This is a genomic window from Hungatella sp. SL.1.14, from assembly GCF_024460495.1.
In the GTDB taxonomy this organism is placed as follows: Bacteria; Bacillota; Clostridia; order Lachnospirales; family Lachnospiraceae; genus Hungatella; species Hungatella hathewayi.
In genome coordinates this window covers 57672-115342 of the sequence record NZ_JANFYJ010000012.1, presented here as the reverse complement: position 1 = coordinate 115342, position 57671 = coordinate 57672, and the positions used below count along the sequence as shown (strand labels likewise).

Sequence of the window (57671 nt, the reverse complement as noted above, 5' to 3'; positions counted from 1 at the left end):
AGCTCTTCCGCATTTTTCGCTGTCAGCAGGGCATGCACCTCGTCGTTAATGCAGAAATAGGTGGAGAAATCCTTAATATCGGACTGGAGAACAAAAATACTTTCTGCCAGAGCATTGACACTGCTCCTGTCATTTTCCAGTCTGCTCTCCAGGTCTTTATTATAGTTGTAAAAAAGAAGCACGGCGCATATGAGAATCAACACCGGCGTGATAATCAAATACCCATAAAAAATCAGTTTCATTTTTACACTTAATTGATTTACCCACTGTTTTATCTTCTTCATAGCCGTACTTCCTTATAATCATTCTGATCCGGGTGTTCCACCGGTTAAACTATCCGCCCTTTTTCTGGGCGCGCCTAACCCTTTACCGCTCCCATAGCCACACCTTTCGTAATATGTTTATTCAGTAGGATATATACAATCACCGCCGGCGCCGCTGTCAGAGCCATAACCGCAAACTGCACGGCGTAATTGGATGAATACTGGCCGGTAAACTCCAGAACCGAGAACGGAAGCGTCTTCCATTTCGGTGAACTTAAGTAGGTGCTGGCCATCATAAATTCATTCCAGTTGTTCAGAAACGTCATGATCGACACCGTGGCGATGGACGATTTCATCATGGGCGTGATAATCTGGAAAACGATCCGGTAGATCCCGCATCCGTCCATGACCGCCGCCTCCTCCAGCTCAACCGGAATGGATTCCATAAAGCTGGACATCAAAAACAGGCCCTGGGGAAGTGAAAATGCCACGTACGGGATCAGCAGCGCCCAGATGGTATCGGTCAGACCCAGCTGATTGAATATCTTATAATTGGGAAGCAGCGTCGCATGAATGGGAATCATCATCCCCATGAGCAGAAGCGTCTTCACAAGGCCCCTTAATTTCCAGTTCATTCTGCGGCATGCGAAGCCTGCCATAATCGATACGAGAAGCACCAGGATGACCGCCAGTCCGTTTATCCGGATACTGTTTTTTAAGTATAACAGAAAATGACCATCTATAAAAGCTTTAACATAATTCCCCCACTGGATCTTCTTCGGGATTACGAGAAGTCCGCTGGTAAACATCTCATTGCTGCTTGCCAGGGAAAAATCTGCCAGCCAGATTAAGGGGAAGATCTGAACGACCGCCACAAGAATCAGCACCGCCCAAAGAAGTGGTTTTTTCCAGGAAAACGTTCTTATATCCGTTTGATTCATGATTTCGCCCTCCTTCTGCTCAACCCGTGTTTCCTTCCCGCTTCTTCATCGCGGTCTGCGAAAACGGTGTTCAGTAATACGGTAACCACCAGGCAGATGATGATGAAAATGACGCCGATGGCATTGCCGTAGCCATACTTGAACGCTTTAAACGCCTGCTGATATAAGTAGTTCGCCGCAAACTGCGTGCTGTTGCCGGGTCCGCCGTTGGTAAGCAGGTACACGGTTTCCATCTGTTTTAATGCGGATATGACCGCCATGGTCACATTTACCTGAATCACCGGCTTCATCAGCGGAAGGGTGATCCGCAGAAATGTGGTTTTCTGGTTGGCCCCGTCAATTGCCGCCGCCTCATACAGGGTAGGGTCTATATTTTTGATTCCCGTGTAGTAAATTAACATTCCCCAGCCGAATCCATGCCAGATCAGCACGATCAGTACCGACCAGATGGCCCTGCCCTGGCTGAGCCAGTTGATTCCGCCTTCTCCGCCGAACAGCTTGATAATATTGTTTAACAGGCCGAAATCGGGATTATAGATAAATTTCCACAGGTATGCGATAACCGCTACGGAGATAACATTGGGCACAAAGTACACGCAGCGGAAAAAACCTTCTCCCCGCCCTCCCAGCTTATCCAGCACTGCCGCCACGATCAGCGCCAGCGGATGCTGAATGCAGATGAAGCCGATGGCTAAGAGGAGCGAATTCTTGAGGGAGGTCCAGAAAACCTGATCCTTCATCAGTCTGTGATAATTCTCCAGTCCAATATAATTGTAGGAACCCATTCCGGAGTAGTCTGTAAATCCGTAATAAACACTGAGGCAAATGGGAGCCAGAATCGCAAACACGAACAGCAGCAGGCCCGGAAGGACAAGGCTTAGAATGACCAGTTTGTTGCTGTATAATTTTTTCATAAACTTCCCCTTTCTGAAAGTTACGGCCGCCGGTTTATTCTCCGGCGGCCGTAATCAGCTTACACTTTTTCTCTGTTCATTATTTGCATGCTTCACCGATTTTAGAAAGGAACTCATCCACCGTGATTGTGCCGTTGGAAACACTCTGGATTTCACTTTCAATGCTGGTCTTGAATGCGGATGGGCCGCAGTCATTGACCGGTGTCCCGGATACCCTGGAGGCCCCGTTTACTGCTTCTACGAACTGCATCTGAAGCTTCGTCTCTTTCCCGCTCATGTAGCTGGTCTGATCCTGCGCCGACATGCCTACGCCATTCTCCCAGCCATACTTGGATAACTTATCCGGCTGATACATATAGTTTAAGAATTTGATCGCCTCTTCTTTTACCTCAGATTTCGCAGACACCGCATAACCGCCGCCGTTCCACGCCGCAATATCCGTAGCCGCGCCTTTTCCTCCGGCAATCGTTGGCATGGTGAAAACTCTGATATTGGTTCTGACCTCTTCCGGAATGTCTTCGTTCATGGCCATGGAGGCCTCCCAGCTTCCCATGTAGAACATGGCTGCCTGCCCGTTGGTAAATAAGTTCATGGCCGTTCCGTAATCCTGGGAATCGTAACCATTCTGGAACAGGCCGGCATCCGCCGTCTCTTTTAAAATCTCTGTCGCCTGTTTGAATGCCGGGTCCGTGAAATCCCCTGTGCTCACAGCGTTGCTGACAATGCCCGTATAGTCTCCGGTCAGTTTAAAGAGGATATCAGACAGGTAGATTGCCATCGGCCAGCCGTCTCCGCCATCCATGGCCAGCGGTGTAATCCCCGCACCGCTGATTTTCTGAGCCAGGTCTAATAATTCATCATACGCAGCGGGTACTTCCCAGCCGTTGTCCTTGAACATTTTCTCATTATAATAGAAGCCGGCCACGTCTGTGTTTCTGGGAAGGCCATACAGCTTGCCATCTTTCTTAAAGCCTTCCAGGGAACCGGAGATAAAACCATAATCTGCATAGTCTGCCTCATTTAACTCAGCAAGCACTCCCGCATCCAGCACCTCGTCTAAGAAGGATGGCTGTCCCCAGATACTGACGACGTCCGGCATGCCCTCCATGGAGTATGCCTTGAACTTCGTCTTATACGCTTCCTCGTCCAGAGCTTCCACTTCAATTTTCACATTCGTATTTTCCTTCATATAGTCATCGATAATCATCTGTTCCACCAGACCCTGACCATTTTTTCTGTCCGGCAGGTTCGAGAATACTTTTAATGTAATGGTGCCGTTGTCATTTTTTGCCGTTGTCTCCGATTTGGAACCACAGCCTGTTAAAGACGATGCCAGCATGGCCGCCGCCAGTACCACCGATACTAATTTATGCTTCATGATTGAAACCTCCCTGTTTTGTCTTATATTCAACTCTCTGCGCGCGCTTTTTATTTGATAGTTAAATTCTACCATCGATTATATGGAAAAAACAGAGACTAAATTTCTAAAAGGGTGCAATATTTTCATATTCATTTGGCTGGACGGGTGGGTGAACCCTTTCTGAAACAACGTGCTTCTTTCTGAACAAAAAAAGGCGATGGTACAGGATCCTCCTGCCTCATCGCTTTTCCATTGTCAGATCATAACTTTCACCGATCATTCTCTTTATATCCTGATCCGGAACCGTACCATCCAGTAAAATCGTATTCCAATACTTCTTATTAAGATGGTACCCCGGAAGTACGCCCGGAAATGCATTTCTCCAGAATTCCGCCCATTCCGGATCACATTTCACATTCACGCAGGTATTTCCCTCACGCGTATAGATCCACGCGAATACTTTCTTATTCTTTCTATGCCGAATCACCGCCCACTCCGTGTCATGAAACGGATAGTCTTCATAGACGTCCGGATAGGTCAGGCAGTATTTTATTAAGTCCTGTTTTGTCTTCATCGTCATAGCATATCCCCCTGATTATATCACACAGATACTTTTCCTTATTTATTATACTGCATTCTCCCCTACGTTACAACGTTTTCACCTTATTGTAACAGCCGTTTTTATTAATTGATCAATATTCATCATAGCTTATTACCGGTAAAGAATTTTTAAATGTTCCCTTTTTTAGTTGACACCCATCCTGTTATCTTTTAAATTAGAAGTATAGAAAACGACATGTCTCTTTTGAAAGGAACCGGATATGAGAAACCTGGTATTAAACACTTTTCTGACACTCATTGGGACTGTTGCAGCGCTTACATTATCCAGCTGTCAACAGACTGAACAAACAGCCGCTCAGAATGAGACCGTTGTCTTTCAGCTGACTCCCTCCACCGCAGGCGTTGGCGAATTTCTCAGGCAGTTTAAAGGTTACGAGACCACATACGACCAGGATATCTGTTATAATATAACACCAAAGGATATTACAGACCGCTATGATTTTTGCATATTTAAGTATGATACATCCTGCGGCAGTTTTTTGTCGTATGATAAGGAAGTATATCCGCTTGGCATATGGTTTGGGGGATACGGCGTGACATCATTTGCTGTCTCCGACTTAAATCAGGATGGATATTTTGAACTGTTCTTCACTTATTCCTGGGGCTCCGGTGCGCATCGCTCCCTCGTCGGATACTTTGATTCTGCCACAAAGGAAACCGTTCTCCCTGATTTCATTTACTGGGGAAATGATATGGTATTAAATACAGACAGCAACGGGGTTTTAGGGATTTACCATGCAGACTGCGATATTGAATCCTTTGTAGACATTGAAATGGAGGCGAAAAACAGGTTAGCCTCTATTGTATGGGAATCTCAGGAAATATCTGTTGTGGAAGAGACTGAATAGCAAAACCCCCCGTTGAGAACAACGGGGGATTTTCTTTATACTGCAGCCACAGCCACCAATATACCCATATCTGTCAAGGCCGGAACCTGCTGTACACCTTCCCCGGCTGTATTCCGCCTCTGTAACTCGCCATCTCACTAACCGTCACCAGCTGAAATCCCATAGCTTTCAATTTGGGGATAATAACCTCTGCCGCATCAGCCGTAGGACCGTATATGTCATGCATCAGTATGATATCGCCGTCTTTTACATGGCCGATTACCGCATCAATCGTTTTCTGCTTATTCTTGGTTTTCCAATCCAGAGTATCGATAGACCAAAGCACTGCAGACATTCCCATAGATCCTACGGTCTTCATCGACACATCATTCTTTGCGCCGCCCGGCGGCCGCATGAGCACCGGTGATACGCCTCCCGCCATGCGGATATGATCATTGGTCTGCTCTAACTGGGACTGAATCCCGGCGGCGTTCAGCTTCGTAATTGCTTTATGCTCATACGTATGATTGGCCACTTCACAGCCCAGTGCGGTCATCCTCGCTACCGCCGCCGTATTGGCTTTTCCCTTCACCCGGTTTCCCACCATAAAGAAGGTGGCACGTCCACCGTTTGCCTCCAGACTGTCCAGAATCCGGTTGGTAACGGGTGCGTGGGGTCCATCGTCAAAGGTCAGTGCAACCATAGGCCGGTTTGGATCAATACCGGTTTTCTCCGCTTTTTCGCCGGGAATGGCTGCACCTTTTGTAATGACTGTCATGCGCATTCCTGTGATTTTAAGCCCGCTTCCCTCCTGGCCTGCTGTGCCCTCATCGTTTCTAACCCAGGAAGACCATGTCCCATTCTGCTGAATGGAGTAGCAGACATCGTACAGATCTTTCAGTCCTCCGGTCAGCTGCATACGTAGCGCGGCAGCCGGCGCTTCTCCCTCCGTATGCCCCGCCATCACAGCTCCAGCCGTCCATTCCGTCCAGCCGGAACCGCTCACCTCCACCTGGTATTCCAGGCCGCCGGTGACGTTCTGGGGCTGATTAATTAAAACAGCCTGAAAACCTGTCATATAAGTACCTTCCGGTGCAGTGTACGGTGTATCATCTGCCTGCTTATCACTCCAGGCAGTGGGATAATTGAATGCCTGATAGCTTATTTTTACAGGCTCCTCCGCCCGGGCGCTGATTGCCTGCACGGGAGCCTGGATCGTACCTGCAAAGACCAGAAATACCAGTGCCAATGCTTTTATTTTCCTATGTAATCGTTTCATCCTGTTACCTCTTATCTCTTTTCTCTTATCTTTATCTGTCTTTTCTTTATCTGTCTTTTCTTTATCTGTCTTTCCCTCTTAACCTCTAACTATAATCTTTAGACGAGCCACAAAAAAGAAAAGTTTCAACCATGTAAAACTTTATGAAATATTTTATTCCTCCGGTATTATATCACCTATTCCGAGTAAGCTTAAAAGGGATCTGCTGGAAGACAGCCCGCCAGAATAAACGCATTTTTTCGTAAGAGTCAAAATAACAGTGAGAAAAAATCGAAACAGAAGTAAGTAAAGATCAAAACAGCAGTAAGCAAAGATCAGAACATCAGTAAGCAAAGATCAGAACATCAGTAAGTAAAGATCAGAACATCACAAAAAAGAGACTCCCCCAAAAAGAAAAGTCTCCTGTCATTGCTCTCTTGCCCGATCTGCTGCATGTGCCCAGTCACTATATGTTAAAACTTCCTGCCGCATTTGGGGCAGTACTCAAAATCTTCTTCCGTCTCATACCCGCAGGCTTCACAATGCTTCCGGTTCCAGCCGGATGTTCTGCGGCCTGCCTGTACAAGTGTTAAATCTGTCTCGGTTATATCGGCCTGTTCACCGTGTCCCAGCCGTTTTCCAACCTCCGGGTCCAGCTCATAAACAGTGCTGCAGCATGACATCTGTACGTAATAATGGCGGTTCCATTTTATAATGGGAATGAAAAAAAGGCTGAAATAGGAGTATGTCATAAAAACCTGATACCGTCCGTAACCGCCGCATTGCGCACAGATAACGGTCTTCGCATAATCCAGCATTTTCTTCCCCTGACTGATTCCAAAAACGAAAAACATAGTAAATCTCCTTCACGAGTAAATTTATAGATTTCAGTATACCATATTTTTTATATTCTGCTAATAATCTTTACAGAAATCCGCCTTGAACTTTTACAGACAAACCATTTATAATAAGCGTAAACTATCACAGTCTGCCATTTGCAGGCCGCAAGAGGAGGAAATATATCTTGAAAAAAATGATACTGGTAACCTCACCGCCGGCATGCGGAAAAACCTACATCTCGAAACAACTGGCAAAAAATCTGAAACACGTCGTCTACTTGGACAAAGATACCCTGATCGTCCTGTCAAACCGTATTTTCGATGTGGCGGGCGAGGAGCGCAACAGAAGTTCCGATTTTTTTGAATCCAATATCCGGAATTTTGAATACGAGGCTATTATCAATATTGCCATGGAGGCATTGGATTATGATGATATCGTCCTGATTAACGCACCATTTACCCGTGAAATACGCAGCCCGGAATACATGGACCAGTTCCGGAAACGGCTGGCAGCCAAAAATGCCCGGCTGGAAATCATCTGGGTTGTAACAGATCCCGAGATCTGCCACCAGCGCATGATCCGGCGCAACTCCAGCCGCGACACCTGGAAATTGGAAAACTGGGATCAGTATATCAGCGGCGTGGATTTTTCCATTCCTTCAGCCATCGACCGGCCGGACAGTTCTGAGGATGACCTCCTGTTATTCTATAACTCCACCGATCAGGAGTACCAGGAATCCATGAAACGAATTGTTGGAATTCTGGAAGAAGACTGCTGAGTGAAAGGAAAGATACAAAAGCCGGCCAGACCGGCCGTATACAGAATCTTCCTTACTGGATATTCCTGTACACAGCAGTCTGGCCGGCATTTTATGATCGAGATCCGATTACGCTGCGGCGGATCAATAAAATCCCGATGGATTTTCAGACAAATTAATCATAATGTTCTTCATCTGAGTATAGTGCTCCAGAATAACCTTATGGGTCTCGCGGCCGATTCCCGACTTCTTGTATCCGCCGAATGGCGCGCCGGCCGGGATGGCGTTATACGTGTTCACCCACATACGGCCTGTTTCGATTGCACGGCAGACACGGACAGCCCGGTTGATATCGCGGGTCCACACGGCACCGCCCAGTCCGTACTCACTCTCATTGGCCATACGGATGACCTCCTCCTCATCCTTAAATTTCATCACAACTGCTACCGGTCCGAAGATCTCTTCCTGCGCAACCCGCATGTCGTTCGTCACATCTACCAGCAGTGTCGGCTTTAAGAAGCATCCCTTTGCCAGTTCTCCCTCCGTGATTCGTTCACCGCCGCAGGCTACTCTTGCTCCCTCCTTCTTTCCAATCTCTATGTAATCCAGAATCTTATTTAAATGTGCCTCGTAAATCTGAGATCCCATCATCGTGTCCGCTTCCCAGGGAAGCCCCACTTTTACACTGTTAAACTTCGCAACCGCCTCTTCCACAAACCGGTCATAGATATCTTCATGCACAAACACACGGGAACCGGCGCAGCATACCTGACCCTGATTGAAAAGAATTCCCAGCTGAAGGCCATCCATCGCCATATCCCATTTGCAGTCCGGGAAGAAAATATTGGCCGATTTGCCGCCCAGTTCCAGGGTGGATGGAATTAATTTTTCCGAAGCCGCACAGCCCACCTGGCAGCCTACTTCGGAAGAACCTGTAAATGCCAGCTTCCGGAAGCCTGGATGCTCCAGCATATACTGGCCTGACTTCGATCCTCTGCCTGTCACAATATTAAAAACACCTGGAGGCAAAATTCCGTCGATCAGCTTCGCCAGCTCCAATACGCTTAAAGAGGTATAGCTGGAAGGCTTAAATACCGTACAGCAGCCTGCTGCCAGCACAGGTGCAAGCTTCCATGCCGCCATTAAAAACGGGAAATTCCACGGTACAATCTGGCCCACGACGCCAATCGGTTCCCTTAAAATCAGGCTCAGCGTATTCTCATCCAGCATGGCCGCCTCACCCTCTTCCGTCCTCACCGCTCCGGCAAAATAACGGAAATGGTCGGCCGCATACGGAATATCAATCGCCATGGTCTCCCGGATCGGTTTTCCATTGTCCAAAGTCTCCAAAAGCGCCAGTTTTTCCTTATTCTGATCGATCACATCCGCAATCTTTAACAGCGCATCTGCCCTCTCCGCAGGCGTCGTCTTTTTCCAGCTCTCCCACGCAGCCCAAGCGGCGTCCACCGCAGCGTCCACATCCTCTCTCGCAGCTTCCGCACATGTAGACAGATATTCCCCATTAGCCGGACAGTAGGATTTGAATGTACCGCCATCGGAAGCGTCGACCCACTGGCCGTTGATGTACAGGTTATAGCTCTCTCTTGCTACATTTTCCATATCATGTCTCCTTCCTGATAAAAATTTTGGTGCAGGGCATTCTCCGCAACCCTGCCGCACTCTTTTGTTCTATTTTCAGTATAGCAGTTCGCAAAAATAATAGCAACAATAGATATTTTATTCACAATTAATTCTATTATTTTTGTATATATTATACATTTTCTGACAAATTTATGTTTTGATCGTTAATTAACTATCAAAATCTTTTTTAGATTAAAGGTACTTCTGCATAACCCAAATGGCAGAATCTCATTCCAGATAAATAAAAAAGCGGGAGAACTGCCAAGACCCAAGGGCCTGTCAATTCTCCCACCGTTTTCCTGTTAACTATCTTTCTGTACTTACTTCTGAGCGACCATAAAAGGTGAGCAGGTATAATCCGCAGATTCCTACCAGCGCATATACAATTCTGGATATCCAGGACATGCTGCCGAAAAGGAATGACACCAGATTAAAATTGAAGAATCCTACCAGACCCCAGTTTACCGCGCCGATAATGGCAATGGTAAGGGCCGTATAGTCCAATGCTTTGTTACCCATGGCACTACCTCCTTGTTGTGAGCACCCGGCGGCTTTTTCTCCGCCTGTGTGCGATAACTGCCTCCTCTCAGAGACGGGAAGAAGTTCCTTTCCCTTTGAAGTGGCTTTCTTTTTTTATTATGGGGAAGTTTTTGGGATTTTATACACTTTGTACTAAATTAACAGACAATCTTTCGCTGTCTTACCTCACATCATCTGCCCAGATGGTCAATCCGCTCCTTTATCTCATCCTCACGCCGGTTAAATAAAAGCCGCTCGTTGTACTGATAGTATCTCCCGCACTCGTATTCCTGAAGGAATTTTATGCTGTAATAATTCGTATTCAGTTCAGTGATAAACACTGCCATCTCCTGGCTGTCGCCAAAGGTTATCTCCATAAAGTCAAAGGCGTGTTCCAGCATGGCTCCGCTTTCATCAAACTGTGTCTCATATACTTCCCGCTCACGGCCGAAGTAAGACTTTACCGTCTCCCACGCTGCCTCCGGATCCGGAGCTTCCGCAAAATGGATTTCTTTTTCATACTGCTCCAGGAGATGTTCCACATCGCGATGCAGATAATCGCTCTGACGATTTAAGAGTCCGGCCTGCCGCTTCTTTTCCCACGCCTGTTTAAATTCCTTCCTCACAGTGCAAAGGCGCGCTTCCATATCTCCGGACAGACTTCCGTCATGCAGCTTCTTTAACTCCGCCATCAGAATTTCCAGTTTTTCCGCGTCTCTTACCACCTGCTTAAATCCGCCGTTCAGCTTCGAGAGAAGGAGGCCGATCACATTCAGCTTCTCATCAAACTGGGCTCGCTTTAACTTATTAGAGAGAGTTTCCCGTACGGAACCGGATAGAATCTCATCGATCTGATAATCGTCCTGATATTTATAATAGAGTTCCAGATAATTGGCAAAATCCCTGGCAATCTTGGGAAACTGAAGGTACTGTCCAATTACCTCGCGATCCGTTTTTTTGCCCAGCTTCTCATACACCTCAATGAGGCGTGACAAGTCTTCCCAGCCTCGCGGCGTGGCGAACAGGCGGCCATCCACCGTTGTTTCAATCCGGCAGAACGACTCCGGTCTCGCGTTCAGATAGGAAATGATGGCAGGATGGATTGACTGTTCATACGCATACTGCTTCCATACCTCATAGTCCGGCTCTACGTGAATCATTTTAATTCGATCCAGCGTCACCACATCAAAATCTCTTACAGATTTGTTATACTCCGGCGGATTGCCTGCTGCCGCTATGATCCAGCCCTCCGGAATCTGATGGTTTCCAAATGTCTTGCACTGTAAAAACTGCAGCATTGCAGGCGCAAGCGTCTCTGAAACGCAGTTGATCTCATCGATGAACAGAATTCCCTCCGAAAGGCCGGTCTGTTCAATCTTATTATAAATGGACGCTACAATCTCACTCATGGTGTACTCCGTCACGCTGTACGGCGTCCCGCCGTACTCTTTCTTTACGATAAACGGCAGTCCGATCGCGCTCTGGCGGGTATGATGGGTGATGGTATAGGCTACCAGTCCAATTCCGCATTCCCGTGAGATCTGCTCCATAATCTGCGTCTTTCCAACCCCCGGCGGCCCGATTAACAGAACCGGACGCTGGCGGACAGACGGGATTTCATAGGCGCCGTACTCGTCCTTCAGCAGATACGCTTCAATGGTATCCTTTATTTCTTCCTTTGCTCGTTTGATATTCATAATTTGTAAATCTCCTCCTCTGTCAGGATTATTTTCATCGCCCACGCCGGAACGGACACATCTTCATACTGTCCTTCCACGAAGATAAACGCCGTGTCGTAGGCCGGCATCCGGACAGGGTATATTCCCTTTCCGTCAGTAAAGTATAAAAGCCCTTTAAGCTTCTTAAATTTCCCCTGATTCATCAGTCCATTGACGTATTCAAAGGCCGGCCTGAAATCAGTCCCACCCAGACCGGAAATGGTAAATTTCTCCATATAGGCCTTCATCTCGTCCTGGCTGGTAATTGTCTCATCGGACCGTATCATCTCGTCACACTGAATGATGTGAACGTTGATTTTCCGAAAATAACTCTCGGATTCGCACAGCACGGAATACGTCTCCTCCAGAAAGCGCCGCACCAGATCCCCGGAACAGGACATGGAAGTGTCCACCACAATCACAAAATCTTCGATCCTGTGAACTTCTTTTGATTCCAGCGGTTCAATCAGAGGCATATTGCCATAAAGCTCCATTCCATACGTGTAAAACACGTAGTCGAAGGAATCCTGATCCACCTCGTTCTCTTCCCGGAGCACGGAAAATCTGCGCAGAAACTGCTTGTAATCATACCGCTCCCGGTTTTCAACCCGCACGGCCTCCAACAGACTTCTGGAGTCCTCCGCGTCCTTCTCACCGAAGGATTCCATCTCCGTCTGCATCTTCTCTCTGTTATTCTGCCATATATTTTGACGTTCCTGACGAATCCTGGGCTCTTCTTCCTCATCCCAGCGTTCATGGTTATCCACGTAAAATTCTGCGGCTATACGCTCGTATTCGTCACCGCTTAAATTCATTTCCTGAAGCGCCTTATAAATGCCTTCCGCCGTCAATACCCTGAGCTTTTCCTTAAGCTTCGCATACACTTCCCTCCGGCAGACCGACTGGTGGCGGTACACATTCTTTACGTAAAACTCATCAATGATGGATTCTATGGCGATGTCACAGGCCAGATTCCAGTACGGAACCGCCCGTTTTCCCCGTGTATCCAGATGGCTCAGCAGGCAGTGGAATACCATGTGAAGAAAAGCCCGGTTAATCAGCACTCTTCCCCGTTTATACATACTCATCAAATGCTCCGGCTGATAATAGATAAGAAATCCATCCGTCGCCACGCCGCGCCCCCCACGGTCAGCCTCAAATCCAAGGCTGCTTAAGGCCACGTCCAGATAACGAAAGTTCAAATACAGCTCATTTCTGGAATTTGTCAGTATATCATGGCAAATCTGCACCTCCTCCAGTTCGCAGAGCTGCTGCTGCCGCAAAGGATCGATCATACGGCTTCACCTGCCTTTCTCAGTTTCTCCTAATAGTCTACAATGAAAATGTTCTCTTTTTTACCGGAAAGCGCCGATGGCGCAAATCCATCAGACCGCTCAGGGCTTCCGTCTCGCCCTTCCTGCCGGCCAGTTCGATCATCTCATCCAGCGTTTCCTTCCGTTCCCCATAACGGTCTGCCAGCCAGAAAAACGTCTCTGTGTCTCCCTCTGACAGCGCCCATTCCGCGGCTCCTCCCATATGTTCCTTCAAATATTCCTCGTACGCCCCGCGATGCTGTTCCATCAATTCGGCGGGATACCTAAGCCGCCCCATGACAAGCGCACAGACGACCCGCTCCGGCTCCTGGACTTTTATATGGGGAAACAGCGCGTCGTATTTGGAAAACCGGAAATCGGTCTGCTCAAAACAGTAACGGTACATGTGGCCGCAGCCGTGCATTTCCCTCATGATGATGCGGGCTGGTGTATTTTCCACGGATTCTTCAAACATCTCCGGAAATACCAGCTTTGCCTGGAGAACCGGATCCTTTGCGGGTGCTTCCGATTCCACATAATAGTTGACATAAAGTTCCTGTCTCAGTTCCGAAATCATTTCTTTCAAACAGGAACGGCGGTGCAGAACTATGTGAATATCCATGTGTCTGATACTGGTGCATCCTGTAAACAGACCGGAGCCCACATCTTCGATCGCACTCCAGCACCGGATGGTACCAAGTTCAAAGCAGTTATAGAATGCGTAGTTGCCGATTTTTTTAATCGTGCGCGGAAGAATGATTTCTTTTAAGTGACCGCAGCATGCCACAGGCGGAAGCTCTTCTGCTTCCACAGTGCCGGTTTCTGTCCCCGCTTCCATCCCATGCTTTGCTTTTCCTTCAGCATCGGCCAGCAGAATCGTTCCTGCCGCCTTTAACATTTCCCGCCGTCCCCAGCCCTCGGAAAAAGCGTACGCTGCCAGCTCTGTTACCGGTTTTCCGTCTATCGTCTCAGGAATCTCGACCAGACCATCGTAGCTTCTGCAGCCCAGTATCACGATTGTTTCGTTCTTAATCTGATATAAAAACATGAAAAAGACGTCCTGCCTTTCTGTTATACGTATCTGGAGTTATAAATAGTACGATTGACTGTATAACAGATGAATATAACAGAAACAGCCGGGAATTGCAATGGATAAATTTTCACTTGACAAACCAAAAAGAAAGGTATAACCTAAGAATCATAAAAGTAAAACAAACTGCACCGACGGAACCAGTACCCATCTTAAGTGCGTGACAGAGAGAAACGGCATACCTGCTGAAAGCCGTTTTCCGTACAGTATGGCGAACACCACTCCCGAGCACCGGCAAACCAATGGCGGCGTATCTTCTGCGTTAAGGAAGCAGTGTCTCACGTTTGGACACGAGCGAAAAATCAAGGTGGAACCGTGCATCCGATATTCATGCACCCTTGGACAGGATTATTCTGTTCAGGGGTGTTTTTTGTTAAATTAAATAAGGAGGATCATCATGAAAGTAACGTTAAAAAATGGAGAAGTGAAAGAATTTGACAGCCCGCTGTCCGTGTACGAGATCGCGGCATCGTTAAGCGCCGGTCTGGCAAAAAAGGCGTGCGCCGCGGAGATCGATGGAACCCCGGCGGATCTTCGCACCGTTGTCGCCAGCGACTGCGCGCTCACGATTTTGACTTTTGATGACGAAGGCGGCAGGGCAGCCTTCCATCATACCACATCCCACATACTGGCGCAGGCTGTTAAACGGCTGTTCCCGGAGACAAAGCTTGCTATCGGGCCGTCGATCGCAGACGGATTTTACTATGACTTCGACCGCCCGGAACCATTTTCTCCGGAAGACTTAGAGGCTCTGGAGACGGAGATGAAGAAGATCGCAAAGGAAGATTTGAAGCTGGAATATTTTACACTTCCGCGAAAGGAAGCCATCGCCCTTATGCAGGAAAAGGATGAATCCTATAAGGTCGAACTCATCGAAGATCTTCCGGAAGAAGAAACCATCAGCTTTTACCGTCAGGGTGAGTATACCGATCTCTGTGCGGGACCGCATTTAATGACAACAGGGCCTGTGAAGGCACTTAAGCTGACCTCCATCGCCGGTGCCTACTGGCGCGGTGACGAGCACAATAAGATGCTGACCAGAATCTATGGAACCTCGTTTCCAAAGGCTTCCGATCTGGAGGCCTATCTGACCAGAATCGAAGAGGCGAAAAAACGTGACCACCGGAAACTGGGAAAAGAACTGGGTCTGTTTACCATCATGGATGAAGGCCCGGGATTTCCATTCTTCCTTCCAAAGGGCATGGTACTGAAAAATGCTCTGACAAACTTCTGGCGTGAAATCCACGAGCGCGAGGGATATGTGGAAATCGCTACTCCCATCATGTTAAACCGCTCTCTGTGGGAGACCTCCGGACACTGGGATCACTATAAAGAAAACATGTACACGACGACCATTGATGATACGGAATTCGCCATCAAACCCATGAACTGCCCCGGAAGTATGCTGGTTTACAAATCCCAGCCCCGCTCCTACCGCGATCTGCCGCTGCGCATGGGAGAACTCGGTCTGGTACACCGCCACGAAAAATCCGGCGCGCTCCACGGCCTCATGCGGGTTCGCTGTTTTACGCAGGACGATGCCCATATTTATATGACGCCGGAACAGATTACCGATGAAATCAAGGGGGTGGTCCGTCTCATTGATGAAGTCTACAACATGTTCGGCTTCAAGTACCACGTGGAACTCTCCACCCGCCCGGAAGACAGCATGGGCAGCGACGAGGACTGGGAGATGGCGACAAACAGCTTAAGAGAAGCGCTGGATGAGATGGGATATGACTATATTATAAACGAAGGAGACGGCGCTTTTTACGGACCGAAGATCGACTTCCACTTAGAGGATTCCTTAGGCCGTACCTGGCAGTGCGGTACCATTCAGCTTGATTTCCAGCTTCCGCTGCGGTTTGAAGCGGAATATACGGGTGCGGATGGCGAGAAACACCGTCCGATTATGATTCACAGAGTGCTGCTGGGTTCCATTGAGCGTTTCATCGGTATTCTGATCGAACATTATGCAGGAAAATTCCCGGCATGGCTGGCTCCCGTTCAGGTAAAGGTACTCCCGATCTCCGACAAGAACGCGGCGTATGCAAAAGATGTATACAATACCTTAAAGAAGAACCACATTCGCTGTGAGATCGATGAGCGCCCGGAAAAGATCGGCTACAAAATTCGTGAGGCCCAGCTTGAAAAAGTTCCGTATATGCTGGTTGCAGGCGCGAAAGAGGAGGAAAATCATACGGTAGCAGTCCGCTACCGTGACTCCGGTGAGAATGTCACCATGTCAGTGGAAGACTTTGCAGAAATGCTGAAGAAAGAAATAGAAGAGCGGAAATAACCGGGAAACAGGGAGGCTGGGGCATATAACGCCCTCCTCCCTGTTCTTTTATTCACTCAATGCAGGATCATAATACGCGCCTGTGTCGTCCAGTTCATACCCATCCGGCGTGACTGTATTGGTCAGCATTGCTCCATCCGGCCCGGCATAGTACCAGCAGAACCAGCCTTTCAGCCATTGGTTTGCAGCCATGATACCATCTTCTCCAAAATAATAACGCTTTCCCTTATCCATCAGCCAGGCACTGCTTAAAAAGCTGCCATCACCCTTTTTATATTTCCAATGGTCGTTTTCCTGTATCCAGCCACCGTCTATGGTACCGTCTCCTCTGTCGTTCATAACATAAAAGGTTCCCATATTCACAGCTGCTCCGCTGGGCACCACGACGATCAGCTGAGCCTTTCCGGCATTTTTCGCATGGTAACGGATCGTATTGAGGCCTTCCTCATTCAGCACAATTTCTGCTGTTATGACGTTCATATCGGTGGTCCTTATGGCGGCGCGGCGCACCCAGCCGCTTTCCGATTTTGTGAGGATCATTTCTCCGTCAGTTCCCGCCATCACAGTCGTTCCATCATACAGGAAGGCTCCCGCCTCCTCTGAGCTGATCTCAAAGTATTCTCCCGATGTCTCAAAACCGTACGCATTTACCGGCGCCATAGCCAGGGCTGCCGTAATCAGCAGTGCCGCAAGGCATTTTCCTTTTCTCATCATAACATCCCTCCTGAACAGATAAAAATGGTTACATGGATTACATTTCTTTAATTATACCACTATTCAGGAGTTATTGAAGATGAATACAGAAAATAATTACTTTTTTACCTTATTTATTTCAAACATATCTGCCAGCAGCAGCCAGTTTGCCCGGAAGAAGTTCATAATCTGCCAGTAACCGGCTCCGGAAAGGCCGTATTCTTTTATTAAATCAAATTTTGCCTTCAGGCTTCGAACATCTTCAAACCACACTTCGTGCTGGATTCCATACTGCCAGTAACGGAAATACGGCGTCATTGCCGTCTCATCAAACTGGATAGGCACACCGTGATCAATGGCAGTTTCTATGGCCTGAAGGTTATTGATTGTCTCCGCCTTTGTTACGCCCTGCTCGTAGGGAAGAGACCAGTCATAACCGTAATTGGGGATTCCCAGGCTGATCTTTTCCGCCGGTATTTCCGTCAGGGCGTACTCTGCCACACGTCTGACCATATTGATCGGAGCTACGGCCATGGGTGGGCCATAGGTGTACCCCCATTCATACGTCATCAGCAAGACCCGGTTGGCCGCCTCTCCCAACAGTCGGTAATCGATCCCTTCATAGAGCAGCCCCCTCTGATCTCTGGCCGTCTTAGGAGCCAGCGCAACGCTTACCTGATATCCGAACAGATTCATCACCTGTCTCACAAGCTTGACAAATTCCGCATACTCCACCCGGTCCTCGGCCAGTACGTATTCAAAATCAATATCCACTCCGCCGTAGCCTTTCTGTGTCATGGTTCGCCCCAGTTCCCATATGAGAGTCTTCTGCACATCGGGACTGCGCACCAGCGTCGTCACCAGATTATTGTTGAATCTCCCATCCTCTCCCAGAGGCGTCAGTGTCAGGACAGGCCGCACTCCGGCTGCCGCAGCCGCAGTTACCATCCAGCTGTCATCAGCCAACGGGGGAACTAAGTCCCCCTCCGTCGTAAATCCATAGGAAAAGACAGATAGATCCGTCAGATAAGGGAGCGTCCAGTCCAAAGTCTCCGGGTTAATAAACGGATATGCGTACCCATTTACGTGCAGAGGGCTCTTTTCTTTTCCGTTTCTTTCATTATCCAGTAAAAGCGCCTGACCCACGGCCAGGCGATATGGATATACAATCTGATTGTCCCACAGAAGCGTACTCACGGGAATCCCGGCTTCCGCGGCTATGGAATCTACATTATCTCCGCTTTTTACAACATATATCTGCATGTCAGCATCCTTCTATCTGTATTACTACAATATATGCCTCTGGCCTCAAAAGCTGCCGAATCACAGACGATTTCCTGTCTGTGTTCCGGCAGCTTTCCCGCTGTCTTTCTTACTTATGCCACTTTGTTCTGTAAACGCTTCCCTCTGCAGAACTCCTGTACGCCGCCCTAATAATCTGAAGCGTATGTTCGGAATCCTCCAGCGTTGACAGCGGCTCTCCCGTCCCGTCCATATAGGCCAGAAACGCCTGTGCCTGATTGACAAATGTTTGATCGTACGATTCCACAGCACAAAGCCTTTCTCCGTTCACATAGAGCGCATCCGTTAAATGCATCTCTCCATCGGTTCCCAGAATCCGGATTCCGTTTAACTGCTCTGCAGCCTCGGACGCCCAGCTCTCCGTAATGACACAGAGCGATCCATCCATCATCTGCATATTGAGCTGAGCGGTGTCCTCACCCTCCAAAGCCTGAAGCCGCAGATTAGCGGTAAACGCCTGAAGCCTGGCAGGCACACCCAGAAGATAGAGCATCTGGTAAATCAGGTGGTGTCCGCTGTCGATCAATGCACCTCCGCCGGACAACGCCTTCTGCCTCCTCCAGTTCTCTGTTCCGGAGATGTCCAGAAGCTGTGCGGAAAAGAAAGAGGACTGGAGTATTGTTCCCAGCGCCTTTTCATCAAGCAGTTTTTTCATCTGTGCAAGGGGCTTCCGGTACATGAAATTATGTCCTGGAAAAAGTCTGACCCGGTTCTGCTCAACAGCACGCCTGACACGCTGATACTGCTCAGTTTCCCCTACCACCGGCTTTTCCACCAGCATGGAGACTCCGGCAGCCGCGGCCTTTAATATTTCCTGATAGTGGCAGGCAGTCACACTGCAGAGAATCACAGCATCCAGATCCCCTTTTTCCAGCATTTTATCCATACTGTCATATGGGGTTATCCGGTGTTCCTCACAGATCGCATGCAGCTTTTCCATATTGGAAAATGTACACATGCCTGCGATCTCCGCTTCCTTCTGCGCCTCAAACGCAGCCAAATGTTTCATCGCAATAAACCCGGTACCTACAATCCCTATTCGTTTTCCCATCTATAGTTACTCCCCTGTTTCCAAATTTAACAGCATTCCATCATAACCAGGAATCTCCCTTTTCCACTCCCTTCCGTTCCGTTCCCTGACAAAACAAGACCTGACTTCCGGCGTCTGATTTACAACCGCCATAACCGGTCCGTTCTTAGTCTCAAGTACTCTGACAATCAGATCGGGCGCCTCCAGCACGGAAACCAGAGCGTAGCCTTCTGCTTTAAACTGCTTTTTTATGTATTCAGCAGCAATGCAGCTCCCCGCATCTTTTACAGCCGCTCCCAAAAAGGTTCCGGTCCAGAGAATGTTCCCTTTTCCGTACTGCACCTCAGCAATGGCCGGTGTTTCATCCTCAAACCAGCCGGTAACCGTTCCCCTGCTTATCTTCATCGTCTGTCTGTAATACATCCCTTCACAAAGAACAGCGCCATCTCTATTCCAGATCGGAACCAGTCCGTCTTCGGCTCCCAAAGATATCATCTCAGCCCCAAACGCTTTTTTTAGCATCGGACATGGACAGTTAAAACTGTCTGAGTTCACCCCTTCCATGCGTATTTTGCCCATCTCAGAATAAAGACCTGCAGCTGCCTCAAGAACCACACGGCCGCCCTTACCGGCAAAATCCAGGATTTCTCTCTGTTCCTCATCGGAAAGTGACAGCGCCATCGGAACGTACAGAACCCGCAGGCCCTCATCCCACGCCGAGGCCATATAATCGCCATGGACAAACCTCACTGGTATGCCTGCCTCGATACTGGTTTGATAAACGCCGTAAATACTGTGCGCATATTTTTCTTCCTGTGCCCCTGCCGCGAAAAGAAACAGATCGGCATTTCTTGAAAGATAAATACCATTGACTGCCGGAACCGGCCTGCTTTTATCCAGTTGATACTCTTTAAAAAGCCTGGCACAGCGCCCTGCCTCCTCACTTCTTTCCGTATTTTCTCCGTCAAAGCCTGTCAGACCAAATCCGGGAGACTCCATTCCTGCCGGCTCCGGAGCATACTGCCAGTACACCACGCCCTTTCCTCCCGCCGCAACAGTATTCCAGTTCCAGATACGGATATCTTCTTTATTGGGAACCTTATGTGCCAGAAATCCGGGCACACCGGCACCGCCCTGAAGTTCTGCCTGATAGAATTCCTTTTCTCTGGACGCTGCACAGATAATTTCCGACTGGAGCATATGAGAGAGATCGTAATCGCGTTTCGTCTCTCCCATCAGCCATTTCGGAAAACTGGATAACCCGAACACATCTACCTCACGTGCGAGCAGAAATTCATCGGAAAGTTCAATTCCAAGCGCTCCGGTGCTGGATGCCCCCATGTAATCCGCGCTGGCGCTGTGGGTCTGAATCAGCTTCCCCGGCGCGCCGCGTCTCGCTGCATCTACCCGCCGTCTCAGCCATTCCGCCAGATTATATAACCAGAATCGTCTCCAGTCCATCATATCAGCATACGTCCCGAACCGAGGCGGGGGCACAATCTCTTCCCAGTCCGTATACCGGCGGAACCACGCCTCATTCAATTGCTCCAGCGACCCGTATCTGACCTTCAGCCACTCCCGAAACGCCCGTCTGGACCCCCTGCAGGCACATAGAAGCTCCTTCTTATAATCAAACATCGGCTCCAGGTGCGGTTCGTTCCACACATCAATGATTATCACACTGTTGTTATCACGGTAATGCTCTGCTGTGCGGAAAATAAAATTACATACCAGATCCGAAACTTCCGGATTATCCATGCAGAGTCCCGGCCAGCCTGCTGTTGGAAGGTTAGCCGGCCCCCCCATAGTGATTTTCTTTCCCTCTACCGTCTCGTAGAGGCAGTCCGGATACGCCTCATACAGCCAGTACGGCGCACCTTCCGGTATCACGTTGATTATCACATTCATGCCATTTTTTTCTGCAAGTTCTGTCAGCCGGTCCAGATCATCAAAGATAAAATGATTCTGCTCCCGCTCGATATCATTCCAAACCGCCCAAAGCTTTACCACATTAAATCCAAGCTGCTTCATATTTATAAAATCGCGTTCCCAACACGTCCTGTCCGGGAATGGCGGTCTGTAATACTGTGCTCCAAAATACACGTTCTGTACCTCCGTTCATTCTTTATGTTAACAATTGATATTCCATGCTCAGCCCTTAACCGCCCCGGCAGTCAAACCGCTGACGAGATACTTCTGAAGGAAAAAGCCTGCAATGATAATAGGCACCATAACAATCGTGGCCGCCGCGCTGGACTGTCCCCAGTCTACCGAAATCGCCCCTACGAATCTGGAGACCCCGACAGTAAGCGTATAGGTGTGAAGATTTGTGTACTGCATGGAGAACAGCAGTTCATTCCACGAATACTGCATGACCAGCAAAAGTGCGGACCCGATCGCCGGTGAGAGAAGAGGAAATACAATTTTCCAGAATACCTGCATTCTCGTACAGCCATCCAGTTTTCCCGCCTCAAATAAGTCACCTGGAATATCCCGGATAAATCCAAGTACCAGCCAGGCTACAAACGGGGCGTTTACCGACACATGAGCCAGTATGGGACCTACATAGGTTCCCAGAAGATGCACCTTGTCAAGGATAATATAGAGCGGAATCATAATGGTAATCGTCGGTACCAGTTTGGAAAACAGCAGGAATGTGGAAATCCGGTTTCCCCAGTTGGATTTCATGATAGCAAGCCCATAGGCCGCAAGGCTTCCCAGCACGATGCTGATAATGGTCGTCGACATGGCAATAATAAAGGAATTACCGAAATACGACAGAAAATTACCCTGTTTAACGATCTTCACATAGTGCTGAAGAGTCGGAGTAAAGAAAAACTGAGGAGGCATTTTCCGTATCAGAAGCGTCGGTTTAAAGGAATTACTCACAATCATATAGATCGGAAAGACTACCGTAAGCACCACAATCAGGCCGAACAGTGCTTTCCCGCATACAATCATTGATTTCTTCATTACTGCAGTCCCTCCTTGTGTGCTTTTGCATTATAACGGATAAAGACAATACCAAATACCAGAAATGAAAGGATCATGCTGGCATTGGATATGGTCATTGCATACCCCATGTCAAAGGTATCGAATCCAAGCTTATACGCATAAAGGCTGAGCGACATGGTGGAGTTATTAGGGCCGCCGCCGGTCAGGGCGTAGATGATATCAAAAACCTTGATGGCGTCCACTCCGTTAAACAGAAGGATGACCATATAAACCGGAATCAGCCCCGGAAGAGAGATATGGAAAAATTTCTGTATAAATCCGGCTCCATCCATTTCCGCTGCCTCGTAATACTCCCCCGGTATGCTGAGAAGACCGGAACTGAGCACCACAATAACAAAGGGAATAACCTGCCAGCAGTGAGCAATGACTGCGCAGAGCATGGCCGTGGACGTTCCCGCAAGACCCGGGAACTGTTTGGAGGTGATTCCAAACAGTCCCAGAACCCAGTAGACGAGTCCGCCATTCATATTGAACATGTATTTCCAGATCAGGCCTATGATGATGGGAGAGACCAGGAGCGGCATGGTACAGATCGGCCGGAGAATACTTTTTAACCGCCCCGTAAGACTCTGAAGCCATACTGCAATCACAGTCCCAAGAATCAAATCCCCGGCAATGGCGGCAGCTGTGAAATACAGCGTATTCCCTGCTGCCTTTAAAAAAACTTTGTCCTGAAACAGCCTGATATAATTGCTGATGCTTATGAAATCCTCTTTAAGGTCAATACTGCCCATATGATAATTGTAAAAGCTCATGAACACGCCGTATAAAAGAGGAATGAACATCACCACAAACACAACCAGGATACTGGGCAGAAGCAGGAGGACGGGCAGTAAATCCCCTTGTTCCAGTAAGTTTCTTTTCCGTTTCATTGTTATGTTACCTCCCATCCTCTTCTCATTATCTGTCAAATTGATAATCTTTGCACGTCTCGTTGTAAGACTTAATTAATGCAGCCGAATCCGTGTCCGGATCAGTGGCAATCTCTGATAAAACCGCCTGTAATCCCGTCAGCATAGTGGAGGAATCCCCTGCCGTAGGCAGAATTCTGGCGTGAGCAAGAGCTTCTGTAACCGCAGGCAGATACGGAATTTTCTCCAGAACCTCCTGGTCTTCAGCCAGCTTTGGCAAAGCCGAGATGGATCCGTTTGCCAGAGACGCTGACTTTTCCTGTTCCGGGCTTGTCAGCCATACGGCCGCCTGAAATGCTTCATCCGGATTCTCACTGTTAGCCGCCACAGACCAGCCCCAGAAATTAGCGGTTCCTACATAATCCTTGTCTCCAACACTGGGCATACCTGCAAATTTAACGGTTTCTGCCACTGCCGACTGTTCCGGATCCAGGTATGCGGAACAATTACCGGAAAGGCTGATACTGACAGGAGCCACCCCATCCTTCATCGCCTGTCCCACATCATCCACATGCCAGGTCGACGCGCCATCCATTGCGTACTTACAGAGTTCCTGCCAGATGGCAATCGCCTGTACAGCCTCATCACTCCCTAAATCAGCCTTGCCATCCTTTATAAACTCACCGCCGCAGGAATAGAGTATGGCACCGAACAAATCGACCGCCGCCTGTCCCTGCATGGCCGGAATCGCGATACCGGTCCCCTCATTTTCCTTAAACCATCTGGCGCATGCAATCAATTCGTCAAACGTTTTCGGAACTTCTCCGCCATACCGCTGCATGGCAGCCTCATCATACGCCAGTATGGAGGTCTGTGTAAAAGTCGGAAGAGACATGATGTTTCCATCAACTGTCATAGTGTCTAAAAGGCTCTGGTTATACATACTTAAATCTATTTGATATTTTTCGATGTAATCATTTAAAGGAAGAAGCCAGCCATTTGACGTGTAATCCGGGCACCACACTTCGGCTACATAGATCAGATCATAATCCCCGCCTCCGCTCTTCTGCATACTGAGCGTTTCCTTTTCCTTCAGCTTATCGTACGCCACATCGTCAATCACGATTTCAGAAGCCGTATACCCCTTTACCAGCTCCTTCTGATCGTCGGACTGGCCGCCCGACCATCTGGTCGCTACCAGTTCCACACCGGACACCTCCTGTGTCGTCTCTTTCCCGCTCTGCGCAGACTCCGCCTGTACTGCGGCTGTCCCTTTTGTTTCCGTTCCGCCTCCGCAGGCCGTAAGACTCAGTGCTAAAACTACCGTCATACCCAAACTTAATACCTTCTTCATATCTGTTACTCCCTTCCTTGCACTGTTTGTGCTATTTGTTTTTAAAATAGTTGATAAACACAGGCAGACCCAGTTCTTTCAGTGCAGCCAGCCATGCTTTCTTCTCCTCTTCTGCCGCGTCGGGCCGTTTTCCCAGTCCCTGTACAATGGCCGCCTGTACTGCCTTGGAGGCTCCCATACTGTGGTACGGCATAATTTCAAATGCTTCAATCCCCGGTTGACAGCGGTAGAACTCAGCCAGTTCACCGAAAAAGTTCTCTGTATCGTTTACCCCGGAGATTAACGGTATCCGAATTACAACCCGGCATTTATTTTCGAGAAGCAGCTCCAGATTCCGATAGATTTCATCCGCCCTTACACCGGTTAAACGGGGATATGCCTCTTTTTCCCCCTTTAAATCAAACAGGAATAAGTCCGTCAGGGGAATCACGGCATTCAGCTGTTCTACGGCACAGAAGCCTGAAGTCTCCAGACAGGTATGTATGCATTCTTTCCTGGCCATCAGCAGCAGTTCTTTTAAAAAGTATGGCTGGAACAACGGTTCTCCCCCGGAAATGGTTACACCTCCATGCCCCGTTTTCTCATAAAAAGGTCTGTCCTTTTTTACTTCTGCCATCACATCCACGGCCGTTACGCTTCTGCCGATCGTTTCCAGCGCCCCGTAACAGCAGACCTCCGTACATGCTCCGCATCGGCTGCATGCCTCCCGGTCAAACTGATGTTTTCCCATCACCATCCGGTGCGCTTTCCGGGGACAGACCTCTGCACATGCTCCGCATCCCGAACATCTGCTTTCCTTATACGAGATGGTATCACTTATGTCGTAGGATTCCGGGTTATGGCACCAGATACACCGAAGCGGACAGCCCTTTAAGAATACGGTCGTACGGATTCCCGGCCCGTCATCCAGGCAGAAATGCTGTAAATCAAAGATTTTTCCAATTTTTTTATCAGTAGCTGGCCCGTTCATAGATCTCCTTCTGAACATCCTTTTCCAGCATGACAAACCTGGCCGAAAATCCGCCGACCCTCACAATCAAATCACCGTACTCCTCAGGCCGTTTCATTGCATTCTCCAAATCGTCCTTTCCGATCACCGTAATCATCGCCTGACTGCCGCCTCTGTCGAAATAATCTTTCATGGCAGCAATTACCTTATCCTCAGATCGTTCCAGAAGCTCTTTTGTAAAACGGAAATTCTGTACCATCCCGGCATGGTTTATATGTGAAGGTTTCAGCAGGCTGTTAATCATGGAGGTCAATCCCTTTGTCTCGACCACAGATTCCGGATTATTGGCGTTGGCCGTTGCGCATCCGGACTTTCTGCCGTTTGGCATCGCTCCCACCCATCTTGCCAGTGTGGTATTCTGTGCATTGTTTATGTAAACCGGCAAATAACTCCTGAGACCAACCCGTTCCGCCTGGGCCTTTGCTGTCTCATTGAAAAAATCCTGTAAATCTACAAACATTGCATCTGCTTCCTCATGATCTACACCATATTTCGGAGCTTCCAGCATCATTTTTCTGGCAGCCGGGTAACTCTCAAAGTTATCAGCAAGCGCCTCCATCATCTCTTCCGCTGACATCCGTTTTTCGTCAAAGATCAGTTTCTTAACTGCACATAAACTGTCTGCCGCATCAACCGCTCCGTAAAACTCCAGAGTTCCAGCCAGATATTCACAGCCCCCTTCAAAAAGTGCCTTTCCCTTATCCACGCAGCCATCGTAAAGGACGGAGGCCATCAGAAACGGATGCCTGGCTCCTGTAATCTCATATTCATACGCTTCAAACTCAGCCTGCGCCTCTATATAATATTTTGCATGCTCCTTATAGAAATGGTAAAACTCTTCAAAACTGCTGCACGCGGAGAGCTTCGGTGTTTTGGGACCGATCGCCCAGCCCCCTACCGGATCCCAGCCTCCGTTTACTGCCAGTTCCATAATTTTCGCAGCATTAAGGGATCCACTGGGAGTTGCCACACTGTAGTGCTCAAACTCATATTCTCCGCATCCGAGCATGATATAGTGTTCCGCCATCTCCCTCGGCACACCATATGTACTCATGACTCCCGGTACGATCACATCATCATTATAGAGAAGCGGGTATGTCCTTCCCTCCTTAATACACTCAATCGCTGCCTTCATGACACATTCCGGTGTATCTTTATGAAACCGGAGTGTAAATTGCGGAAGAACTTCCTTTACAGTTCTGCACGCTTCAATGGCCAAAAGGCTATAACGGTCTCCCGTCTCCGGATTACGCCGGCCATATCCGCCTACAATTACGCGTCCATCCGTTTCACAGTCCAGATGATCAATCAGCTGAAAGAAATTCTGTGTAATTTTAAGTGCTTCCTCTTCCGTCAGGATGCCATGGTCAATATCATGGCAGTAGAGATCACCAAAAAACACATCACATCTGCCGATATCAATGATTGGCGTCATAAGACAGTACATCCACACCAGCTGGACTGCCTCCAGATAAGATTCCGGTTTCCGATGCTGATTAAAGTAAAGTGCATCTTTAAGCTTAAGCAGCTCCTCTTTCCGCTTTCCCTCTGCGCTTTCTGCCATATCACCAGCCTGCTTCTCATAGTAGTGCAGCATCTCCTTCAGCAGTTCAAACATCTGAACAGATGCTTCCAGAAACTGAAGCTGTTCCTCCTCAAGTCCGTTTCTCTTCATTGATGCAGAAAGTTCCTCCATCATACCCGGGATCCCCTTGAGTACCAGCTTATCAAAGTCGAGATAGCAGCCCGCCATTCTGAGAATCGGACAGGCCGGCATGGGAAGCTTATCCCACTGATCAGATATCAAGGCCTTTTTTAAATGATCCGGCATGTGTTCCATCACATAACGGTCCGTATTTTCCTTTTTCCAGAATACCAGCATATTGTTCAAATCTTCACGGTATTTCAGGCTTCCGGCGCCATTCTCCAATTCCTTCACCACTTCGTCCTCGTGAATATAGAATCCGAACCCTCCGGTCTGATGCTGAATCCCAAATCCCACCGGGCCGAACTCATGGCGTCCAGCCAGGACGTCCTGATCCTCAATCGGATGGAGAATGGCCGGATACAGGGCTTTCATGCATTCTGCTTCAATCTTGTATTTATTCCCCCTCCACTGTTTTACAATCCTGCGGTATGCCTTTGTAAACGCAATCTCCACTTCCAGATTTGATCTGGGGTGGGCCACCTTAAAATGATTCATAGCTGCCTCCTTAAATTGTAATAAATTATCCACTTTTTTCCATCATCTGCGTTTTGGGCGCACTTGACAGAGTGTGCATTTTTCACTGGTATTCTCAATAATAAACGCACTTTTTATAGATTTTTTATTTAATCTTCTTGTTTTTGAGTAATTTTGATAGCATAAATGTACCATAAAAAAAGAGCGCTGTCTTGTCTTGCCTTTCCCTATTTATTGTGCTATATTGACATATATGGAAACCATTTTTGGTAAAAGAATAAAGAGTCCGGCGATCCGGACTCTCGCGCCGGAGCGCGGTTGCTTCAGCAACCATACTTCCTTAGCGCGGAGTGCGCCTCCTGCCCGGAGGGCTTTTATGTAATAGGAGCACTTTCCTACTACATAAAAAAAGCCCTGCACATACTGCCGGGGCTCATATACATTCGACGCATTATGAAATTGATCACATCATAAAAAACTCATACTGAAAATCCATCAGGCACGAAAGGGGCCCCGCGATGAAAATTGAATTCTACAGAGAACAGGACTGGCTTTTCTCGGGTGAAGACGGCATCTGCACGAAAATCGCATTTCAGGATGCCGACACCCGTTCACACAACCACAATTATTATGAATTCTTCCTGGTAGGCGCAGGAAGCGCCACCCATCATATTAACGATAAGAAAAAGATTGTGAATACAGGAGCCCTGGTCTTCATCCGGCCAAAGGACGTACACAGCTTCCAGAACCCGTCTTCCGATTTCTGTTTTTACAACCTGCTCGTTTCCAGAGGCACTATGGATTCATGCTTTTCCTTTCTCGGCACCGGCTGCAATGCTGAACAGCTGATGGAAAACGAGATGCCTCCCTTCCGTCAGCTTCTTCCGGCGGAGTTAAACAATTTGCTTCCGTCCTTTGAACAGCTGTCTATCGCTCATGAACTGAACCTCGTCCGGTTCAATACCCTTTTGAGGGCCGCTGCCGTCAATCTTCTCACCAGCTATTTTCTTTCCTATAACCTGAAACTGTCCCATGACATTCCCACGTGGCTGGGGCTTCTTGCACTGGAAATGCAGAAACAGCAAAATTATCAGGAAGGCTTAAACGCCCTCTACCGCATCTCTCAGAAGAGTCCTGAATACTTATGCCGCGTCTTTAAAAAGCACCTGAATAAGACGCCGACTGAATTTATCAATGACATCCGCATCGCCAATGCAAAACTTGCTCTTGAATATACCAACCGGTCCATTTTACAGATCTGTGAAGAGGTGGGGTTTGACAACACCAGCCACTTCTACCATCTGTTTAAAAAGGACACCGGATTATCGCCCAAAGCATTCAGGGAGTTGTCCAGCGGAAGCCAGTACTAAATTTATTGGCATCTGCACAATACAGTACTGGTATACCGGCACATGGGCCATACTCCCCGACCGCCGTCAGGCATTATTTCCCGCTTTTTTTCTTATGCTTTGCCATAAACTCGTTTCCCGCCAGCCGGATCCCCATTTCCAGCCACATTTTCTTATCGGCCGGTGTCAGGCATTCCCCGATTTCCCTCGGGTCCATATCGGCAAAATTAAAATCACAGGACTGTTCCGAACGCTCCATTAAATAATCAGCGGTAACGCCAAAGTAATCGGCAATCCGGCAGAGCAGCTCCGATGAGATATCTGGAATCGGCTGTGATTCTATCTTACTGACGGTCTGCTGGCTGACGCCAAGTAAATCTCCCAGTAATGCCTGGGGAATTTTTTTCTGTCTCCTCAAACTATAGATTCTGTTTTTTCCCATTGTATCAATCCTTTTTCTTTTTATTGTAGCGGAAAGACTCCTGCTATATTACTTATATAATTTGTACTTTTAACTATATCTATGTGTTTTGTTGCTGATTCTTCAGAAAAAAGTAATGTGAATTTTATTCTGCCCGTTGTATAATAATGGAAAAGGAGGTTTTGACATGCAGAGTATATTAGTTTGTGATGATGATAAACAGATTGTGGAAGCGATTGATATCTATCTGACCGGAGAAGGTTTTACCGTAATAAAAGCATATGACGGCTACGAGGCGCTGGATCTGCTGGAGAATAATCAGGTAGATTTAATGATCGTGGATGTGATGATGCCGGGTCTGGATGGTATCAGGACCACGTTAAAGGTTCGGGAGACCAGCAGCATTCCCATTATCATCCTGTCCGCAAAGTCAGAAGACACCGACAAGATCCTGGGGCTCAATATCGGTGCGGATGACTACATTACAAAGCCGTTTAATCCTCTGGAGCTGGTAGCAAGAGTAAAATCCCAGCTGCGCCGTTATACCCAGCTCGGTAATATGAACCAGCAGACAGCCGGTCAGGTATATAAATGCGGAGGTCTGGCAATTAATGATGATAATAAAGAAGTCACGGTTGATGGAGAACTCATCAAGCTGACTCCCATTGAATATAACATTCTTCTCCTTCTCGTCAAGAATGCCGGAAAGGTGTTCTCCATTGACGAGATCTATGAACAGATCTGGAATGAAGAAGCGATCGGCGCGGATAATACCGTAGCCGTCCATATCCGCCATATCCGCGAGAAGATTGAGATTAACCCGCGGGAGCCGCGGTATTTAAAAGTGGTCTGGGGAGTCGGCTACAAGATTGAGAAGCAATAGGAGAGCGTATGAAAAGAAAAAAGGAACATGCAGTCCTGCTGCACATTCTTTTTGTCATCCTCGTGGTAACGGGAATCAGCATCATGTACAACAATCCCCACTACGGAGAAGGCATCAGCTGGCTTACCAATGAGACGTACGAGGATACACCGGAGTTCATCCGTCAGTTCAAGACGGACATCGACGATATCTTTAACTATATCAAATACAAAGAGGTATTTGAATCGAACGGGAAGCTGGCCTATGACAAGCCTGTCGTCCGTGTGACCACCGGTCCCGGGGAAGTACAGGAATATACCGTCGACGAGATGGTACGGATGGCCAAGTCCATGGGCTATTACCTGAATGAAAAGTTTAAGGTGGACGGCCGTTACACACCGGAAGACGGAGAACAGGACATCCGGGTGGACTGGCGCTCTTACGACCCGGACCATCAGGATTCCGAGCCCGGGGAATCTTATACCACCATGGCGGACCTGGCAAAAGAAGTGCTTGCCCATGTAGGGAATTACTATGCATTTCACTATAAGTTTATCCAGAACCCCAGCAATTTAAAATTCAGGGTATCTTTTAAGGGTGATTCTGAGGCCCCCAGGCTGTACAGCAATACGGTCATTGATAATCCCGATGAACTGAAAGCGCTGGGCCGTTATGTCTATGTAACCGGCGAATCCCTGTATATCGATACCAATTTAAATACGACGCTGAAAACCATATCGGCCCAGCTGGAAAAGTCTAATCCATACAACAACAGCAATTACTACATGATTGTGGCTGTAAACACGGCGTATCCCGTTCAGGATTCCTATTCTGAGGCGGCCAGATCCTATGACCATATGCGTCTGCTGTTTATCATCGGCCTTGTATCTTTGGCCATTGGTATCCTGGGTTGTGCCGCAAGCCTGTACTTCCTTATTAGTATGACAGGCCATATGGCTTCCTGTCAGGATGCGGTTACACTGGGAAGAATCGACAGGATCGCCACGGAAACCTGTCTGATCCTGTTTGTGGCCGCCGCCATGTGTGCCCTGTTTCTGGGAGAACACGTCGTCTACAAGGTCATCCACCTGTTTTTGTCGGAAGAACGCTGGTATTACGGGGAACTGGCCGCACGCCTGCTGATTCTCTATACCATCGGCATGATCGCAGCATTCAGCATGATCCGCCGTTATAAGGCGGGAACCATCTGGACAGGCAGTCTGACAAAGCGGATCTGCGTGAACGTCAGTCTTTATATTAAAAATCATCGTTTCACAACCCGGCTTGCATTGGGTTATATCTGCTATTTTGTATTTAACTGTGTGATGCTTGTGGCGGGTGCATTCGTATATTTTACCTATGACAGCATGGAATCCCGGATTTTAACAGGCCTTCTTGCTCTCGCACTGCTCTGCATGGACCTATGGGTTTTCCATCAGCTGTACAAGAACGCCTGGGAGACCGATCAGATTAATGAAGCGCTTTTAAAGATTTCCCACGGTGACACCAAATATAAAATCAACGCGGAGGCGTTTGACGGAAAAGAACGGGAACTGGCTGAGAACATCAACCATATCAGCCGCGGCTTAGAGACCGCACTGCAGGAAAAGGTAAGCAGCGAACGCCTGAAGGCTGACCTCATTACCAACGTATCTCATGATATCAAAACACCGCTTACCTCCATTATTAACTATGTAGATTTAATTAAACGGGAACATCTTCAGGACGCAAAGATTCAGGGTTACTTAGACGTTCTCGAGCAGAAATCCCAGCGGCTTAAGACACTGACGGAAGACCTGGTCGAGGCCTCCAAAGCCAGCTCCGGCAATTTAAAGATTGAGCTGACCAATATCGACTTTGTCGAGCTTATCTATCAAACCAACGGCGAATTCGAAGAAAAATTCCTGATACGCCATCTGGAACTGGTCTCCAGTTTTCCGGAAGAAACGGTCATCATCCAGGCCGACGGACGCCATCTGTGGCGCGTCCTGGAAAATCTTTATAACAATGCGTTTAAATATGCGATGGAACACAGCCGCGTTTACGTTGATGTCACCGCGGAAGACAGTCAGGTACTCTTTACCATAAAGAATGTATCAGAGAATCCGCTGAATATCAAAGGAGATGAACTGACGGAACGTTTCGTCCGCGGCGACGTGGCACGAACCACGGAAGGAAGCGGACTGGGCCTGTCCATCGCCAAGAGCCTTACGGAACTTCTCGGCGGAACGTTCACCATCTATATTGATGGAGATTTATTTAAAGTGCAGTTATCCTTTCCGCGTCAGAACGGAAAAGGAACTTCCTGACACGGAAACTCTCATTCCACAGAAATAAAAAAACAGGGATATTTTCTGGCATCCGCCTTTCAAAAGGCTGCCAGTCATATTCCTGTTTTTTATTTTCCAGATCTTCCCAAAATGCTTCTTTATTTAGGCGTGATCAGATGGACCCGGCTCCATTTTCCCGTCAGATACCGCATAAACGAAATGGCATAATTCGCCGCCCAGCCCATGGGAACCGCGTACCATACCGCCTGTACGCCAATCACCGGCGCAAATACTGCCGCTACAATCACGCGGATTGCAAGATTTACAAGATTGGCAATGGTAAAGACCACCACGTCTCCCGCCCCACGCAGCAGACCGTCTGTGGTCGCTTTTAAGCCGATAAACACGAAGAAGAAGGAGATAAACCGCACATATGCCATACCGGTCTGGAAAGCGGTCTCAGCGCTTCCCTCGTTTAGGAATCCGCGTATGAAAAGATCCCCCCACAGCTGCATGATTATGCAGATAACCACTGCAAAAAATCCGACCATGGCATAGCAGTAGCGATACCCCTGCTTCACCCGGTCCGGACGGCCGGCTCCGATGTTCTGTGCGGTAAAGGTCGACATGGCATTGCCGATGGCCAGCATGGGTACGATACAGATCGACTCGATCCTGGTGCCTGCGGCAAATCCGGCCATGACCGCAGAACCGAAGACATTTACCACCGACTGTACCAAAAGCATCCCGATATGGACGATAGACTGCTGAAGCGTGGAAGGGATCGCCACCCGCATCATATTGACCATCATTGTCATGTCGTAAAAATGAAATGCCTCCGTCACCTCATACGTTTTCAGGCGCTTCAGCAATATGGTGAAGGAGATCACCGCCGACAGCCCCTGAGCCATCAGCGTCGCCACCGCAACGCCTGCAACTCCCTGATGGAACCGGATTACGAAGAGCAAATCCAGCACAATATTCAGAAGAGACGAAAAGATCAGGAGATAGAGCGGTGTTCTGGAATCCCCCAGTGACTGAAAAATAGCCGCCTGTACATTATACATGAACAGAAACGGCAGCCCCACGAAGTAGATGCTTAAATATACAGAGGCATCCGCAAATACATTTTCCGGAGTATTCATCCACGTCAGGATCGACTCATTAAACAGAAATCCCAGTGTGCCGAGAAGAACGCTCAGTGTCAGGAAATTGATCAGTGTCGTGGAGATCGCCGTCTTCATATTCCCCAGCTGCTTCGCTCCCAGAAACTGGGATACGACCACCGAGCTTCCGATCCCACCTCCGATGGCAATGGCAATGAAGACATTGGTAATGGAATAGGAAGCGCCGACAGATGCCAGCGCCTCCTCACTTACGAACCGGCCTACCACTACCGAATCCATAATATTATAAAACTGCTGAAATAAATTCCCCAGAATCATCGGCAGTGAGAACAGAAGCAACGCCCTGCCCGGTGAATCGGTTATCATGTTTACTGCTTTTCTGTCTTTTTTCATACCCTTATTTTAAACCATTCCTATCCGAATATACGCCATCCGCAGATAAAGTTATTTCTCCACCAGCTGCTTAATGCACGTTCCACAACACGTCCGTTACTGGAGGACGCATCCACTACCTTTCCTCCGCCGGCCACGATTCCCACATGACCGCTTACGACGATAATATCACCTGCCTGAAGGCTGTTGAAATTCGTAATCTTCGTGTATTTTCCCACGCTTCGCCAGCCGGCCGAGGTCAGGTAACTCTGCCGTACGCCTGCCTGGTTCAGACAGTAGTAGACGAAACCGGAACAGTCAAACGCATTCGGCCCTTTTGCACCGTAGACATACGGACACCCCAGTTTGGATCTGGCAATGGACAGCAGTCCGCTGACACCGGAGCCGCCCTTTACCGTTCCGCCTTTGGAGCCGCCGCTGCCTCCGGATGAACCGCCTGAACCCGCCTTCTTTACGTTGCTTCCCGTCAGCTTATTCATGGTCTGACGGCCCACGGAGCCATCCGCGGTAAGTCCGTTGCTGCTCTGGAAAGACTTCACCGCTTTTTCCGTCACCTCACCGTAATATCCGGTAATATTGGCGGAAGATAAATAACCATATTTATTTAGCAGCTGCTGAATCCGGGTAACCGTCTCCCCCTGTTCCCCCAGCATCAGACCGTTGGCCTGTGCCTCTGCACTGTTCAGCGCCACACGGGTCGATGGCCCGAGATAGCCATCCACCACAAGGTCATTCCTTGCCTGGAACTGCTTGACCGCAGCCGCCGTATCATCCCCATACGCCCCATCCGGCGTGGTTGTTAAGTACCCCAGCTCCTTCAGACGCGTCTGGCATGCCAGAACCACATCGCTCTTCTCTCCATAGGAAAGAAAATTCGGTTTGATCTCATCGCTGTACAGGAGATTGATCGTCTGCCGTCCCACCTTGCCGTCGACATTCAAGCCATTGACCTCCTGAAGCTTAATTACCGCGGCCTCCGTATCATCTCCGAAATGTCCGGTCACCAGATCCCCGGTTGCCAGGTATCCCAGCTCATAAAGGCGGTTCTGAATTCGTTTGATGTCATCGCCGTCGACATCCTTTGAAACCGCATAGTATTTGGCGGAAGGAGTCATAATTGCATTCAGCGTCTCCGGGCCCACAATTCCGTCCTGCGCCAGATGATTCTGTCTTTGAAATGTCTTGACCGCAGACTCTGTCATCGTTCCAAAATACTGGGTCGGCTCATCATTATCCATAAATCCCAGATCCATCAGCCGCTGCTGCAGGCTTGCCACAATGGGATGTTCCACGCCATTTCGAAGATATTCCGGAACGGGATTCTCGTCCAGAACCGGAAGGTCCGGCAGTACCGGCACCGGCTCTTCTCCAATTGTCAGGATCTTTACCGGCTGGGGGCTTTTCTCAGTCTCCAGTTCGATCGAGAGGGCAGAGGGCTCCGGTGCCGTTGTCTCCTGCTCCGCACCATTCTTTTTTCCGCAGCCTCCCAGAACCGCTGCGACCGCCGCAGCCAGGAGTACTTTATGTATGAAAGATGTGTACCATCGTGCTTTTTTATTCATAAACGGGATTCCTTTCCTTTTGTCGAATCAGGTCTATTTTAGCACATTTACAGGGGAAAAGGGAAGGAAATTTATCTCATACGGGAATTTTCCACCGCTTGAGCGTTACATTTAATTTACCACTCCATTGCACAGTCAAAACCAATATGATATACTAAATAGAGTTAGATTTTGCTAACTCAGAAACCGAAAGGAGGTTTTATTATGGGTACATCTTTATTATGGGCAGCCGGTGGAACCGGATTTACATTTTTAATGACCACGCTGGGCGCGTCCGTAGTTTTTTTCTTTCGCAAAGAAGTCAATGCCTCCGTTCAGAGAATCTTTCTGGGATTCGCTGCCGGAGTCATGATAGCGGCTTCCGTATGGTCCCTGCTGATTCCAGCAATTGAGGAGGCGTCTCTGAATGGAGGCATCGGCTGGATTCCTGCTGCGGGAGGCTTTTTACTGGGTGTGTTCTTCCTGATCGCCCTCGATACATATCTCCCCCACCTTCATCCGGACTGCAGCAATCCGGGCTGTAACGAGGCGGAGGGCGTCTCTTCCAGCTGGAAGCGGACTACCCTGTTAGTCATGGCGGTTACGCTGCACAACATACCGGAAGGCATGGCGGTTGGCCTGTCCTTTGCACTGGCTGCACAGCACGGCAATGATCCGGCGCTCTATACCGCAGCCATGGCTCTCGCCATCGGTATTGGTATTCAGAATTTCCCGGAAGGTGCGGCAATCTCCCTTCCGCTGCGTCAGGAAGGTCTCTCTACCGGAAAAGCATTCTTCCGCGGCAGTATGTCGGGTATTGTAGAACCAGTCTTTGGTATCCTCACCGTACTGGTGGCGGGCGCCATAGAACCTCTGATGCCCTGGCTGCTCTCCTTCGCGGCAGGCGCCATGCTGTATGTCGTGGTGGAGGAACTGATTCCCGAAGCTCATTTAGGTGAACACTCTAACGCCGGGACACTGGGTGTTATGGGGGGATTCGTGATTATGATGATTTTGGATGTGGCACTTGGATAACTGCATCACGATCAATTTATATTTGACATCAGTAAAGGAGGGAAATCGTGAAAAAACTAACTGCTTCACATTACAACGACGCCATGGCGTATGCCCTTCTGGAACCGGAATTCAACCTCTTCCTCATCGGAGATTTAGAAAACTACGGCCTGGAGTCGGAAAACGTCTCCGTATACACGGCTGACACCTGGACAGGGGGTACGCTCCCCTACTTTATTCTGGATTACAGGAGTAATTTCCTGTTCTACAGCCATACCACAGATTACAATAAGGCTGAAGTAGCCGAATTTCTCTCCGAATTCCAGATGCGGAATCTGAGTGGAAAACGGGAACTGCTTGAACCCCTCATGCCGTTTTTAAAAGGTCTTGAGCTGGTCCCTACGTATCTGGCAAGACTTAACCAGACAGCCATTCCCGACGACCCTGCCTTTCCTGCAAGGCGCCTTCTCCCGGATGATATTGACGCGATCTACGCACTGCTAAAGCAGATAGACGAGTTTTTCACCATGCGGAGTAAGACGGAAGAGGAAAATCGGGAAGATATTCTGAATTCCATGACAAATGAAGGACGGATGTACGGTGTCTTTGAAAATGGAACGCTTGCCGCCGTAGCCGGGACCTCGGCCGAAAATTCCATGTCAGCTATGGTCGTCAGCGTCGCGACTCTGCCCGAATACAGAGGCCGCGGATACGCCACCCGGCTGGTAACCCGTTTGTGTCAGGACTGCCTTGCCGACGGCATGAAATTTCTCTGTCTCTTCTATGATAATCCGGAAGCCGGCGTCATTTACCGCAAGATTGGGTTTAAGGAGCTGGGGCAGTATGCTATGGTGAGAAGTATTGAAAAATAATCTGAATGCATAAAACCAGGAATCCGGCTTATTGAACTTTTCTGCAAAAAAGAAAGCTTCTGCAAAAGCACTCCCCGTCAAACATCTCGTTTGCGCCGGTGCCTTTGCAAAAGCTTTCTTTTCATCCGCTCTATTACTGTGTGTTTCAATTCTTAAATCTCATACTTATGTTTCAGCCTCAGCCTCGCCAGCGACCTCGCCAGCGACGCCTCAAAATGCGAATGTTCCTGGATGCTCTTACTCTGTCTGAGCTGCTCCTCGGCCCTCTCTCTGGCCTCCTCGGCACGCCTTTCATCAATATCCTCAGGACGTTCCGCAGTATCCACCAGAAGGGTGACACGGTTATTGATAATCTGTACAAAGCCGTTGCCCACCACGCCGTTAATCCATTCGCCGCTTTCATTCATCAGTCTCATCTCGCCGATCGCAACTGCAATTACCATGTCCTCATGGTGCGGCAGAACCTCTTTTTCTCCGTCTAACAGGGGGATGATGAGCTTCTGGCACGGTCCCTTAAAGAACACCTTGTCAGTTGCAATGATCTGCAGAAAAAATGTATTTGCGCTCACAGGCCCTCACCTCTATCTGCCTTCCTCGGCTCCTAATGTCTTTGCCTTCTCGATTACCTCGTCGATCGTTCCCACGTTAAAGAACGCCGCCTCCGGATACTGGTCCATCTCGCCTTCTACGATAGCCTTAAAGCCACGCACCGTCTCCTTCAAAGGAACGTACTTTCCGGCTACGCCGGTGAAATTCTCCGCCACGGAGAATGGCTGGGATAAGAATTTCTGGATCTTTCTGGCGCGGTTTACCGTGGTCTTATCCTCATCGCCCAGCTCCTCCATTCCGAGGATCGCGATGATGTCCTGAAGCTCTCTGTATTTCTGAAGGGTCTCCTGAACCATTCTGGCAACCTCATAGTGTTCCTCACCTACCACATCCGGTTCCAGAATACGAGAGTTGGATTCCAGCGGATCAACCGCCGGATAAATACCCTGTTCCACGATCTTTCTCGACAGAACCGTCGTCGCATCCAGATGGGCAAAGGTGGTCGCCGGAGCCGGATCCGTCAAGTCATCGGCCGGCACGTAAACCGCCTGAACCGAAGTAACAGAACCGTTCTTGGTGGAAGTAATCCTCTCCTGTAACTCGCCCATCTCCGTCGCCAGTGTCGGCTGATAGCCAACAGCGGACGGCATACGTCCGAGCAGCGCGGACACCTCGGAACCGGCCTGAACGAAACGGAAGATATTGTCGATAAACAGCAGCACGTTTTTATGCTCCTGGTCACGGAAGTATTCCGCCATGGTAAGCCCCGTCTCCGCTACACGCATACGGGCTCCCGGCGGCTCATTCATCTGACCGAATACCAGGGCCGTTTTCTCAATAACACCGGACTCTCCCATCTCGGTCCATAAGTCATTTCCTTCACGGGAACGCTCTCCAACACCGGTAAAGATGGAATATCCGCCATGCTCTGTGGCAATGTTATGAATCAGCTCCTGAATGAGGACCGTCTTGCCTACACCGGCGCCTCCAAACAGACCGATCTTTCCGCCCTTCGCATAGGGGGCCAGAAGGTCGATAACCTTGATTCCCGTCTCCAGGATCTCCGCTACCGGGCTCTGTTCCTCAAATGACGGCGGATCCCTGTGGATGACCCATTTCTCGCCTTCCTTTAACGGTTCGCCGTTGTCAATTGTCTCACCCAGGACGTTAAAAAGGCGTCCCAGTGTCTGCTCGCCGACAGGAACCCTGATTCCCGAACCGGTGGCCGTTACTTCCATATCTCTGCAGAGTCCTTCGCTGGAAGCAAGCATAATGCAGCGCACGGTATTATTTCCCAGATGCTGGGAAACTTCCATTACGCAGCGTTTTCCGTCATTATCTACCTCAAGGGCGTCCTTTATGCACGGCAGCTCCACGCCTTCCTCAAACTCCACGTCTACAACAGGCCCTAAAACCTGCACAATTTTTCCTTTATTCATAATCTGTTTCTCACAGCTCGTGAGGACTCCTCCTCTCTGTTATTTTTTCTTCTTCTTTTTTTGGGCCTTGGCTCCGCTGATTACCTCAGTGATCTCCTGGGTAATGGCAGCCTGGCGGACCCGGTTATAGGTAATTGCCAGTTCATCCAGCATATCCTGCGCACTCTTCGTGGCAGCCTGCATGGCCATCATTCTGGAATTCTGCTCGCTGGAGTAGGATTCCACCAGACCGCCATAGATAAATCCGGCTATATAGTTTGGTACGATGGCATCGATCACCGCCTTGGGCGATGGCTTCATCGTGATTTCCTCTAAATGGATGTCGATCGGTATGCCCTGGGGCACGCTGAAATTAGACTTCGGAAGCGGTAAAAGCTGCGTAATCTCGGCCTCCATCTTCATTGCATTGACCATTCTGGTATAAATCATGTATACCTCATCCAGTTTCCCGGACAGGAAATAATCCACGATTTTCTCCTCAATGATCCTCGCCCGGCTCATATTCGGGTTTTGCACCGTATACCGGAAATCCTGCTCTACCGGAATCCCCTTTCTCACAAAATACTGCTGGCCCAGCTCACCGACCACGAACAGCATGGGATTGCCGCCCTTGTCGATCTGTTCCTGCACCAGCTTGAATACGTTGTGATTGTATGCGCCCGCAAGGCCTTTGTCCGCGGTTACCACGATATATCCGATCTTCCTGTCTTCCGGCCTAATCTGCGGCCTCGTATCGAAATACGGGTCCTCTATCTCCGGTGTATGCCTGACAATTCGGGAAATGGTCCTCTGGAGCGCATAGAAATAGGGTTCTGTATCGGTTAAGTTTTTTCTGGCCTTTTTAAGCTTTGACGAGGAAATCGTATACATCGCATTCGTAATCTTCATCGTACTCTTGATACTGTTCATCCTGCTTTGTATCTCTCTCGCATTTGCCATATCTTACACCTGCTTCTGTTTATTTGTTTCAATTCACATTTCGAGTTTGCAGATCAACTCAAAATGATGCCATTGTGTTCTGTTTAAATTCTTTCACACCGTCTACAATGCTCTGCTTCAGCTCGTCGGAAAGAACTTTCTTCTCTTCGATCTCCTTCACGATTTCCGGATACTTCTGCTCAAAGAATGTCAGCATTTCCTTCTGGAAGCCCTTGATCTTTGACACTTCCACATCGAGAAGAAGCCGGTTATTAGCGGCTACCAGGCTGATGACCTGATCATGTAAGCTCATCGGATGGCAGAGCGGCTGTTTTAACATCTCCGTCAGTCCCTTGCCGTACTGGATCATCTCCTTTGTCGCCGGATCGAGGTCCGAACTGAACTGGGTAAATACTTCCATCTCACGGCACTGCGCCAGGTCGATACGAAGGCTTCCTGCCGCCTTCTTCATAGCCTTTGTCTGAGCCGCGCCGCCGACACGGGATACGGAAAGTCCCACATTGACCGCAGGTCTCATACCGGAGAAGAATAAATCGCTCTCCAGGAATATCTGTCCGTCCGTGATGGAGATAACGTTTGTCGGGATATATGCCGAAACATCTCCGGCCTGTGTCTCAATAATCGGCAGCGCCGTAATAGAACCGCCGCCCTTTTCCTCACTCAGCCTGCTGGATCTCTCCAGAAGCCTGGAATGCAGATAGAACACGTCGCCGGGATACGCCTCACGTCCCGGAGAACGCTCCAGAAGCAGAGACAGCGCACGGTAAGCAACCGCATGTTTCGACAAATCGTCATAAACAATCAGCACATCTTTTCCCTGATACATAAAATATTCTGCCAGAGCCGTTCCGGAATAGGGTGCGATATACTGAAGCGGCGCCGGTTCACTGGCCGTTGAGGACAGAACGATGGTATAATCCATAGCGCCATACTGGCTTAATGTGTTTACCATCTTTGCAACGGTGGAAGCCTTCTGGCCCACTGCCACGTAGATACAGATTGTGTCTTTGCCCTTCTGATTTAAAATGGCATCGATGGCAATCGAGGTTTTACCGGTCTGACGGTCACCGATGATCAGCTCACGCTGGCCGCGGCCAATGGGGAACATGGAGTCAATGGCTAAGATTCCAGTCTCCATGGGGACCGAAACGCTCTTTCTGTCAATAATACCCGGCGCCTCATTCTCGATCGGGCGGTAATCATCGGACTTAATCTCGCCTTTTCCGTCAATGGGGGCGCCCAATGCGTTGACAACCCTTCCTATATAAGCGTCGCCAACCGGGATACCGGCACGTTTCTTCGTTCTCGTAACCTTACATCCCTCTTTAATCTCTTTATCTGAACCAAACAGGATGCAGCCGATGTCATCCCGTCTGATATCCTGTACCATACCTTTTACACCGTTATCAAAGATAACGATCTCGCCGTACATGGCGTGGTCAATTCCATAAATCGTCGCGATTCCGTCACCGATTCCGATGACTGTGCCGACCTCCTGGTCTCTTGCATGTACGTCATAATCTTCAATCTCGCTTCTTAAGATGGAAATAATCTCATCTGAATTGATTGAACCCACGCTTCTCACCTCCGCATCAATATTTGCTCTAACTGTTTCATACGTCCTTTTATACTCCAGTCTGTCTCCACATCGCCGGTGCGGATCACAAATCCGCCGCCCAGACTGGAATCCTTAACAAGGCGGAGTTCCACATCCTGTTTCTGGTATTTCTTCATCAGCATCTGCTTAATTTTCTTAAGCTGCTCTGCGTCCGGCTCCGTCACGTAATACAACGTCGCTCGCAGACTGCCTTCCTGTTCGCATGCATAGGCATGGTACGCCTCGAAGACGTCTTCGATTAAGTCCATGTCCTGATGTCCACAGAGCACCTTAAGAAAATTCCTCAGCTCTGCCGGAAATACCCGGTCAATGACGCGGTTTTTTTCGCTTTTTTTCACCACAGGGCTCACGAGGGCTTCCTTCAGCTGGGGTACCTCGAGGAACAGCGCTTCCGCATCTGCCACCATTTCCTTCGGAACCTTCCGCTCGTAAAGCACCTGTCCGTAATTATTTGCTGCCTGCGTCATGAGAATCACCTGCTTCTGCTATATACTGGTCGTAGAGTGCCTGGTTCTTCCTGTCATTCATCTCGCCCTGCACAACCTTTGCAGCGGCCGCAAGTACCAGACCTGCAATCTGCGCTTCTGCTTCCCTCATTGCCTTTTCCTGGTCCGCATTCGCTGTCTTGTGGGCATTTTCAATGATTCTGTCAGCCTGTTCTCCGGCTTCTTTTATCATGCGTTCCTGTACGGTCTTCGCCTCTGCCTTTGCCTCTTCCACAAGCCTCTTTCCTTCTTCCGCCGATGCCGCCAGTTTCTCTTCATACTGACTTTTAAGCTCAGAAGCCTGAGACTCGGATTCCCTGGCATTTGTGATGCTTTGATCCACCATAGCCTGGCGCTTATTCATAATATCCATCACCGGTTTAATCAGGAAATGCTTGAGCAGAAGATACAGGACGATGACATTGACGATGTTCCACACAAGGTTAAAATCCAAACGTAACATCGAAATCGCCTGCCTTTCTATCTATATTCTTAACGTTTTGTCTGTCAGGCATTATTTTAAGAATAAGATGATTAACAGAGCAATAACGAAACCGTAAATAGCAGTTGCCTCGGCAAGAGCACAACCAAGTAATAAGGACTTGCTGATCTTTCCTTCTGCCTCAGGCTGTCTTGCGATTGCGTCTACTGCCTTTGAAGTTGCCAGACCAATACCTACACCTGCGCCTACACCTGTTAAAACTGCGATACCTGCACCAATAGCTGTTAACATAATAATTATCTCCTTTTCTCTTTTTAATTGTTTTGATTACTCCAACACTTTGGTTACTCCACTGCTTCTTTGATAAAGAGGGCAGTTAAGAATACGAATACATACGCCTGAATGAGTCCGTCAAAGATGTCAAAATACATGCTGAACGGAATCGGTATGATTGGCGCTACGAGCTGCTTAATCAGCTCCATGACTACAAATGAACCAAGCACGTTGCCAAAAAGCCGCATACATAAAGACAGCGGTTTGATAAAAATTTCCAGAATATTGATCGGAGCGATAATCGCTACCGGTTCTGCAAAGCTTTTTACCCATCCCTTAAGTCCCTTCTTATGGAAGCCCGCGTATTCAATCAATACGATGCTCATAAGGGCAAGTGCCGCAGTCGCATTCAAGTCCTTGGTTGGCGGTTTAAAGCCGATTAAGCCGATCAGATTCGCAACGCCGATATAGATGGCAACGGATATCAGATACGGAATATATCTTCGCCCTTCTTCTCCAACCAGATCATCAAAGAATTTGTAAATGCCGCCGATTGCCACTTCCAGCGCCAGCTGCTTCTTTCCGGGATTCTCCACCTTTAAATTTCTCACCAGGCAGATGGAAAGTATGGTCAGCGCCGCCATGATAATCCACGATACCACTACGGATTCAGCGATAGGAATTCCACCAAATACCGGAATGGTAAATACCGTTTCGCAGTTAAGTTCTTCCATTAACCTCTCTGCCAAATCCTCCGTAATGCTCACTTCCTTTCATTAAGACTTTCTAATACCATTATAATACTTGTACTCATATTTGTACATTAAGTATACCGTGTATCATACTTGCATCTGCAACAATTGTCAACTTTTCCGCCGCTTCTTAACAAATCGTTAATGAGACTAATTGTTTGAACATTTGGAACAATTTTCCCGGAGTTATTTCTGAAATTCTTATTAAATTTTTAAGGAAATTATGAAGGAATTATGAACATTATTAATTTGAACCCCATTTTTCTTAATTTTATACCAAAAATCATTTCAGTATTTTGTGAAATTTGACCGTGTTTTTTTTGTGTTTTTTATTTCCATCGTCATTACTACCTAAACGTTAAGTTAATATTCTGCAAATGATAGATAAAAAGGCTATCCCCATGGGACAGCCTTTTATTTTGACCATCAAAACTTACAAATGGCTCATCTATGTTTTTTATAATATTTTCGAAAAACTCTTCTTATTAAATAGCTTATTCTCCCGCCTTAAAGTTATAAATTGGTTTTATCACCTGTAAAATTTTTACCGTGGAATCGATGTAGTTCACAATATCATCCATGGCCTCATTGTACGTTCCTTTTACCGTTTTCATCTGTTACCTCTATGCCCTCTTTCCTGTTACCACCTTGCTTTTTTTACCGATTTTAACGCCCGATGCTTTATACTGGCTGCATCCGGCGCAGCATCCCTTTTTATCTGCATAAAGCCCTCTGGCGCATATGCCAAAGCCCATATAGTAAAGACATACTTCTTCTTTGACCTGTCTCATTGTCATCCCTCCTGAACTAAAAAAAGAGCCTCCCGGCTCTTCCAACATCTTTCCTATTCCTGTCATTGTCTCTTTCTCTGATCCTGTCGCTAAAATCCGCTTATTACAAGCGGCAGGATGTCAAATACTTCCTGTAACCCCTGTGCATTGCCTGAATTCCTGTATCGTCCGTCCCGGACGCTTCACATTCCTCCGGCTACACATCAGGCAGTTCGTTCACCTCTCATTGGCGGACGATCAGGATGGACCAGTTTAAGACTCAGCCGGCTGGCTGTTGGTTGAAACCGTATGATATCATCTGTATGCAGCTGTATGATATTTTGTGACTGTATGATCTGTGTTTGTATAAAGAATGAATAGCCGCGTTTCATCGCAGGTCCTCCTCTCTCTTTTCTTTCGATTACAGTATTCCTCACCATTATGGCGTTTCCATTACTCTATCATGGAAGGTTATGGAATGCAAGGGTATGACTGGAAGTGTAAGGATTATGTAAGGATTCATAAAGATACCGCTATAATTGGAATGAGGACTTTCACGCGCTTGCGGTTTATGGTATGATAGAGACAACGCAAAAACTAATAATAAGGAGGTTTCCCATGGGAGAAATGATTTCTTCATTCGACGGAACAAAGCTTTACTTTAACAGAGAAATGCCGGAACAGGCAAGAGCTGCTGCCGTCATTGTGCATGGACTCTGCGAACACCAGGGGCGGTATGATTATCTCGCAGATCTTTTCCATCAGGCAGGCATCGGTACATACAGATTCGACCACAGGGGGCATGGCCGTTCCGAGGGTGAACGCACGTATTATGATGATTTTAATGAACTTCTGGATGATACCAACGTAGTCGTGGATATGGCGATTGCAGATAATCCGGACCTGCCAGTCTTCTTAATTGGTCACAGCATGGGGGGATTCACAGTAGCATTATACGGGGCTAAATATCCGGATAAGAAGCTGCGGGGTCTCATAACCAGCGGCGCTCTGACAAAAGACAACGGCGGACTGATTACCGGTGTTCCAAAAGACTTGGATCCCCACACCCTTCTTCCCAATGAGCTGGGAGCAGGTGTCTGCTCTGTAGCCGAGGTTGTAGACTGGTATGGAAAGGATCCCTATAATACTAAAACCTTCACAACGGGTCTTTGCTACGCGCTCTGCGGGGGACTCGACTGGTTTAGTGGAGCTATCCGGGACTTTACCTATCCGGTGCTTATGCTTCACGGAGAAAAAGACGGACTTGTAAGCGTAAAAGATACTTACGATTTCTTTGCGGAAGCGCCGTCCAAAGATAAACAGATGAAAATATACGGCGGTCTTTTCCACGAAATCTTTAATGAATACTGCCGCGATGAAGTGATTGGAGATGCGATCCGGTGGATCGAACAGAGAATATAAATTCGTACAGGGCGGCTAAAACAGCCGCCCTGTCTGTTAGTGAACTCCATTTCCCCATTTGCGATACCATTCCTGTACACGGCTGCAGTCTATTCCTATCATTCCGGCTGCATCTTCCGCTGAGAACCCCCTGTCATACATATTTTTAGCTGTAATTACAGACCGATTTTCATCTCCCCGAATGATACCCATGGCCTCACCCGTTTTAATTCCTTCTGACAATCCTTCTGACAGCCCCTCCATTCTGCCATCCTCAATCATTCCACGAATCGCTTCACACATATTGATCTTCCCGCCTTTCTCCCTGTACCGCTCTTTTACTTCTTCCAGCTCCCTGGATTCCGTCAATGCACTGATTACATCATACGCGTCTTCCGCAAGTTCCTTAAACCGTTCTTCATTCTGAAAGGTAAACCTTTTTGCAGCATTCTTATCCGCTGCCTTTTGGATAAATCCAAATACCTCTCTCAAATCCGTCCGGAACCTCTCTGTCTTTTCAAAATGCCTGACTTCTAAAATATGTATCCGGTAATTATTAAGCATTCCCCTTATTTCTTCCGGAATTCCGGTTAAATCCAGCATCTCATATAACGAACCGGCCCCCCGCCATGGTTCTGTACCATAATACAGAACGATGGTAAAAACCGCTTTCAGCCGATCCTCTTTTCTGATTCCTCCAAGAAATTCTTTAGAAGAAAGCTTTTTTAGCCTTCGATTTTGTCTTTGAAGCGTTCGAAGCTGTTCATCATATCCTGCCGCATCTTCCAGCATAATCCGCACCGGCATTCCATAATGAATCAGATTCTGATGTTCCAGGCCAACGATTATAAAGTTCATTCCAAAGATTATCTTCCTAACGGCATCCCGGTATTTTTGAATGGTCACCCACTCCTTAAACCGCCCAAGCAGTCCGTTTATCACAGGATTACCACTCACTATATCTTCTGCTTTAACAATCTGCCGGCCATTAAATATATATGCATTAATCAGGTCTGCATACCGGTACTCATCCTCGAAATACTGTGCCAGCGCAACATCACACTTTCCCATGTTTTACCTCCTGTTCCTGCTACAGTTCACCGGATCAGAGAAAAACCTTTTATTACGCTGTCGAAGACGCTACAAATACAGCCCCACGGCCTTCGGGAGCATTTCTTCTCTGTCATTAAAGCATATAAGGGATCTACTGGCTGAACTGCCCGAACTGGCCTGGTTATGGCCTTGAATACTAGATTTTTGACTTTTATTTTTAACTCAAACTCTTTTTATACCTCAACAAAAAGTATATTTTATCCATTTATAGAGTATCACAATTCAGTCTCTTTTTCAAGCATATTTTTACATATCAGTCAATTAAAAAAGAGTCCCTTCTGCTCTGACTCCGTTCAAAAGAGTAAGCCCACCAGGCGCCGGCTGTCTGACTTCTTACAAAAAGGCCACAGAAAACAGCGCCGCCCTCTGGCGGCTGCTGTATCCTGCGGCCCTTCTATTCATGTATTCAATGGCGTTTTACAAAACACCCTTCCTTCATGATCACCTTCATATTCTCCACGCAGATGTTCCTGATATTTTCCAGTGGATTCCCGTCAAGAACCAGTAAATCAGCACTCTTGCCTTCCTCCAGTGTACCGGTTACGTCATCAACCTTCAGCATCTCAGCGCCTACTTTGGTAGCGGCAACGATGGTATCCATTTCGCTGATGCCTGCACACTCCACGAAGGAGTACATCTCACCCATTGCGGTATAACCGTATGGCGTCAGACTGGAGCAGAAGGAATCAGAACCAATGGTAAGACCAATGCCTTTCTCTTTTGCTCTTCTTAAGTTAGCGTAAACACGGTTTAATTCTTTTTCCACGACATCGCTGCCCTCGAATTGATCATGGATTTCCGGTACGTATGTCGGCGGATATGTCTTAAACCATTCGTGTAAGAACTGGATCGTCGGGCAGAAGTAGATACCTTTTTCCGCCATGATATCAAGACACTCGTCATTTAAAGCCTGGCCGTGGATAATCAGATGAACACCGGCCTTTGCGCAGTCTAATGCACCGCCAAAGCCTTCACAGTGAGCCCACACCGGGATTCCCACCATATTGCATTCGTCTACGACCGCCTGGATCTCTTCCATGCAGTAATGCTGATCCAGCTTCTGGTCCCAGCGCCAGATTCCGCCGCCGGTTGCCCAGATTTTAATTGCATCAGGGTTATCACGCAGTCTTCTTCTCACTGCTTTTCTTAAATCCCACGGCCCGTCGATTCTCTCTGCCCACGGATGGCCCAAATCATTATGCTCTTTTAACAGTTTATGGGAATCTCCATGGCCTGCTGTACGGCAGAATCCAAGACCGGTACCGACAACACGGGGACCTTCCATGATTCCGGCTTCTACCATATCGCGGATTGCAAGGCCGTTGCGTCCGATCTCGCCAACCGTGGTAAGGCCTGTTTCCAGACATTCGTGCGCCTGCTGAACAGCTACAACAGCCTTCTGCTCAACACTTTCCAGTACCCAGTCACTGTCGTCATCCGTTAAGTTTCCGGAGAAATGCAGATGAGTATCGATTAAGCCGGGCATTATTGTCTTTCCTGAAATATCGACGATTTCATACTCCGGTCCAACTTCTTTTCCCGCTCCCGCATAGGCAACTTTTCCGTCCCTGACCAGAACCAGGGAATCCTTAACTGGCTCCGCACCGGTACCGTCGATCAGCAGTCCGCCGACAAATGCGGTATCTTTTAATTCTTTCTTCATGGTAAAACCTCCTTTAAGTGTTTGATATATTATTTTTTCTGAGAAAACATTTTTAAAATGAGACCAACGATCAGCCAGCCCGCCACGATCAGCCACTCTACCGGCTTTAAGGCCGCCGGGCTCATCGGAATAACCATCAATGCGATAATAATGGAACCAGCCAGACAGGCGGCTCCGATTCCCAGCCTGCCGCCAGGTACTTTATACGGTCTCGGAAGGTCCGGTTCCGTCGTCCTCATGCGAAGACAGGCAAAACTTACCATGGTACAGGAGAAAATAAATGCCAGTGCGGATACATTGGTCAGAGGAACCAGCATTTTCTTTCCCAGAAACGGTCCGACGATGGTCAGACAGGCCAGAAGCGTATTTGCCATTTTGGGAGCACCGCTTTTGGGATCGATTTCAGCAAATTTCTCAGGAAGCTGGCCTTTTCTCCCCATTGCCAGCATGATTCGGCTGGTGGCTCCATAAAAGGAGTTCATCGGTCCCATCGGCCCTAAGGTTGCGATAACCAGCATAATGACATACAGGATCATATTGATGTCTCTTAAGCAGGCCAGAGCCGGAACGGAATTCTTTACAAAATCGGACCACGGAATAATGGTTCCGAAGGAATAGATACAGATCATGTAGAAACCGCCGGCAGCCAATAACGCCATACTGATCACCTTGCCGAATTTATTCCAGTCAAGGCCCTCCGCCGCTTCCTCTGCCTGCTGCGGAATCGTATCAAATCCAGCATAGAAGAACGGTGTCATAACAAGAACGGATACGATTCCGGCAAACATATTGGTCGCACTTGTCGAAGATCCCGCTCCTTCCACCTGTCCGAACGCAGGTAATATGTTGTGCGGGCCGCCCTTTACAAAGGAAATGGCCATAGCCAGAAGCATGCCTCCCAGCAGCGCCTTCGTCAAAAACGCCTGCAGCTTGGCAGCGGAACTTGCACCTTTAAAATTCAGGAAAATCACGTAGCATGCAAAGCCCAGCGCGATGATGGTCGGGAACAGATAGACATCAGCACCCATAATGGTATAGAGCTTTACAGACCGAAGAAACGGCAGCATGTCGCCAAACATGTCAGAAACAAGCGTCGAGATTGCGATTGCCTCCCACGGACACAGGATACCGTTTCCAAGTGCCAGAAACCAGCCCGTTATGTAAGAAACATTTTTGCCAAAGGTTCTGTCGACATACTCGACGATTCCTCCCGATATCGGTATCGCTGCCGTCAGCTCCCCGAATACCGCGCCAATCGGAAGCAGAAATAAAGCGCCGATAAAAAATGCAATCATTGCAGCGACAGGACCGCCGCCGATAATCATCCAGTCACCAACCAAAAGCACCCAGCCCGTCCCGATGATCGCGCCGAAACCGATTGTGAAATAGTTCCAGATGGATAAGGTTTTCTGCATACCCGGCCCTTCCGGAGCTGTCTGTTTGGAACCAGCCATAGAATTAATTCCCCCTTTTATTTGGTATATGTGTCACTTGACAAAAGCCATTTTAACTCTTATGATTTTATAGTCAATTGTCTGTGCACAAAAGACATTTTTCATGTCAGAAACGGCACCTGTTTCGTTAATTTTGATCTGTTCGCCCGGCGAATTGGTTCAGAGAGGAGAAGCTTTATGTATAAAGTTGCAATATGTGATGACAATCCGGCAGACTTACAATTAATAACTGATTATCTGACAGAACCAGAATTTCGTTATCCGCTGGAACTGTTCTCCTTCCATGACGGCGTAGAGCTGGCTCATGCGTATCAAAAGGAAGGTCAGTTTGATTTAATCATCCTCGATATGATGATGGACCGGTTAAACGGGATCGAAACAGCGCTAAAAATACGAAAAGTGGATCAAAACGTTGCCATTCTCATCGTAACGGCAACTGTAGAATACGCCATTGAAGGCTATAAGATCAACGCGGCCCGCTACATTGTAAAACCGGTATCAAAACGGGAATTTCAAAAGATTACCAGGAATATTTTTGCCTTCATTGATAAAAAGAGAGGGGCTTATTACCGTTTTCCCAGCAAAAGCGGAACTACCGTCATCTCCATGGAAGATATCTTCTATTTTGAGTCGGACATCCGTTCCATCCACATCTCTTCCAGACAGGGTGACTATACCTTTACCGGACGGATCAGCGCTGTGGAAGAGCAGACGGAAGGCCATGGATTTCTCAGGGTCCATAAGAGTTTCATTGTAAATCTAAAGCACGTTCACAATATTTTTAAGGATTCCGTAACATTAGATAATGGAGAAGTGATTCCCTTAAGCCGTCACCGCCACAGGGAAGTAAATCAGAAATTTTTAGATTATATGGAGGAGCAGATCATATGACGGTCTATTACCAGCTGGTGCTGGACACGATTCTTTCCTGTGCCGAAACACTGATTCTGTTTCAGATGTACCGCGCTTTTTTAAGGCGTAACTCCCGCCCCAACAAATACTATTATCTGGGGCTTTTTTCATATTTCGTTTTTCAGCTTGTCACGTACGCCGGCCGCTGGCCCCTGTTTTCGGCCTGGATCTACTATCTGCTGTTTACGCTTTTGCTGGCATGCCTCTTTTTCGCGGATACACTTCAGATTAAAATTCTCGTGACATACCTCTTTGTCACCCTGCATTATTCGTGTAAACTGGCCTGCTCCACATTTTTTATGGCATTAAAGCACGCGGATCTGCCGTCGGTCCCCTCCCACCTCATTCAAAGCCCGCTGTCACAGATCGCTGCCTGCATCGTTTTTATTCTGTTTACCTGGCTGTTCATCTATTTCCGCAGCATGCGCCGCCACAATAAATACAACCTGTATTCCGCCATCACCTACTTAGCGCCGGCCGGAATTCTCTTTATCGTCATTCATCAGTTCTATCTGCGGACCGCCGGTCAGACCGCTCCGTTTTATCTGTCGGAGTCCGGAATATTGATGTGTACCTCCTTTGCACTGTTCTATCTGATTGATAAGACCGAGATGATCGACGAAGCCAGTGAGCGGAGTCTGATGGCCTCCAAGCTGCTGGAACATCAGAAAGATTATTATAAGAGCGTGGAGAAGTCTCAGCATGAAGTGGCAGCCATGCGGCACGATCTGAAAAACCATCTGCACTGCATCGCTTCCTTTATCGAACTGGAACAGTACCATGATGCACTTCATTATATCGAAGAGATTTACGCGAATTCCAGGCACCTGTCTTCTACCGTTAACATCGGCAACAATCTGATCAGCATTCTGCTGAATGACGCGAAAGAGAGGGCCTCTCAGAATAACATACGCATGACGGTAAACGTTATGGTACCCCCGGATTTACCGATTGACAATGTAGATTTATGCGTGATTCTGGGTAATTTACTGGACAACGCGCGGGAAGCATGCTGCCGTATGGAAGGCAATGAGGAAGACCGTTTTATTGAGGTGGAAATTGTATTCAGGAAGTCTTTTCTTATTATTAAAGTAACCAATTCCTTTAACGGTCAGTACATTCTGAAGGAAAACCGGTACGAAAGCGTCAAAAAGGACCAGCATTTCTGCGGTATCGGCCTCTCCAACGTGCGCACCACGGTAGAAAAGTACGATGGAGAAATGAAGGTCACCCCCAATGAAAAGGAATTTGTGGTTACAGTGATGTTAATGCTGCTGGGAAACTGAAAGGCCGGACCGCCGCAATCCCTTCTTCACCTGAAATACAGAATAAAAAACCAGGAAAGAGAAAACAATCCGAGTTTCAGCAAGATTGTTTTTTCTTTCCTGGTTTTTTATTTTTCCATCATCCCACAGTCTGTCCTTCTTCCATATCTTCTATTAAAGAAAGAACATTTTCCAGAGAGCAGAACCTGTCATAATCAAAGCAAAGGCATAGCTGATCACCATACAGACCTGAAGCACCCGCGGAGTCTTTAAGCCGGCATTTACATCCCTGCGGAAAATCAGGCGGCAGACGAAGAATCCGCCGAATGGTGTGGCGACTGCCGTCGCAATATTGGCAATAAAGATCAGCTGGGTGGGGGAACCGCCGTAGCTGTAACAGATGACTGCCGCAAAAGCGATGCAGAGAAGACAGCCCCAGCGGATAAACTTTGTCTCCAGTCCCACTGGTTTATCAATACCCGCTGCCAGCAGTACCATCCCACGCTGCGTATTGCCAAGCAGTGATGAAAATCCCGCCGCCAGCAGTGCAATACCCATAACGACCGGCGCCGCTTTTCCTAAAAACGGAATGAGAAGGTCGCCCAGCTGAGCCGGTGCCTTTATAGCCGTTCCCGTTGGATGCAGCACAATCGCGCCAACCAGTACAATGGCTCCTGATATCAGGATAACGGCAGCAACATGGGCAATAGCATCCGCAAGCATGATTCCGTTAAATAAATCTTCTTTTTTCCACTTCTTTTCAACGCCGAGATACGTTCCGTAAATACCGGCGGTGATGGCTGCATTGGTACTTATGTACGCCAGTGCTGTCGTGAGGCTGCCTTCCGTAACCGTCCAGTGAGTCAGCCCTTTTCCAAGTTCTCCCCACGCCGGCCCGCCTGTGGCAGCCAGTGTGGCATAAAAACAGACAATCATTCCAAGGATACACAGAGTAATCAGCTTTTCCACCTTGGAATAAACCCCTTTCGTGAAATAGCATACCAGGATAATCGCAATCATAATAAGGGATCCCAGCTTCCAGTTCATTCCGAAGATCAGATTCATACCGGCTCCCGATCCTGTTATATTTCCCATTGTAAAGAACAGGCACGCGAAAAATGTAGCCATGCCGACAATGACCGCCGCCCCTTTTCCATAGTAATGGCGGATGGCATGAATCACCGGCATTCCCGTAAGCATGGAGATCCTGTATGTCGTCAGCATGAATGTAATGCCCATAAATGCAATGGGAACGACAAGCCATATCATTGAGTATCCATAGTTGGATCCCAACATCGCAGATGTGGTGATATTTCCGGGCCCGATTACAACCCCCGCCAGAATGATACCCGGACCAATACGTTTTAACAGTTCCAGAAATGATGCTTTTTTGACTTTTGTCTGGTCAAATGCTTCCCCCATATCTTCACCTCTCCTGCAAAAGGCGGCACCGGCTGCTTCCGGCGCCGCCTTTCACAATCCTTTCACTTCTCTGAAATTCTCTGTTTTTTGTTACTGATTACTGAAACTGGCTCATGTCCACCTTTTCCATGCCGCTGTTCTTAAGCCCCAGTGCGATCCAGTCTTTTTCCTCCTGGTTCAGCGGAAGCACCGGTTTGCGCATTAAACCGCTGGAGAATATACCTCGCTGTACAAGAGCTTCCTTCAGCCGCGCATGGGCCTCGCCGGATGGCTGACCGCCGCCGTAAATAGCCTGTGAAATATGATAGATCCGGTCGGACCAGTCCTGAGCCTCCTTTAATGTGTGCTTATCCGGATTAGCAAATACCTCGCGGGCCGGGCAGATGATCTCCGGCACGCAGCCTGCAAATCCGATTAAAGCACCATCCATGCCCGGGAACCAACTGACACACAGCGTCTCATCGTGGCATGTAATTAAAGAAATATCCGGGCATTCCTGACGAAGAAGGCGGACGTCGTGTTCATAGATGGAGGTAACGCGTGTTCCCATCTTGATGCATTTTACATGATCGATTTCCCTGCACATCTTAATCAGTGTCTCTACCGGATAAAATGCCTTGCTGGTAGCCGGATAGAGGTGGATGATGATATCGATATCCGCGCCTTCCGCCACATCCTTCACATACTCAAACGGTGCATCCGCATGCATGCCAAAGCGCAGCCACATGTGAGGAGGCATTAACAGGATTCCGTCAGCTCCTGCTTCCTTTGCTTCTTTTGCCATCTCAATGGATTCTATAGTATTTTCACAGTTGACACCGGAGATGATGGTCATAATATCACCGCATTCCTCACTGCAGATCTCAACCACACGCTTCCGCTCCGCACGGGACAGACCTGTAATCTCGCCTGTGTGGCCGTTGCATACCAGCCCCTGGATTCCCTGATTATAGAAAGTCTTCATCCAGCGAAGGTAAGCACGGAACTCCGGTTCATTGATTGTATAGTCGTCATTTAAAGGTACGGATACCGCCGGGAAGATTGTTTTAAAATTTTTTACTTTTGCCATAATTTTATTCTCCTTTTTATTCAATAAGCTTTCTCTGTTTTCTTCATTCTGATTTTCATCTGACATAACTGCCTGCCCTGAACCTGCTTCACCATCGCGCGCTGGTGTTTCGGCTCCGTTTATGCAATCGTTTGTATGTCTGTAGCTCCTTTATACCATACTGCAGGGCGACGGTCAATAGATACGGGCTCACCTGCAATTTATTGCATATGACCTACAAAAATTTGCACAAAGTATAGTTTAATATGTTTCAATCCAATATTTTTGTATATATTTACCCGTTTTTTCAATAAAACAGGCTGATATGTATCAGCACATCTGTTCCCAAATGTTTCTCCTGTAATTCTTTAGCATTTTGCTTGTATTTCGCTTTCATCTGTATTATATTGGTATTATAGGCAAACGATTGTATATGATTTTAAAAAACAAGGAAAAGGATTTGATATTATGGCTACATTAAAAGATGTTGCAAGACTGGCCTGTGTTGACGTAAGCACCGTTTCCCGGGCGCTTAACAATACTTCCTATGTTCATCCGGACACGAAAGCCCGGATCTTCGCGGCCGTAAAGGAATTAAGCTATCAGCCCAACGTTCTGGCCCAGGGGCTGCGGCAGGGCAAGCGCCATACGATCGGGGTCGTAGTACCCCGCCTTCATCTGACGCTGTTTGCCGATATTACCCAGAGCATTGAATCAGAATCCCGAAAACTTGGATATGCAACGCTCATCTGTCACACAGAGGATGATCCGCTGATTGAAAAAGAGTGTCTGAACCGTCTGCGCAATGGTTTCGTGGATGGCATTATCATAGCCGGTACAGGACGCAATGGCCACCTGCTGCGGGATATCCACGCCGGAGGCATCGCAGTGACCCAGATTGTCCGAAAACAGGAAAACAGCATCAGCAGCGTCATCGCCGATTACGATGCCTGCGGCTACGATACTGTCAAATATCTCTATTCCAAAGGCTGTCGGGAAATTGGCCTGATTAACGGCACCACAAGCCTCGCCCCGTACCGGGAACGTTATAACGGCTATCACCGGGCCATGGAAGAGCTTGAACTTACAGAAACCTGTGCCACCTCTCCCATGCCGGGCAACAACTTTGAATACGGGTATCAGTGTACCGAAGATCTTTTGAACCAGAATCCGCATCTGGACGCCATCATGGCAGCCGTGGATATTCAGGGGATGGCCGCGATCCGCGCCCTAAAAGACAGAAAAATCCGCGTTCCGGAGCAGATCCGGCTGGTAAGCTTAACCGGTCACTCCATTGGCGGACTCTTAGAGACAACCATGACATCACTGGAAATTCCCGCCCACGAAATGGGAGAAAAAGCGACACATATGGTCATCGATGAAATCGAAGCGCCTTCCGACAGCAAACCGAGCGTACAGCACCTGGTGTTTTCTGCATCGCTGGTGGAAAGGGAAAGCAGCTGATCCTATATCGTAAAAATAATCCCGTGACACAAACGAGAATCCTGCTGAAAGAATTCTCCGCCTGCGGCGGGCCGCTTCATTGAGGTAATTCCCTGCCGCTTCCGGCAGTTATCTGTAAAACGAAATAAAAGCCCCAACCCCGCAACTCTCTGTCTGCAAAATCGGAACTTTTTCGTGCGCCTTCAGGGACTCGAACCCTGGACAAATAGATTAAGAGTCACTAACTCATATTGAAATTAAAGAAAGGGAGGTTAAATATGGCAAGTTTTAAGAAGAGAACAAAGAGGTTAAATATTAATATTCCTGAATCGTTGTATGACAGTTTAGATAAAGAATCCGTCACTTCAGGAATAACAAAGTCTATGATTGTAGCGTCTTTACTCTTTGCTCATTATCGTGATACAGTAGGCACTTGTCAGGGGAAAGAGGAAGATTTTTAAAGGCTGTAGGCAGAGCCGAAAGCCTTTGAAAATACTCTCTGACCTTGACAAGTTCAAAGTGTCATAATGTGAGAAAGCGACGGAGAGGGGCGGTTTTCCCCTTTCCGTCGCTTGATTACATGAGGACACTCGACAGGCCAGTGCGCTAGAGCGGTAGTCAGTTTATTTATACTGTTTTTTTGATTCGATTTCTTTTATTAAATTTTCCTTTTCTTGTATATCATTTTTTGCAAATATTATTTCTTCTGGTTCGTATTCACTGTTTAACATTGGTTTGATTTCCATATACGTACCATCTTTTCTGTTATTATCAAATGCAATATCATCTATATATTCCATAATATCATCAGGTTGACATTTTAAAAATTCACATATTTTATCAATTATGTCTGATTTTATAACATCACCTTTTGATAGCTTTGCAAGTGTTCCTGATGACATGATTTTAAGTAATTCTGTTTTTTTCATACCACGTCTATTTAATAAGTCAAATAATTTATAATATCTAATCATATTGTTTTCTCCTTTTTTTTAATTATATAGTACAAAAAAATTAGTGTCAATATATAAATATTT

Annotated in this window: 52 protein-coding genes (1 of these 52 only partly in view); 13 read left to right on the top strand and 39 right to left on the bottom strand. The window is 47.9% G+C overall.

What is annotated here, in order from left to right; all coding sequences use genetic code 11:
- The 5 genes from NE473_RS14505 to NE473_RS14485 all read right to left on the bottom strand — a co-directional run.
- On the bottom strand, nucleotides 1–284 hold the beginning of the coding sequence (locus NE473_RS14505) for a sensor histidine kinase (RefSeq protein ID WP_055651046.1). 1525 nt of this gene lie to the left of the window's left edge; 284 of the gene's 1809 nt are visible here — the first part of the coding sequence; the start codon lies at nucleotides 282–284; the stop codon falls past the left edge of the window.
- 74 nt (nucleotides 285–358) lie between these two features.
- On the bottom strand, nucleotides 359–1204 hold the full coding sequence (locus tag NE473_RS14500) for a carbohydrate ABC transporter permease (protein WP_055651047.1): 846 nt from the start codon (nucleotides 1202–1204) through the stop codon (nucleotides 359–361).
- A complete protein-coding gene (locus tag NE473_RS14495) occupies nucleotides 1201–2118 on the bottom strand; it encodes a carbohydrate ABC transporter permease (protein ID WP_022031468.1) in 918 nt (305 codons plus the stop codon). Before NE473_RS14495 ends, NE473_RS14500 begins: the two co-directional genes overlap by 4 nt.
- Nucleotides 2119–2197: 79 nt before the next feature.
- Entirely contained in the window at nucleotides 2198–3496 is a 1299-nt protein-coding gene (locus NE473_RS14490) for an ABC transporter substrate-binding protein (protein WP_039892024.1), read from the bottom strand.
- Between the two features lie 220 nt (nucleotides 3497–3716).
- On the bottom strand, nucleotides 3717–4052 hold the full coding sequence (locus tag NE473_RS14485) for an MmcQ/YjbR family DNA-binding protein (RefSeq protein ID WP_055651089.1): 336 nt from the start codon (nucleotides 4050–4052) through the stop codon (nucleotides 3717–3719).
- Between the two features lie 247 nt (nucleotides 4053–4299).
- On the opposite strand from NE473_RS14485, the gene NE473_RS14480 reads away from it, so the two are divergent.
- A complete protein-coding gene (locus NE473_RS14480) occupies nucleotides 4300–4947 on the top strand; it encodes a hypothetical protein (protein WP_055651048.1) in 648 nt (215 codons plus the stop codon).
- A gap of 73 nt (nucleotides 4948–5020) precedes the next feature.
- Here the strand turns inward: NE473_RS14480 and NE473_RS14475 are convergent, their stop codons facing one another.
- Complete coding sequence (locus NE473_RS14475; protein ID WP_055651049.1) at nucleotides 5021–6205, bottom strand: polysaccharide deacetylase family protein; 1185 nt, start codon at nucleotides 6203–6205, stop codon at nucleotides 5021–5023.
- Between the two features lie 452 nt (nucleotides 6206–6657).
- A complete protein-coding gene (locus NE473_RS14470; RefSeq protein WP_006772005.1) occupies nucleotides 6658–7038 on the bottom strand; it encodes a zinc ribbon domain-containing protein in 381 nt (126 codons plus the stop codon).
- A 179-nt stretch (nucleotides 7039–7217) separates the two neighbouring features.
- On the opposite strand from NE473_RS14470, the gene NE473_RS14465 reads away from it, so the two are divergent.
- The gene (locus tag NE473_RS14465) at nucleotides 7218–7802 is read left to right on the top strand and encodes a P-loop nucleotide/nucleoside kinase family protein (RefSeq protein WP_006772006.1); all 585 of its coding nucleotides are present in this window, start codon (nucleotides 7218–7220) and stop codon (nucleotides 7800–7802) included.
- 123 nt (nucleotides 7803–7925) lie between these two features.
- On the opposite strand, the gene NE473_RS14460 is transcribed toward NE473_RS14465, so the two are convergent.
- The 5 genes from NE473_RS14460 to NE473_RS14440 all read right to left on the bottom strand — a co-directional run bounded on the left by NE473_RS14460 (nucleotide 7926) and on the right by NE473_RS14440 (nucleotide 14020).
- The gene (locus NE473_RS14460; protein WP_055651050.1) at nucleotides 7926–9401 is read right to left on the bottom strand and encodes an aldehyde dehydrogenase family protein; all 1476 of its coding nucleotides are present in this window, start codon (nucleotides 9399–9401) and stop codon (nucleotides 7926–7928) included.
- Nucleotides 9402–9728: 327 nt separating this feature from the next.
- Nucleotides 9729–9941 (bottom strand): DUF378 domain-containing protein, encoded by a 213-nt coding sequence (locus NE473_RS14455; RefSeq protein ID WP_002605301.1) that lies wholly within the window; start codon nucleotides 9939–9941, stop codon nucleotides 9729–9731.
- Between the two features lie 191 nt (nucleotides 9942–10132).
- Nucleotides 10133–11638 carry an AAA family ATPase gene (locus NE473_RS14450; protein ID WP_055651051.1) on the bottom strand — a complete coding sequence of 502 codons (1506 nt, stop codon included), beginning with the start codon at nucleotides 11636–11638 and terminating at the stop codon, nucleotides 10133–10135.
- Complete coding sequence (locus NE473_RS14445; RefSeq protein WP_055651052.1) at nucleotides 11635–12954, bottom strand: vWA domain-containing protein; 1320 nt, start codon at nucleotides 12952–12954, stop codon at nucleotides 11635–11637. The genes NE473_RS14450 and NE473_RS14445 overlap by 4 nt, the downstream gene beginning before the upstream one ends.
- A 37-nt stretch (nucleotides 12955–12991) precedes the next feature.
- The gene (locus NE473_RS14440; protein WP_055651053.1) at nucleotides 12992–14020 is read right to left on the bottom strand and encodes a leucine-rich repeat protein; all 1029 of its coding nucleotides are present in this window, start codon (nucleotides 14018–14020) and stop codon (nucleotides 12992–12994) included.
- A 439-nt stretch (nucleotides 14021–14459) separates the two neighbouring features.
- Between NE473_RS14440 and thrS the strand changes: the two genes are divergently transcribed.
- Complete coding sequence (gene thrS, locus NE473_RS14435) at nucleotides 14460–16361, top strand: threonine--tRNA ligase (protein WP_055651054.1); 1902 nt, start codon at nucleotides 14460–14462, stop codon at nucleotides 16359–16361.
- A gap of 48 nt (nucleotides 16362–16409) precedes the next feature.
- On the opposite strand, the gene NE473_RS14430 is transcribed toward thrS, so the two are convergent.
- The 9 genes from NE473_RS14430 to NE473_RS14390 form a co-directional block, all read right to left on the bottom strand.
- Nucleotides 16410–17075 carry a hypothetical protein gene (locus NE473_RS14430; protein ID WP_022030377.1) on the bottom strand — a complete coding sequence of 222 codons (666 nt, stop codon included), beginning with the start codon at nucleotides 17073–17075 and terminating at the stop codon, nucleotides 16410–16412.
- A 96-nt stretch (nucleotides 17076–17171) separates the two neighbouring features.
- On the bottom strand, nucleotides 17172–18317 hold the full coding sequence (locus tag NE473_RS14425) for a glycosyl hydrolase family 18 protein (RefSeq protein ID WP_055651055.1): 1146 nt from the start codon (nucleotides 18315–18317) through the stop codon (nucleotides 17172–17174).
- Between the two features lie 109 nt (nucleotides 18318–18426).
- Nucleotides 18427–19407: a Gfo/Idh/MocA family protein gene (locus NE473_RS14420; RefSeq protein ID WP_055651056.1), complete on the bottom strand. Its 981-nt coding sequence runs from the start codon at nucleotides 19405–19407 to the stop codon at nucleotides 18427–18429.
- A 6-nt stretch (nucleotides 19408–19413) separates the two neighbouring features.
- On the bottom strand, nucleotides 19414–21489 hold the full coding sequence (locus tag NE473_RS32850; RefSeq protein ID WP_155560831.1) for a beta-galactosidase: 2076 nt from the start codon (nucleotides 21487–21489) through the stop codon (nucleotides 19414–19416).
- Between the two features lie 48 nt (nucleotides 21490–21537).
- The gene (locus NE473_RS14410) at nucleotides 21538–22359 is read right to left on the bottom strand and encodes a carbohydrate ABC transporter permease (RefSeq protein ID WP_055651059.1); all 822 of its coding nucleotides are present in this window, start codon (nucleotides 22357–22359) and stop codon (nucleotides 21538–21540) included.
- A complete protein-coding gene (locus NE473_RS14405; RefSeq protein ID WP_055651060.1) occupies nucleotides 22359–23273 on the bottom strand; it encodes a carbohydrate ABC transporter permease in 915 nt (304 codons plus the stop codon). Before NE473_RS14405 ends, NE473_RS14410 begins: the two co-directional genes overlap by 1 nt.
- A gap of 28 nt (nucleotides 23274–23301) precedes the next feature.
- The gene (locus NE473_RS14400) at nucleotides 23302–24606 is read right to left on the bottom strand and encodes an ABC transporter substrate-binding protein (RefSeq protein ID WP_155560832.1); all 1305 of its coding nucleotides are present in this window, start codon (nucleotides 24604–24606) and stop codon (nucleotides 23302–23304) included.
- A gap of 31 nt (nucleotides 24607–24637) precedes the next feature.
- A complete protein-coding gene (locus tag NE473_RS14395) occupies nucleotides 24638–25576 on the bottom strand; it encodes a glycyl-radical enzyme activating protein (RefSeq protein WP_196411669.1) in 939 nt (312 codons plus the stop codon).
- On the bottom strand, nucleotides 25557–27818 hold the full coding sequence (locus NE473_RS14390; protein ID WP_055651063.1) for a pyruvate formate lyase family protein: 2262 nt from the start codon (nucleotides 27816–27818) through the stop codon (nucleotides 25557–25559). The genes NE473_RS14395 and NE473_RS14390 overlap by 20 nt, the downstream gene beginning before the upstream one ends.
- Nucleotides 27819–28315: 497 nt before the next feature.
- Between NE473_RS14390 and NE473_RS14385 the strand changes: the two genes are divergently transcribed.
- Nucleotides 28316–29167: a helix-turn-helix domain-containing protein gene (locus tag NE473_RS14385; RefSeq protein ID WP_155560834.1), complete on the top strand. Its 852-nt coding sequence runs from the start codon at nucleotides 28316–28318 to the stop codon at nucleotides 29165–29167.
- Nucleotides 29168–29240: 73 nt separating this feature from the next.
- Here the strand turns inward: NE473_RS14385 and NE473_RS14380 are convergent, their stop codons facing one another.
- Nucleotides 29241–29588: a helix-turn-helix domain-containing protein gene (locus NE473_RS14380; RefSeq protein WP_006772025.1), complete on the bottom strand. Its 348-nt coding sequence runs from the start codon at nucleotides 29586–29588 to the stop codon at nucleotides 29241–29243.
- A 166-nt stretch (nucleotides 29589–29754) separates the two neighbouring features.
- Between NE473_RS14380 and NE473_RS14375 the strand changes: the two genes are divergently transcribed.
- Both NE473_RS14375 and NE473_RS14370 read left to right on the top strand, forming a co-directional pair.
- The gene (locus tag NE473_RS14375) at nucleotides 29755–30450 is read left to right on the top strand and encodes a response regulator transcription factor (RefSeq protein ID WP_006772026.1); all 696 of its coding nucleotides are present in this window, start codon (nucleotides 29755–29757) and stop codon (nucleotides 30448–30450) included.
- An 8-nt stretch (nucleotides 30451–30458) separates the two neighbouring features.
- On the top strand, nucleotides 30459–32738 hold the full coding sequence (locus NE473_RS14370; protein ID WP_055651066.1) for a sensor histidine kinase: 2280 nt from the start codon (nucleotides 30459–30461) through the stop codon (nucleotides 32736–32738).
- A 119-nt stretch (nucleotides 32739–32857) separates the two neighbouring features.
- Here NE473_RS14370 and NE473_RS14365 read toward each other — a convergent pair whose 3' ends face one another.
- Both NE473_RS14365 and NE473_RS14360 read right to left on the bottom strand, forming a co-directional pair.
- Entirely contained in the window at nucleotides 32858–34219 is a 1362-nt protein-coding gene (locus NE473_RS14365) for an MATE family efflux transporter (protein WP_055651067.1), read from the bottom strand.
- A 20-nt stretch (nucleotides 34220–34239) separates the two neighbouring features.
- On the bottom strand, nucleotides 34240–35781 hold the full coding sequence (locus NE473_RS14360) for an NlpC/P60 family protein (RefSeq protein ID WP_055651068.1): 1542 nt from the start codon (nucleotides 35779–35781) through the stop codon (nucleotides 34240–34242).
- A gap of 204 nt (nucleotides 35782–35985) precedes the next feature.
- On the opposite strand from NE473_RS14360, the gene NE473_RS14355 reads away from it, so the two are divergent.
- Nucleotides 35986–36795, top strand: coding sequence for a ZIP family metal transporter (locus tag NE473_RS14355; RefSeq protein WP_006772030.1), 810 nt, complete (start codon nucleotides 35986–35988; stop codon nucleotides 36793–36795).
- 47 nt (nucleotides 36796–36842) lie between these two features.
- Nucleotides 36843–37646 (top strand): GNAT family N-acetyltransferase, encoded by an 804-nt coding sequence (locus NE473_RS14350; RefSeq protein ID WP_022030265.1) that lies wholly within the window; start codon nucleotides 36843–36845, stop codon nucleotides 37644–37646.
- Nucleotides 37647–37798: 152 nt separating this feature from the next.
- On the opposite strand, the gene atpC is transcribed toward NE473_RS14350, so the two are convergent.
- From atpC to NE473_RS14305, 9 genes are all read right to left on the bottom strand, one after another.
- On the bottom strand, nucleotides 37799–38215 hold the full coding sequence (gene atpC, locus NE473_RS14345; RefSeq protein WP_006772038.1) for an ATP synthase F1 subunit epsilon: 417 nt from the start codon (nucleotides 38213–38215) through the stop codon (nucleotides 37799–37801).
- A 12-nt stretch (nucleotides 38216–38227) separates the two neighbouring features.
- Nucleotides 38228–39634 (bottom strand): F0F1 ATP synthase subunit beta, encoded by a 1407-nt coding sequence (atpD, locus tag NE473_RS14340; protein ID WP_002605330.1) that lies wholly within the window; start codon nucleotides 39632–39634, stop codon nucleotides 38228–38230.
- A gap of 39 nt (nucleotides 39635–39673) precedes the next feature.
- Entirely contained in the window at nucleotides 39674–40573 is a 900-nt protein-coding gene (gene atpG, locus NE473_RS14335) for an ATP synthase F1 subunit gamma (RefSeq protein ID WP_022030264.1), read from the bottom strand.
- Between the two features lie 58 nt (nucleotides 40574–40631).
- Nucleotides 40632–42149, bottom strand: a complete 1518-nt coding sequence (gene atpA, locus NE473_RS14330; protein ID WP_022030263.1) for a F0F1 ATP synthase subunit alpha — start codon at nucleotides 42147–42149, stop codon at nucleotides 40632–40634.
- Between the two features lie 5 nt (nucleotides 42150–42154).
- Nucleotides 42155–42658, bottom strand: coding sequence for an ATP synthase F1 subunit delta (atpH, locus tag NE473_RS14325; RefSeq protein ID WP_006772041.1), 504 nt, complete (start codon nucleotides 42656–42658; stop codon nucleotides 42155–42157).
- Nucleotides 42639–43139 carry a F0F1 ATP synthase subunit B gene (atpF, locus tag NE473_RS14320; RefSeq protein WP_006772042.1) on the bottom strand — a complete coding sequence of 167 codons (501 nt, stop codon included), beginning with the start codon at nucleotides 43137–43139 and terminating at the stop codon, nucleotides 42639–42641. Before atpF ends, atpH begins: the two co-directional genes overlap by 20 nt.
- Nucleotides 43140–43190: 51 nt before the next feature.
- A complete protein-coding gene (atpE, locus tag NE473_RS14315; RefSeq protein ID WP_006772043.1) occupies nucleotides 43191–43409 on the bottom strand; it encodes an ATP synthase F0 subunit C in 219 nt (72 codons plus the stop codon).
- A gap of 53 nt (nucleotides 43410–43462) precedes the next feature.
- Complete coding sequence (locus NE473_RS14310; RefSeq protein WP_022030262.1) at nucleotides 43463–44125, bottom strand: F0F1 ATP synthase subunit A; 663 nt, start codon at nucleotides 44123–44125, stop codon at nucleotides 43463–43465.
- A gap of 641 nt (nucleotides 44126–44766) precedes the next feature.
- Nucleotides 44767–44934, bottom strand: a complete 168-nt coding sequence (locus tag NE473_RS14305) for a hypothetical protein (RefSeq protein WP_155521601.1) — start codon at nucleotides 44932–44934, stop codon at nucleotides 44767–44769.
- 597 nt (nucleotides 44935–45531) lie between these two features.
- Here NE473_RS14305 and NE473_RS14300 point away from each other — a divergent pair.
- Entirely contained in the window at nucleotides 45532–46335 is an 804-nt protein-coding gene (locus tag NE473_RS14300) for an alpha/beta hydrolase (protein WP_022030260.1), read from the top strand.
- A gap of 36 nt (nucleotides 46336–46371) precedes the next feature.
- Here NE473_RS14300 and NE473_RS14295 read toward each other — a convergent pair whose 3' ends face one another.
- From NE473_RS14295 to NE473_RS14285, 3 genes are all read right to left on the bottom strand, one after another.
- Nucleotides 46372–47385, bottom strand: a complete 1014-nt coding sequence (locus NE473_RS14295; RefSeq protein ID WP_055651069.1) for a transposase — start codon at nucleotides 47383–47385, stop codon at nucleotides 46372–46374.
- Between the two features lie 448 nt (nucleotides 47386–47833).
- On the bottom strand, nucleotides 47834–49090 hold the full coding sequence (locus NE473_RS14290) for a metal-dependent hydrolase family protein (protein ID WP_055651070.1): 1257 nt from the start codon (nucleotides 49088–49090) through the stop codon (nucleotides 47834–47836).
- A 29-nt stretch (nucleotides 49091–49119) separates the two neighbouring features.
- Entirely contained in the window at nucleotides 49120–50544 is a 1425-nt protein-coding gene (locus NE473_RS14285) for an APC family permease (protein ID WP_022030257.1), read from the bottom strand.
- A gap of 177 nt (nucleotides 50545–50721) precedes the next feature.
- Here NE473_RS14285 and NE473_RS14280 point away from each other — a divergent pair, with 177 nt between their 5' ends.
- Complete coding sequence (locus NE473_RS14280) at nucleotides 50722–51435, top strand: LytR/AlgR family response regulator transcription factor (RefSeq protein WP_055651071.1); 714 nt, start codon at nucleotides 50722–50724, stop codon at nucleotides 51433–51435.
- The gene (locus tag NE473_RS14275; protein WP_022030256.1) at nucleotides 51432–52742 is read left to right on the top strand and encodes a sensor histidine kinase; all 1311 of its coding nucleotides are present in this window, start codon (nucleotides 51432–51434) and stop codon (nucleotides 52740–52742) included. The genes NE473_RS14280 and NE473_RS14275 overlap by 4 nt, the downstream gene beginning before the upstream one ends.
- Before the next feature lie 153 nt (nucleotides 52743–52895).
- On the opposite strand, the gene NE473_RS14270 is transcribed toward NE473_RS14275, so the two are convergent.
- Both NE473_RS14270 and NE473_RS14265 read right to left on the bottom strand, forming a co-directional pair.
- A complete protein-coding gene (locus tag NE473_RS14270) occupies nucleotides 52896–54143 on the bottom strand; it encodes an Nramp family divalent metal transporter (protein WP_055651072.1) in 1248 nt (415 codons plus the stop codon).
- A 97-nt stretch (nucleotides 54144–54240) separates the two neighbouring features.
- Nucleotides 54241–55212, bottom strand: a complete 972-nt coding sequence (locus NE473_RS14265) for a dihydrodipicolinate synthase family protein (RefSeq protein WP_039891521.1) — start codon at nucleotides 55210–55212, stop codon at nucleotides 54241–54243.
- A 447-nt stretch (nucleotides 55213–55659) separates the two neighbouring features.
- Between NE473_RS14265 and NE473_RS14260 the strand changes: the two genes are divergently transcribed.
- Both NE473_RS14260 and NE473_RS14255 read left to right on the top strand, forming a co-directional pair.
- Nucleotides 55660–56655: a LacI family DNA-binding transcriptional regulator gene (locus NE473_RS14260; protein WP_022030253.1), complete on the top strand. Its 996-nt coding sequence runs from the start codon at nucleotides 55660–55662 to the stop codon at nucleotides 56653–56655.
- Nucleotides 56656–56912: 257 nt separating this feature from the next.
- Nucleotides 56913–57095 carry a hypothetical protein gene (locus NE473_RS14255; RefSeq protein ID WP_256265297.1) on the top strand — a complete coding sequence of 61 codons (183 nt, stop codon included), beginning with the start codon at nucleotides 56913–56915 and terminating at the stop codon, nucleotides 57093–57095.
- A 162-nt stretch (nucleotides 57096–57257) separates the two neighbouring features.
- Here NE473_RS14255 and NE473_RS14250 read toward each other — a convergent pair whose 3' ends face one another.
- Entirely contained in the window at nucleotides 57258–57608 is a 351-nt protein-coding gene (locus tag NE473_RS14250; protein ID WP_256265296.1) for a helix-turn-helix domain-containing protein, read from the bottom strand.
- Nucleotides 57609–57671: the final 63 nt, after the last annotated feature.

Bases quoted from the DNA above. Each gene is read 5' to 3' on its own strand.
- NE473_RS14500 (WP_055651047.1), bottom strand. From the start codon at position 1,204: ATGAATCAAACGGATATAAGAACGTTTTCCTGGAAAAAACCACTTCTT.
- NE473_RS14495 (WP_022031468.1), bottom strand. From the start codon at position 2,118: ATGAAAAAATTATACAGCAACAAACTGGTCATTCTAAGCCTTGTCCTT.
- NE473_RS14490 (WP_039892024.1), bottom strand. From the start codon at position 3,496: ATGAAGCATAAATTAGTATCGGTGGTACTGGCGGCGGCCATGCTGGCA.
- NE473_RS14485 (WP_055651089.1), bottom strand. From the start codon at position 4,052: ATGAAGACAAAACAGGACTTAATAAAATACTGCCTGACCTATCCGGAC.
- NE473_RS14480 (WP_055651048.1), top strand. From the start codon at position 4,300: ATGAGAAACCTGGTATTAAACACTTTTCTGACACTCATTGGGACTGTT.
- NE473_RS14475 (WP_055651049.1), bottom strand. From the start codon at position 6,205: ATGAAACGATTACATAGGAAAATAAAAGCATTGGCACTGGTATTTCTG.
- NE473_RS14470 (WP_006772005.1), bottom strand. From the start codon at position 7,038: ATGTTTTTCGTTTTTGGAATCAGTCAGGGGAAGAAAATGCTGGATTAT.
- NE473_RS14465 (WP_006772006.1), top strand. From the start codon at position 7,218: ATGATACTGGTAACCTCACCGCCGGCATGCGGAAAAACCTACATCTCG.
- NE473_RS14460 (WP_055651050.1), bottom strand. From the start codon at position 9,401: ATGGAAAATGTAGCAAGAGAGAGCTATAACCTGTACATCAACGGCCAG.
- NE473_RS14455 (WP_002605301.1), bottom strand. From the start codon at position 9,941: ATGGGTAACAAAGCATTGGACTATACGGCCCTTACCATTGCCATTATC.
- NE473_RS14450 (WP_055651051.1), bottom strand. From the start codon at position 11,638: ATGAATATCAAACGAGCAAAGGAAGAAATAAAGGATACCATTGAAGCG.
- NE473_RS14445 (WP_055651052.1), bottom strand. From the start codon at position 12,954: ATGATCGATCCTTTGCGGCAGCAGCAGCTCTGCGAACTGGAGGAGGTG.
- NE473_RS14440 (WP_055651053.1), bottom strand. From the start codon at position 14,020: ATGTTTTTATATCAGATTAAGAACGAAACAATCGTGATACTGGGCTGC.
- thrS (WP_055651054.1), top strand. From the start codon at position 14,460: ATGAAAGTAACGTTAAAAAATGGAGAAGTGAAAGAATTTGACAGCCCG.
- NE473_RS14430 (WP_022030377.1), bottom strand. From the start codon at position 17,075: ATGATGAGAAAAGGAAAATGCCTTGCGGCACTGCTGATTACGGCAGCC.
- NE473_RS14425 (WP_055651055.1), bottom strand. From the start codon at position 18,317: ATGCAGATATATGTTGTAAAAAGCGGAGATAATGTAGATTCCATAGCC.
- NE473_RS14420 (WP_055651056.1), bottom strand. From the start codon at position 19,407: ATGGGAAAACGAATAGGGATTGTAGGTACCGGGTTTATTGCGATGAAA.
- NE473_RS14410 (WP_055651059.1), bottom strand. From the start codon at position 22,359: ATGAAGAAATCAATGATTGTATGCGGGAAAGCACTGTTCGGCCTGATT.
- NE473_RS14405 (WP_055651060.1), bottom strand. From the start codon at position 23,273: ATGAAACGGAAAAGAAACTTACTGGAACAAGGGGATTTACTGCCCGTC.
- NE473_RS14400 (WP_155560832.1), bottom strand. From the start codon at position 24,606: ATGAAGAAGGTATTAAGTTTGGGTATGACGGTAGTTTTAGCACTGAGT.
- NE473_RS14395 (WP_196411669.1), bottom strand. From the start codon at position 25,576: ATGAACGGGCCAGCTACTGATAAAAAAATTGGAAAAATCTTTGATTTA.
- NE473_RS14390 (WP_055651063.1), bottom strand. From the start codon at position 27,818: ATGAATCATTTTAAGGTGGCCCACCCCAGATCAAATCTGGAAGTGGAG.
- NE473_RS14385 (WP_155560834.1), top strand. From the start codon at position 28,316: ATGAAAATTGAATTCTACAGAGAACAGGACTGGCTTTTCTCGGGTGAA.
- NE473_RS14380 (WP_006772025.1), bottom strand. From the start codon at position 29,588: ATGGGAAAAAACAGAATCTATAGTTTGAGGAGACAGAAAAAAATTCCC.
- NE473_RS14375 (WP_006772026.1), top strand. From the start codon at position 29,755: ATGCAGAGTATATTAGTTTGTGATGATGATAAACAGATTGTGGAAGCG.
- NE473_RS14370 (WP_055651066.1), top strand. From the start codon at position 30,459: ATGAAAAGAAAAAAGGAACATGCAGTCCTGCTGCACATTCTTTTTGTC.
- NE473_RS14365 (WP_055651067.1), bottom strand. From the start codon at position 34,219: ATGAAAAAAGACAGAAAAGCAGTAAACATGATAACCGATTCACCGGGC.
- NE473_RS14360 (WP_055651068.1), bottom strand. From the start codon at position 35,781: ATGAATAAAAAAGCACGATGGTACACATCTTTCATACATAAAGTACTC.
- NE473_RS14355 (WP_006772030.1), top strand. From the start codon at position 35,986: ATGGGTACATCTTTATTATGGGCAGCCGGTGGAACCGGATTTACATTT.
- atpD (WP_002605330.1), bottom strand. From the start codon at position 39,634: ATGAATAAAGGAAAAATTGTGCAGGTTTTAGGGCCTGTTGTAGACGTG.
- atpG (WP_022030264.1), bottom strand. From the start codon at position 40,573: ATGGCAAATGCGAGAGAGATACAAAGCAGGATGAACAGTATCAAGAGT.
- atpH (WP_006772041.1), bottom strand. From the start codon at position 42,658: ATGACGCAGGCAGCAAATAATTACGGACAGGTGCTTTACGAGCGGAAG.
- atpF (WP_006772042.1), bottom strand. From the start codon at position 43,139: ATGTTACGTTTGGATTTTAACCTTGTGTGGAACATCGTCAATGTCATC.
- atpE (WP_006772043.1), bottom strand. From the start codon at position 43,409: ATGTTAACAGCTATTGGTGCAGGTATCGCAGTTTTAACAGGTGTAGGC.
- NE473_RS14310 (WP_022030262.1), bottom strand. From the start codon at position 44,125: ATGGAAGAACTTAACTGCGAAACGGTATTTACCATTCCGGTATTTGGT.
- NE473_RS14305 (WP_155521601.1), bottom strand. From the start codon at position 44,934: ATGAGACAGGTCAAAGAAGAAGTATGTCTTTACTATATGGGCTTTGGC.
- NE473_RS14300 (WP_022030260.1), top strand. From the start codon at position 45,532: ATGGGAGAAATGATTTCTTCATTCGACGGAACAAAGCTTTACTTTAAC.
- NE473_RS14295 (WP_055651069.1), bottom strand. From the start codon at position 47,385: ATGGGAAAGTGTGATGTTGCGCTGGCACAGTATTTCGAGGATGAGTAC.
- NE473_RS14290 (WP_055651070.1), bottom strand. From the start codon at position 49,090: ATGAAGAAAGAATTAAAAGATACCGCATTTGTCGGCGGACTGCTGATC.
- NE473_RS14285 (WP_022030257.1), bottom strand. From the start codon at position 50,544: ATGGCTGGTTCCAAACAGACAGCTCCGGAAGGGCCGGGTATGCAGAAA.
- NE473_RS14280 (WP_055651071.1), top strand. From the start codon at position 50,722: ATGTATAAAGTTGCAATATGTGATGACAATCCGGCAGACTTACAATTA.
- NE473_RS14275 (WP_022030256.1), top strand. From the start codon at position 51,432: ATGACGGTCTATTACCAGCTGGTGCTGGACACGATTCTTTCCTGTGCC.
- NE473_RS14270 (WP_055651072.1), bottom strand. From the start codon at position 54,143: ATGGGGGAAGCATTTGACCAGACAAAAGTCAAAAAAGCATCATTTCTG.
- NE473_RS14265 (WP_039891521.1), bottom strand. From the start codon at position 55,212: ATGGCAAAAGTAAAAAATTTTAAAACAATCTTCCCGGCGGTATCCGTA.
- NE473_RS14260 (WP_022030253.1), top strand. From the start codon at position 55,660: ATGGCTACATTAAAAGATGTTGCAAGACTGGCCTGTGTTGACGTAAGC.
- NE473_RS14255 (WP_256265297.1), top strand. From the start codon at position 56,913: ATGGCAAGTTTTAAGAAGAGAACAAAGAGGTTAAATATTAATATTCCT.
- NE473_RS14250 (WP_256265296.1), bottom strand. From the start codon at position 57,608: ATGATTAGATATTATAAATTATTTGACTTATTAAATAGACGTGGTATG.